Source organism: Corynebacterium sp. HMSC077G07, from assembly GCF_001809225.1.
GTDB lineage: Bacteria > Actinomycetota > Actinomycetes > Mycobacteriales > Mycobacteriaceae > Corynebacterium > Corynebacterium jeikeium_D.
Map to the genome: position 1 here is coordinate 1 of NZ_KV796532.1, position 55799 is coordinate 55799.

Genomic DNA, 55799 nt, shown 5'->3' on the forward strand with positions numbered 1-55799 from the left:
AACTCACACAGTTTCACATTTGCAGCCCGTAATTTCTGGGGTTAAAGGCCAAAAATGTGAGCCTTTCCGGCGGCGTGGTTATCTGACCCAGCCTTTTCGATGCCGCCTCCTCCCCCATAGTCACTACCGAGTAGCCACCAAGCCTGCATCCGCGGACTGCAGCTTGCCGTCAACCATCTCCACGATTCGGTCGGCACCGTGGAGCTGCCCCAGGTCGTGGGTGATGTACAGGGTGGCCACACCCATCTTCCGCGTCACATCCATAATCAGTCGCGTCACCGCCCCTGCACTCTTCTGATCCAAAGCCGCGGTCGGTTCGTCGACTAGCAGCACTTCCGGCTCATTCATCAGTGCGCGCGCAACATTGACGCGTGCCTGCTGACCACCGGAAAGCTGGCTCACGCGACGTTCTCCCAGCCCAGCCAGTCCGACTGCCTCGAGCAATTCATCTGCGCGCTTCTCCGCTTCACGACGGCCACCCGCGGGCCACCCGAAAACACGGCCCAATCGCCGCATTGCGATGAGCTGCTGCTTGACCGTCAGCGCTGGCAGAAGATTCGGCTGCTGGAAAACGATGCCGATGTGTTCGCGACGAATCTTGGCAGCATCCGCGCCGCGAGCGCTCAGATCAATGGCCTTCCTTTCCGCACTCTCGTCCGCGCCTGCACCGTTCGCGTCCTGCTTGTTGGAGTACAGCGTGACATGTCCGGTATCGGCACTCTTCAAACAACCTGCGATGGTCAACAGAGTCGACTTGCCGGAGCCCGATGGTCCGACCAGTCCCACTACCTCGCCTGCCCGGATCTTCAGCGAGATGTCATCCAAAATGGTGCGTTTGTTGTCGCCATCTTGGACGGTCAGCGAAATGTTCTTCAGAGCGAGTGCCACGGGAGCCTGGTTGTCGATGTAGGTAGTCATTTTGTCCTGAATTCCTCAATTCCTCAGTTGAAGGTTGTGCATGATTAACGCGATGTGAGTGTTCTGTGGGAAGCCGCCGTGCTAGGCCGTACTAACGAGCCACTACGCATTCGCCAATGCGGTGGTCGGATCGACGCGGAATACCGGCACCAGTGCCAGCAGCGCACCAACTACGCCGGTCACGGCCAGAATGAGCCCCGGCACGACGGTCGTGGAAGCATCGACCACAATTGGCATGACGTCGCCGCTCTGCAGAGCCCAGCCCGCCGCTGCAGTCACCGCAACACCGCCACCGACTCCGATTGCCAGCACGGCCAGGACCTGCGCCAGAGAGTCAGCCACCAGCACGGAGCGGGACGCACCGAGCGCCGAGGAAATGGCCACACCACGCAGTCGTTGAACGGTCCACACGGTGAAGAACGCGCCTACCACCAGCGCAGAAATCACATACAGCATCGAGGTCATCGCGTTCAGCGAGGTCTGCTCACCCTGGTAGGAAGCCGACAGGTTATTGCGTTCGCCGTCGCGCAGAATGGTTCCTTCCGAGACATTCGGCAGCTGCGCCGCGGACTCGTCGACAACCATCGCCGCTGGCACCATCTGCCCCGGCGTCAGGTCTTCCATCACGCCGCGCCCGGCATAAATGACCGCTTGGTGGTCCAACCACTTATCTCCCGCCACGCGCGCAACGGTGGCCTCGTGCTCGCCCATCGCGCCAGACAGGGTCAGCGAGTCACCTTCCGCAATGGCGGTTTCACTGACGCCGTCGGTGACGGCCACCTGGTCGTCGTTAAGCGAAAAGTCGGAGATGACGGTGACGGGCGTTTCATCGACGCGCGCACGACTGACGTAGACATCGCGGACATTTGCGCCGTTGTCGCTCGCCCATGTCTGGACGCTCTTTCGCGCCGTCTCGCCGATGCTTGACGACGACAACGACGTAGCCCCCTCGGAGACGACGACGGCGTCGTTTTTGTCGTAGACCTCGTCCAGTGCGGAGACGGACTGGGCGGACAGGCCGGCGGCCAAAGCCGAGAGGAACGTGACCATCACAGCAATCATCCCGACGGTGATGGTGATCAGTGCGGCACGGCCTGGAGCGGCTCGAAGTTCTTTCATTGACTGGTACATACTCATTATGGTCGTGGATTCAAAGGCGGATTTAATCGCCATGGAGGTTGAACTTCGTCTCCAACTTTCGGTTGATGTTGACAATTCCGGCTCGTCAGCGGTGTTTTGGCAGGCGGAACTGCCCTAAGCTCGAGAGCGTGGATACTCCTGAGACCCTGAACCGCAGCTGGCAATTACTGCGGTTTGCCCTGGATGTTTTGGTGCTGGTGCTGCTGGCGGTATGCGTGGTTCCGGATCCGCAGTGGCGAATCATCACCTATGCGGCGTGTTTTCTAGCGGTGTACATCGCAGGTTCGGTCGGGCCGATTGGTCGGGCTCGGCATGGCAACGTAGCCAACGAGGTCGCGCTGACTAAGCCGCGTGGCCTGCTGTTGGGCTGGCTTGTGATTCTGCTGCTGTGCTGGGCGGCAATGTCGTTTGCGACGCTGGATGCCTCTTTCCTGGTCTTCCCGCTGTTTTTCGTAATTCTGCAGGTCACCGGTGGCCTAATGGCCGTGGTTATGGTGGTGGCAACGACGGCGACGGCAATCGGTGCTATCGCCGTCCACACTCCGCTGACATTTGGTGGTGTCCTCGGCCCCATTCTGGGTGGGACGTTTGTACTCACGGTGGGGCTGGGGTTCCGGCTCCTGCAGAAGGAGACTATCGAAAAGACCAAGGCGCTGGAGGAGCTCTCAGCTGCCCGCGCCCACTCGGAAGCACTGTCCCGTCGTGCCGGTGAGCTGGACGAACGCGCACGCCTCGCAGCCGATATTCATGACACCGTGGCGCAGGGGCTTTCCTCCATCCAGCTGCTGCTGCATTCGGTGGAGTCCCGCATGAAAAGTGCTCCCACTCAGCATGACCAGACCTCGGTGGATTCGCTACAGCTCGCCCGCAAGGTTGCGGCCGACAATCTCGCCGAGACCCGGCGCATCATCGCAGCACTTCAGCCGGCTCCCCTCGAAGGCGCAGACCTATCCGGTGCGTTGGAGAAAGTCTGCTCCTCCACGGTGCTGGGCGATGCTGTCAGCTTCTGCGTCGACGGCACACCCACGCGGCTGCCGGCCACCGTCGAAGCAACCATCATCAGGGTGGCCCAGGCGAGCTTGGCGAACGTCGTCAAGCATGCACACGCCACACGTTGCCGTGTCACCCTGACCTACCAGCCCGACGAGATTCTGCTCGACTGCGTCGACAACGGCATCGGCTTCGACCCCACCGCACCAACTAACGACGACAGCGTGGGGATCGCCAACGCGCGCCGACGCGTGGAGAAGCTCGGCGGCACCTTCACCATCGAGTCGGAACCGGGGCGTGGCTGCGGTGTCAGCGTCAGCATCCCGCACGAGCTCGCCTCTTAAAGTCCCGCGCCTGGTATGCAGGTAGGAAACGACCATTCACATCACCCGAGGAGTTAGCCAGGTGACCATGCCCATCGGAGTCCTTATCGCCGACGATCACCCCATCGTCCGCGCTGGTCTTCGCGCAGTCGTTGAATCGGCGCCGGATATCGTCGTGGTTGGCGAGGCGGCCAGCGGTGACGAGGCGGTCGAGAAGGTGCGTGCATCGCTTGACGACGACTCTTGCGACCACATCGATCTGGTACTCATGGACCTTCGCTTTGGTGAGGCCCCTGGCACTGCTACCCGCGCAGGCGGAGTTGATGCCACCGCAGCCATCCGCGCACTGGCCGGGCGCGGCGCAAAGGCTCCAGAAGTGTTGGTGGTGACCAATTATTCTTCGGACTCGGATGTGCTCGGCGCTGTCACCGCAGGCGCAGTTGGTTATCTGCTGAAGGATGCCGCTCCGGAGGAGCTCATCGATGGTATCCGTCGTGCCGTTCGCGGCGAGACCGTGCTGAACACACAAGTGGCCGGGCGCTTGATGGGGCGGATGCGCAACCCCAATACAGCACTAACCCCGCGCGAACTCGAAGTGCTCGAGTTGGTCGCGCGGGGTATGTCGAATAGAAAAATTGCAGAACAGCTGGTGCTCACCGAAGCGACTGTGAAATCGCATCTGGTACATATTTTCACCAAGCTAGGCGTCAGCTCCCGCACCGCGGCTGTTGCTCGGGCGCAGGAGCTGGGAATGTTGGGTGATTAGGAAACGGACTAACCCGCGTGGCTTAAATGATGGCCTCACTTAGAGGACATGGACTACCAAGAGCTGGTCTCGTCGGCGTTGCCCTTCTTCCAGGTCTCCCACGGGATGTTCCAGTCACCTAGTCCATCAACACCGGAGAGCGTCTCACCAATCGTATTCTTCACAATCACGATGTCACCGCGCTTAGTGTTGTCCAGGAACCACTTAGCGTTGGCGTCAGTGACGTTGATGCAACCGTGAGACTGGTTGACGCTGCCCTGTGCCCACGTTGACCACGGTGCACCGTGGACGTAGATACCGGAGTAAGACATCTGCGTTGCATAGTTAACCGGCGTGACGTAGCCACCGTTTTCCAGAGACAGGCCGTAGGTACGGGAGTCCATCACCATGGTCTCGTTGCGATCACCGATGATGTACTGGCCATTCGGAGTCGGGTGAACATTCGACCCCATAGAGATAGGCATGGAGTTTACGACTTCACCGTTCTTCTTAATGACCATGGTCTTCGTCGCATCATCAGCGATAGCAATGACTTCATCACCGATAGTGAAGCTGGTTTCGGCGGACTCCGCACCGTACATATCGTCACCAAGATCCGTGCCGTAAATATCGGACTTCACAGTAACCTTGGTCCCCGGCTTCCAGTACTCCTTTGGACGCCAGCGCACCTCACTGTTATTCAGCCAGTAGAAAGCGCCTTCCACCTTAGGCTCGGTGGTCACCTTAATTGCTTCCTCAGCAGCCTTGCGGTCCGAAATACTCGCGCTGAACTTCACAGCAATAGTCTGACCGACACCCACGGTGGAACCATCCAGCGGGGACAGATAACCATTTACCTGAGAAGTCGGCTCGACGGTGGTGAAAGAAGTAGCCAGCTTTTCTGTGCCCGAGGTGGCGTTAATCTCATAGGTCTTTGAGTAGCCCAGGGGTTCTGCAGTGGTCCACTTGGTACCACTGGAGTCGAGCTTGCCCTTGACCTCTTTGCCCTCAGGGTTGGTCATAACAACCTTGTCCAGGCGATGTCCCTCTTCCACCTGAACCGAAATCGGGTCAACCACCGAAACATCGGTGGCGTCGTCCTTCACACTGGCGACAAGACCAACGTCTGGCTTCTCCGCCTCTTGCTGCTCGGCATTATCTCCGCCGACGGTACAAGCAGCTAGCGAGATGGTGGTCGCAAATGTCACCACCGCCATCGACAGGCGCTTAAAAGATTGCCGCATGATCGTGCTTCACTCCAACAGTGCAATTATTAAGTAGTAAGTCCCGGGGACACACTGCGACACACAGCGGAGTCCTGCTACAGCCCCTGGTGCGCCCTCGAAAAAGGTCAGACTACCCTGCAGCGGCACTAGCCACCGATAAAACGCTCGCCCTAACTGAAAAGCCTTATTGACTGCCCAATCGCAGTCATCAACCCCTCACAGGGCGCAGCACGCAAAGTAGCCCAACGGTTCCTACAGTTAACCCTCTGGAAAATTGCTGTGCAACCCCAAAAAACCGGGGCACTTCAACCGACCTGGGAAAACAGCGCCCCCTTGAAGCTGCGTTACCGAAAAGTAATCAGTTCGCTATTCAAAAGTGCCACCGGACGCTTCCGGACGTTACTGAACACTGTCGAACGTAACTCCGACATCTATGCACACTCCCAACGTTGATGGCATTGATACAGGCCCTACCCCACTTTGAGGATTTCCAAACTTTTTTTGAACTTTTTTCAAACGGTTGCGCAAAACCTTTCAAAAAACATGCAAAAACACCGACCAAAAAACAGGGCCTGACCAGCCGATTTTACAAACAATCAGAAACCTGGTTATATATCTTCTCGTTGCCGGCGAGGAGCTCACACAGAGAGCACCAAGCAGGAAACAGTAAGCGCCATTAGCTCAACTGGCAGAGCAGCTGACTCTTAATCAGCGGGTTCGGGGTTCGAGTCCCTGATGGCGCACAAAAGCCCAGGTCAGGCAGTATTTTTACTGTCTGGCCTTTGGCGTTTTTAGAGGTAACTCCCTGTTCAGGGCGTTTTCCACAGTAACACATCCCGGGGTACATTTAACCGCCCGTGTACCCGGGAAATGACCTCTAAGGGCACACATTGGGCACGAATTGGGCACAAAACTTCGGTAGTTTACGACTACTGAAAAGCGGACGATACCAAGCTCGGTACACCGCACCGGACGGCAAACGATACGGATCCACGTTTCCGGACAAACTAAGCGCGCTCGCATGGCTAGCCGAAAACAAGAAGGCGATCGACCTAGGCGCTTGGGAATCACCAAACACCGAAAAGGAAACTGCCCCTACGGTCGGTGAGCTGACACACCACTGGTTTCAACTAATCGCGCCGGGCGTACGAAACTCCACCCTCCGGGCTTACAAGGAAGTGGTAGGACTCCGAGTCTTGGGGCACGAACGGCTTGCCTCTACCCCGGTGGATAAACTAACCCCTCGCAAGGTTGCCGCGTGGTGGCAGGACACCGTAGAAGCTTTTCCCGATACCGCTTACCGCAATCACCGGGCTTATCAAAAGCTCCGAACAATCATGAATCTGGCTGTTGAATACAGCTATCTCACTTCAAACCCGGTTCACGTCCGAGTTGCTTCTCGCAGACCAAAGAGCAAGCGGAAGGACCTGCCAACCACTGAACAACTCAAGGCAATCTTGGAACACGTTCCACACCGCTACAGGCTCATTACGGTGTTGTGCCTCTTCCACGGCCTTAGGCTGGGCGAAGCCCTAGCCTTGCACGGCAAACACGTCTTTCCGGACAAGGTGATAATCGAAGGAACCCTAGCCAGAGTTCCTAACGGCAACGGCGGTGTGAAGATGGAACTCCACCCGCCCAAGACACAAGCGGGCTACAGAACCGTACCGATCATGCCAGAGTTTCAACACATCATTACTGAGCATCTAGCCACGTATCAGCCACGTCCGGAGGGCTACGCAACCGAGACCGACAACGGTGCGGCGGTGTTTGATACGTCGTACAGGTCAATCTTCTACCGAGCCAAGGATAAAGCCGGGATTGAAGACGATCTCACACCCCACTACGGGCGTGTGTACCTCATCACCCGGCTTGCTGAAGCCGGTGCAACACCTCGAGAAATTGGTGCCATACTCGGGCAAGAAGACGTGTCCACCATCGTCAATACCTACATGAGAGCTAGGCAATCGAGGCCGAAAACTCTCATGTCATCGTTGGACTTGTCAGACTAGTGACGCGACCTAGCCTAGGAGCGCTCGGGCTTCTTCTAGCCCGAGCTCTCGAGGCTGCTTGGTGCAGTCGTTGGCCTGCCAGCTAATCACTTGCCCAGGCACATCGGGGTTACCGAACCGATCTGTCCCGGCGAATCCGTCTACCGCACCGAAGTAGCAAGACACAGCCTGCAACTCTTCCGGAGCAGCTAGGACAGCGGTGACAGCCCGGCTATCCCGCTTCCACTGGTTAAACGCTGCACTGCTCGGAACGATGTTGCCAACCCGGTGCATTGATCGCGGCTGACACAACGGAACTACGTGCTCCAAGTTCCGATAGGTTAACTTGTCATTCCTGTCCTTGGCCTGAAGCTCCACTCCCGTGTAATAGCATCTTGCTGGATCGTGATTCCGCTTATTCTTGAGGTACTTCACCAACCGGGCTTCGGTGACTCGGTATCGCCTACGCCCCAGTTTCTCGGCTCGCTCGTAACCATTCTCTAAGGCGTATCCGAAGCCGTACCCGCTCTTAGCCCGTCGACGGGCTGCTGCGTTGGTACACCGTCGACAGCGGGACATAAAACCACCAATCCCCTTCTTGTCTGGAGTGAAGTTGGTAGCAGTGAGTTCCAAAACGTCTCCACAGGTGTTGCAAACCTTCTTTCCCTGGAGTGCGTAGAACTCCTGGAGGGCTTTCAGTTCTGGCTTGATTCTTGACATATTTTCCTTCCTTCTAATGATTACTCGATTCAACTAGCGGGGTTTGTTTGATAACAGGCCTACAGGCATACAAAAAGACGAGCTCTCGAATCTGGAGAGCCCGCCCTTAATCTGTTGCTTTAGTGACTTACTTCGTTTCTGAGCACAATGCTGACTCGACGCTGTTCAGGCGCCTAGGGAGTACGTCGAACTCGGTCTACATTTCGTTCGAAAAACTCAACATACTTCTACTCAATACATCACCTAAACTTAGGAACCCCGAGTTCAAAGTCCAACAGGCTTACTCAATTTTGACACCTTTTGCATCAGAGGAAGCCTTGTGCTCATTATTGGACTTAATGCAGAATCGTCGCCTAGAAATCTTTTACGACTCGCGCAGCTGCTCGTTGGCAATACGCGCCATATCGTTTAACTTATTCCTCGGATTATACGCGGCACTTCTGATCATTTCAGAAAGATTATCCACATTATCTTCCATCATCCCTTCAAGCTTTTTAGCAATATCTTCGTACCTATACTCCAATTCAGAAATTAACTCATCACTTATAGCAAGAATGCACTCATTCTCAACCTCAACCCTTAAAGCAAAATCAGCCTTAACAATTTCTTCAAGGTAGCGATGGAATCCACGCCTACAATAGATTGCTCGCTGGTTTTGTATCAGACGTTCTAATACATCATCGCCCGATTTCTGAAATGACTCCAGAATTAACCTATCGCTAACCTTGCTGTTATCTATATCAGATTGCCAGTCAAGAATATTTCGGTACTCTTTAATCACATCTTTCACAAACTGTTCTTTAAACGCTGGATTGTTTTCAACAAGTTCAGTTAAACTTGTTCGGTAATTTTCATACGATCCCCACACTAAATAAATGAAATCTTTTACAGATTTTCGTTGTTTACGCAGAAACTCAACTTGCCTATCTCTTTCACGACTCGCTTCAGTCCATTTCACCGTCAGGAAAACTCCCAACAATGTAATAACAGCCGCCGTAACCGAGCCCCAAAACGGCAACCCTTTCTCCGACATCAGAATAGAGAAAACCTCGGTTAGGTAATTCATGATTACATAATCGCTCAGTATCAATGTCACCACAACATCGGGGCTAATGATTGTTCAGCAGTCATTCGAGATTGGTTCTAGTCCACCGGGGCTAGACCAGCGAAGTTCTGGTAGCTAGCACCGCTCCAGCGGTGACTGTCTTCGGAGCTAGACAGCCCGGCTCACCGGGGTGTCGACGGGGCTATGAAGACCTCCGAGGCCTGAGTAGCCCCTCGCTTATCTCTTCAGGGGACTACGCCTTGTTGCTCCGTCCCTTCAGAACAAGTACAACCGGCTCCGGCGACTGACACCTACGCCGGAAACGAGCACCTCGGAGACTGATCGCCTCCTCCATGCTCTATCCCACCGGAGCTCTAAGCGGAGGTGCGTCCTACGCTTCTCGGCTTCGGACTCAACTGTTGAGAGCAGCCCCTCGAAGGGCTGCCACACACTCAACGGCAACCCCGGAGGTTGCCTCCTACACAACTTGGTAAGTACGCGGCCTCCAAAAGGCCGCTACTGATTAACGAGAGTGAGAGCCTCGGTGCAATAAGCAAGAGGGGCTCGAACCATCGTGAGCGGAGCTCTGTCGCTCCTTTCTCACGACCGGGCTGCAACAAGCAGCCCTTGGTTCTTACTACCCCGAAGAAAGGGAGGCCGTAAGCCTCCCGTTAAAAGTATATTTTGTAACGGGGATATATAAGGGGGTACAAGTACAAAGTACAAACCTCTGACCTGCGATTTTGCAGTGCTTTGTACTACTTTCAAGGTCAAAACTAGTACAAAACTACTTCGGCAAATATCGCCCCTCAGACCTGGTCCAGGTGATTGTCTCTACCTTATTGAGCCGAGTGCGGATCGTACCGGCCTCGAGATGGATCTCCTCGGATGCCAACGCACGACTAACTCGCTCACAAGCTGTCTCCTGGCTCAATCCGGCTGGCAGCCCTAGGGCAAGCTCAATCATTCGCTCTTGAACATCAAGCTTTTCTTTGCTTCGACTATGGCTCGAAACCGCTGCCTCACCATCGACGGTGAGAAAACCGTCCTCGTTTCGGAGGCATTCGATCGGCTCTACTCGGGCATTGTTCGACGTGAACTCTAGAACTCTCTTCTCCTCATTCACCGTGCCACCCGGTGAACTTAGAAAGACTCTTGCACGGGCAAACTGAGTCACCGCAGCGTTACCAGCGGGACGCTTAATTTGCTTGCCTTCGAACCTCGAATCAGTGGAATGCCCAACAAGCACCGAGGGAACTTCGAGATCATGGAGACGAAGGAACAGATACCTCCAGCCTTCTCGTTGATTCATATCCCCATCGACCAGAGCGGTGGCATGATCGACAACCACCAGACCGTAGCCTGAGAAGGCCACACCCCGAGCTAAACGATTCCAATCGTCAGTATCGAGCTCACCCGACACTGTCTTAATATCCACCCGATCCGTGTCAACTCCGAGAGTGTCCAACCGGAGCTTGTATTCAAGATCGCTTCCAGCATCGGTAACGACGATCAGCACCTTGGAAACGCTGTCAAAGCTGGTAAGCCCGAACAGATCATTACCAGAGAGTGCAGCATCAATAATCTGAGCGACCAAGAATGACTTGCCCATCTTCGATTGTCCGTAAACGAACGTCGTTCCTAAACGGGCTAGAATGCCTTCGATAATCCAGAAGTCTTTAGCTTCTACCGGCTTCATGGCAGACAGAGAGACGGCACCGGTTAAGTGCCGTCCGTACTCTTGTTCTCCGAGCTCTGTCAGATTGCCATCGGGGTCAATCAGATCCCCGCTAACGCGGTCGTGGCTAGTACTAGTCAAGCGTAATCACCTGCTCAATAGCGGTAGCAAGAGCTCGAAGCTCTTCAGTGTTCATAAAGATCTTCCGAGAATACCCGGGGATACGGATTGTGTGGCACTGCCCCTTCGAACTGGTTTTAGTCTCAATCCACGGGTGCTTTCGCTGATTGTCGGTCATGGTGTCCTTTCTGATGATTGTTTCTTTAGCCCGGTGCAGCTGTACTAATCCGGTATCGGAACCCCCACAGCGGTAGCCGAGCTGTTCGGGTGTGGCTTAGAGCGGCCGGTTACCGAATCGAACGATCCAATCGCGAAGCCCGGTGCCGAGGTGATCGGCTACCTCTAGCGCGTTGACGGCTCCGATGCGTGACACCAGAAAGTCCACGTGAGCCTGTAGCTCCGGAACATAAACTCTGGTGTATTCGCTGTAATTCGACGGCAAGCGGTGGAAGCCGGGATGAACGTAGCCAGCCACTATCTCGGGAGACGGAAGTAGTGCCGGTGATGCGTTGGTTCTGATCGTCACCGAATCACCTCGAGGTGTTGTGTCGAGCCCGTGCTGCGGTACGACCAGCAGCCGACAGCTTGGCCTTTTGCGCTAGCTGCTCTTCCGAGGTCTCAGGAAGATTGAGGGACTTGATCAACTTATCGAGCTGGTTGGTCTGAGCTCGTGCCTCAGCAATGAGCGGGTTAATGACCGCCTGCCCCATCGAGCCTTTTACAGTGAACTGCTGTCCCTCCATCGCTGTTTCGAGTTGCTCGATCGTGTCAGCGGTGCGACAAGCACGCTCGAGAATGGCGTACTTTCCTGGTTCCCCGGTGAAGTCGAAAACCGAGGTCATTTCTTGCCAGAGCTCCTTACCTCGGTTCTGGAGAACCTCAGGAGGAGCCGGTGGCTCATAGCTGTGCAGTTGTAGCGGAAATAGTTCCATTGATTAGTAATTCCTTTCCTGTAATGGCGATTCAGTCTCGGCAAGCTCCTAAAAATGGAGTTTGGGATTCGCATAAAGCCGGGCGGGCGCAGTCACAGGCGGTGCTAGGGGACGGGGCGAGGGTATGCCCCCTGGGTGCCCGAGGTGCCGACCTCTGAATCTCGATAGGCAAAACCAAAACCGAGACCGGTCTATTAGGCAGCAACGACGCTGACTGGAGGTACCAACAGACTCTTGCCTGAGGGGTGCCAAAGTCCGTAGGACAGCAGCCAGAACCTGCCTAGCCCGCGCGCCTGCCTAGTGCGACCTAGCGGGCGCATACCCGCCTAGCGCCCTAGCCTGCCTAGCGGCGTGCATAGCCCTCCCCGGCACGCCCCGGGCACCCTACCCCGGGGCGGGGCACTCCTACGCCTCGGCATACCTGGGACTACCTGCCCTAGCACCCCTGCACGTACAGCCCTAGCTCTCTTCCTAGCCGTAGGCACACGCCCCTACCCCGACCTAGGTAGCCGGGCATACTTCCTATCCGTAGGGGAATCCCCTACCTAAACACTCCACTGCCCAAGACGCTCGCACGTTGCCGCACTGTCACCAGCGAGCAACAGAAGACGAAGGGCTCTTAACAATGCAGCTTCGAGACATATCTACGGACGGGCTCTCCATACATCCCGGGGTCGGCTCGAACAAGCCCGTTTCCTGTTGGCCTACCTGCCCTGGTTGTTAGTCACCGATGGGCTACCAGTTGCGGACTGCTGCGAGCAGATCTCGGTGAGCCTGAGCAGACAACAGGTCACGCTGTTCTTCCCAGTGGGCTACTACTTCGAGCGCTTCTTCCGGAGTCTTTAGCTCTACCTTGGCTCCGTGCTCGAGTGCTTTTGCCAGCATCGGCAGCACTGCCTGCTGAGCCGAGCTGGAAGAATCGTCCACACCGGAGAGGTAGTAGTAAGTCTCGAGGTTGGTCGGTTCAACCAACAGGAACAGCGGCTCGGGTACGAGCAAGTTCTTCTGGCTAGGTACAACAGACCCCAGAGTCTGAACGAGGTTGATAACAGACTTAAGGTGTGCAGCGCTGGCCTTAGCAGTCTGGTAGGCAGCAAAGACCTCTGAACTGAAGTTCATTACGTCTTCAGCGGAGAACTCAGCGGGAAGCTCGAAGACCGCATCACTGTATGCTTCGGCGTTCTCGGCAAGGCCGTCGTTGAGCTGCTGAAGGTAGAAGTCGATCATGTCTTCTAGTTCGTCTTCAATAGCGTTGGAAATCTTATGGCGAGCAAGAGTCTTAGCCTCGGTGAGGTTATCGCCCTGAGAGCTCTTCCATTCTGCAAGACGTAGAACCTGCTGCGCTGCCTGCTTTGGATCGGTGACCTTGTCGAGTTCCGGCGCTTCAGTACCTGCTTCCTCAACTGCATCCAGTGCAGCCAGCAGTGATTCAATCTGTTTCGGGTTCTTCAGACCCCAGTGGCGCACGGTATCGACAGTGTGATTCGGGTTAAACATGAGTAAATCCTCCTTGGGGATTCGGTGATTTTGGGCAAAACAAAAGCCCCTAGCAAGCGCTAAGGGCAGTAGATTCGATGAACCTGGTCATGGTCTGTGAGGTAGTAGACCAGTTTCAGATTGTGCCGAGCAGTGAAGCATCCGATCAGCTGGCACAGCCTCGGCGGAATGTATTCCGAGCTCGCAACCACGGTGAGTGAATTGTCCCGGTGGTTGTATTCGACTCTGGCCGAAGGCGTATGAACGAGTACCTCGGTCAACTTATCGCCTCCGGTACAGCACACTCTGCAAACTCTCGAGCAACGGATCCCCGGTTCGATCGGGAATTGCACCGAAGGATCCCTGAGACGGGTCTACGGCTGATTGAACGGATTCGAGTGAATCGACGAAAGCTCCGGTGGTGGTTGTTGTCCGCTCCGGAGCTTCGGGCTCCGGTGCTGTATCAGTCAGTGCTTCTTGCAGGACTGAGGCAGCGGAGGGGGCTCGGTGATAGTTGGTTGCTCGAGAGCTGAGGGCGCGAGCAACTCTCTCGGTGACTTTCGCACCGTTTAACGGGATATAGTCCAAGGTTGTTTCCTTTGGTCGTGAATGAATAACTAGCGAGATTCCGTAGCCGCGTCGGGACGCTCTCTTGCTAGATGCCTGAGCAATTGAGAAACCAGATCAGGCTCTAAGCACAGCAGTTCCTCTCTTGTAATACCGAGCTTGTCGGCTACATCGTCGATCCAACGACGCATGATTCGCTGTCTGGCTCGATACCTGGAGTTAGCTAGATCCTGAGTGGCCTTGATTGTTCCGGAGGCATACCTGGTTGCGTGTCGATCCTGTATTACTGTCACCTCCTTGCGGTGGCTGAGCGGGTATAGCGTTATAAAACATGGCGAAAAGGAAAACGCCCTTGGTGCTCGTTAAACCAAGGGCGAAATCCTAGAATCACCAGAAGGTCAGACACCGGTGATGTCTGAATGGATTACTGAGTAACCCGGCATTGGGGACTAGCCATCTCCCCTAACGACACTCGATAGTCTCGAGCATCCTTAGCAGAGGTGTGTGCCTACGGGCTCTCTTAGCAGCCGAGGCCTTCTTGGCTTCGGTCTGCGTCTTCTTCTTGTGGCAAGCCGAACAGACGGCTTGCAGATTGTCCTCGGAGTGATTGTCTCCTCGGACGATGTGATCTACCTCGGTTGCCTCTTCAAGGCACCCGAAGGACTTAAGCTGGCACCGCCAGCGGTCTCTCCGGAGGACTCTTAATCTCCGGTGCCTCCAATCAGGAGGCAGTCTCTTTCTTCGGTCACTCGAATACCATTTAGTCACCGGAGACTTAAACCTCCTGGTCACGTAGTGAGCAAGCGAATGAGTGAGCTTGCGAACGTTGCCCGAGCCTTCGGGGCTCGGTCTACTTAGTAAGTAAGAGCGGCCCCCGAGGGCCGCGTTCTTGTTTAAGAAGATCGCCGGCCTTTGTTGGCCGGCTCTTACTGGTGAGTGAAAGAGAGGGGAGCTCTCAGCTCCCCGGTTCCGATAAGAACCGAGTGAAGAACGAGGTTCGTTCGGGGCTCGTTTCACTCGCCCCTCACTATATATATACGTGTGATTTGGATACTTTCCTCACACTCGGTTTTAGAGAATCCTCTAAATTACCCCCTACTGGGGGTGTCTTAGGGCCACGACCTTGACAGTTCAATGAATAACCATCAACTCGCAAACTCATAGATGAATGAGATTCCAAATCCCGAGTATTACCCCGCTAGGCCACACGATCTCAGCGGAACGAACCGACTCGCCTATTTATTGGCTATCTCAAAATCCATGCCTAATGCTGCACAACACGAAGGCAAATCACCTTCTACTCCACCTTGTAGACTTTCCCCTCAACGCGAACTTCCGTTACCCCCTTAGGAACGATAAAAGCGCCGTACCTACGGGATTTATCTCCCGCATCGGTTGGAGTCATCCAATCTTCGTAGCCTTCACCCGGCTGACAGTCAGTCGCGAAATCAGCCTCCTTTGCAAACTTATCAGCGTCAACAGCCTTGGGAACATTCAGGAAAACCATCCCTTGGCTCTGAGGGTTATCCAGCTTCTGAACATCAACCTCACCCAGGATCTGGAGATACTGCTGATCCTCACCCAAGTCATCCAAGGGAGATCCAGGAACATACATACCGAAGCGACACTCTTCGCCGAGCGTAATTTCCTTGATCGTCAAGAAAACGTCATTATCCGGCAGCTTAGAAATCTCAAAAGGCTTTTCTAGCTCAACTTTTCCACCCTCGTCTGCCTTCTCTTCAGTTTTTGACGAGGATTTAGGAGCTGCAATAGTGCCTTGACTGTTCTTATCTGCGTCTTCAGTTCCACAAGCAACAAGCCCAATACTGAGCATGGCAGCTAATGACAGAGCGGTGCGGCGCAAGATTCCTCCAAAAGTAGATGTAAACAATTAGCTGATAACTTTACCTTTAAAAAGGAATCTACAAACTTCGGGTACCCCCTCTGACGTGCCTATTCACGGTTGGTCAAAGCCTCTCGATCACTCATAGCCCGAGCGATACGCTCGTTTCTCGCTTCCCGCATGAGTCGAGGCGAAAGTGAGACGTTCGAGAGCCAATTAGTTTCAGCCTCTCGCTCGAGCCTTTCGATGCGAGACTTGGCGAACTCCATAGCCTTGAGCATGAGCTCTTCGCCGGTCATGTCTTCTTGGCCTTGGATGTACCCGCCGTCCTTGCGGATCGACGGTAGAACTTCGGAGGTGACCCAGCGTCGGAACCTCTTGGCTTGTGGCTTTCGGGAGTCGAGAATCACGTCGTAGAGTCCCGACTCGTTCACCGTTGTTACCCGTTGTGACCTGCCCAAACGGTCGGTGACTTTAGTTGTACTAAGGTCATCTTCATTAAGTCGATTGCTTACCCACGTGATGTTTCCGAGCCCTAATACTTCGCACACGTCCTTGAGGACGAACCAAGGCTCTCCGTCTTCTAGGACGACTCGGAAGTTACATCCTGTTATGCCCTTTGATCTGGTAAAACGGTCGATGGTGTCGGTAGTACCGGCACCATCTCTACCTCGTTCCCAGCGTAATCACGACAACCAGGCAATAACTTCTTTGCCCGAAGGATAATCAGGCGAATCAAGAACCGCCTCGAACTTCAGAGCTGCCCCGGTGTGTTGGACAACCTCTTGCCATACGGACATACCTACCGCCTTCGGACTTGCTTCAGCATCGAAGGACACGAACAGAACACCGTCATGAATGCGGGCGTAAACGGTGCTTGCAATCTCAATAATGAGACCGTCTTCCACGTCTGCCAGGGTGATGTTGTCATGCTTCATCATGTCCCGGATTGCGATCTTCATTGCCTCTACCTCTCTGTAATTGGGCACAAATTGGGCACACGGCTGTGTGCTACTGTTTTCCCTAGAACAGAGAACCCGCTAAAAACGCTTTTACCTGCGCTGATGCGCGTCTGATAGTGACTTAAAACCTCTCGGGGTTCGAGTCCCTGATGGCGCACAATACAGACCGGGAAGGTAGAAATACCCTCCCGGTCTTTTTGTTGCACAACAAGCGCAGGTGCCAACTTGCACCCCTCGCTCGCACCCCACGCCTGACTCAAACAAGGGTTAGATACGCAAAAGCGCACGGCCCCAGGTAACTACCCGAAGCGCGTGCGCTAACTACCGAAAAACTACTTAGCAGCAGTCTCAATCATCTCGCGAATGCGGTCGATTTCCTTGCTGCGGTTACGGTTGCGACGAATGCCCATTGCGATGCCGCCAACAACAAGTGCGGCAACGACACCCAGTGCTGCCTGCACCTTCGGCTCATTCAGAGCATCGAGAACGCGGGTCTTTGCGTCATCCGCAACGTTCTTCGGATTCGTTCGCACGGTTAGCTCATCCAGAGTACGGGCGAGCTGGTTACGGTTACGCTCAATATCGCGCTGGATATCTTCAATGCTGCGAGCCACGTAAACTCCCTAAAAAGTTGAATATCTAAAGTGATTGTTCGCCTAAAAGACTAACACTTCCACTACAGCAACGTGGGCGAGCACGGGGAAAAACTCAACGCATTGCTTCAGAGTCGACACGCACCGCTCCAGAGTCGATACGATGAAGCCATGACTACTTCTTCCTCCAGCGACAAAGAATACGGCCAGAACAACATCCGTCTGGAAGCTGGCGACCCTGCCCCAGCGTTTACTCTTCTCAACGACGCCGAAGAGCAGGTTTCTCTGTCGGACTACGCGGGCAAGCCCGTGCTGATTTACTTCTACCCGCGGGCCAACACCCCAGGTTGCACCACTGAGGCATGCGACTTCCGCGATGAATCCGCTGCCCTGAACGATGCCGGCATTCCTGTCGTAGGTATTTCTCCGGACAAGCCGGCGAAACTCGCAAAGTTCCGCGAGGACCACGGCTTAAACTTCACCCTTCTGTCCGATCCGGACAAGGAAACCATGACCGCATTCGGCGCTTTCGGCGAGAAGAAGAACTACGGCAAGATTGTCCAGGGCGTCATCCGCTCGACTTTCCTGGTTAATGCCGAAGGAGAAATTGAAAAGGCCTGGTACAACGTTCGCGCCAAGGGGCACGTCCAGCGCGTACTGCGTGACTTGGGCGTGGAATCACAGGCTTCCGAAAGCTAACTAGCCGCAAGGCCTACTTTGACCCTGGCCCCAAACTCTCCTCCCACATCATCCCGATTAGACGGTTTCGTAGTAGTGACTCAATCCCAGGACGCACCGAATATTCTTCGTCCCCGTCGCACTCCGGCTCAGCAACGCAGCCGAGAGCGGTACGCACGCATGCTCAGCTCGGCACGCACAGTGCTCATCGAGCACGGGTTTGAGTCTTTCACTTTCGACGAAGTCGCTCGCATCGCAGATATCCCCATTGGCACGCTCTACCAATTCTTCGCAAACAAGTATGTGATGATCTGCGAGCTCGACCGTCAGGACACCGAGGCCGTCATCGAGGAAGTCTCACGCTTCGGCGAAACAGTCCCCACCTTGAAATGGCCGGAGTTTCTCTCGGAGTTCATCGATCACCTGGCAAAACTCTGGCGCGAGGACGTTTCCAGAAGAGCCGTATGGCTGGCTGTTCAATCAACGCCCGCCACACGCGCAACCGCAGAAGATACGAAGTCACGCCTGGTCACCGAGATTTCAAAGGTGCTGCGCCCGCTGGTGCCGTCGTCAAGCGATGCGGAACTGAACTTCATCTCCGACCTCATGATTAACGCCACGTACGCCCTGCTGAATTATGCGGTGGACCATCCGGGAAGCGATGCTGAGCGGGAAGCTCATTACGAGCTGACGGTGCAGGAAATCAAACGCATGACAATCTCTTATCTCATGAGCGTCGCGGAGGCCGCAGACTAGAGAGCGCCCCTCGCCCACCTCGGCAGGGGCATTTATTGCCCTTATCAATACGCGGAGGGTAGGCTTGCCTTAGTTTACGCTTTACTCTGGTCAGCGCGGTGGGGTTCCCTGTTTTTCGCCGCGCCTGCGCCGGAACTCCCAAACAGAATCAGAGGTTCACATGTCCACGACGCAGGGCGCTTTCCGACGGAGCCTGCTTCCCCGCTCTATTGTTCTAGCTTCGGCAATCGTAGTGAGTACGGGATTTTTACCCGCAGTCCCCGCATCGGCACAGTCACTGCCATCGATTGGACAGCTCGGCGGTTCGCTCCCCGGCATCGGCGACCTTCTCGGCGGCAGCACCGATCAGTCTGAGCGCCAGCTCTCTGTGACCCCTGCCACCGATCTGTCCGACGGCGCCACCGTGACCATCAAGGGAGTCGGCTACCCCGCTAACGCAAATATTTACCTAGCCCAGACAATCGAGAAGCCAAAGTCGGGCTACCCTTCGACCTACGGCGAAGCGGCCAAGGTGACAGTCGGCGCTGACGGAAGTTTTACGCAGGAGATGAAGGTCGCGACCAGCTTTGGCGATGTCGACTGCACCTCCACCCAGTGCTACGTAGCCTCCTTTACTGCGTTCCCTAATCTTTCTGACCGCAGCAATGACCAGTGGGTCCCCATCACCTTCAAGGCGGGTGCTACTTCCCAGGCTGCTCAATCACAGGGTTCCACCAGCGCGGCACCGAGCGGTGGCCAGAGCACTGGTTCGGGCTCCCAGTCACAGTCGGGCTCGCAGTCACCGTCGCAGTCACGGGGTAACGCATCGGTGAGCCTGTCCAAGACCTCAGACTTGAACCCGAGCGGCGACACCATTCGAGTTGAAGGCAAGGGATTCAAGACCTCTGGACCGGGCATCTACGTCGGTATCGCGCAAAATGACCAGATGGATGTGACCAACGCCGATTCCTTCGGCCCGGATACCCAGTTTGTGTCTACCTCTCGCGGCAACTTGAAGTCCGACGGCAGCTTCAGCGTGGATCTTCCGGTCAGCGCGAAGTTCGGCACGGCAGACTGCATGCAGAACGCTTGCTCGGTCTACACCATTGCTGCTCACGGTTCTTCCGACCGCAGCCAGGACACGGCGACCGCGGTATCGTTTGCCGGCGGAGCTGCCAAGCAGGACGCTACCCTGCCCTCCGGCGGTGGCTCCTCACAGTCCGCAGGCAGCGCAAGCTCCGGCACCAGTGGCAGCACAGGGTCTAGTGGAACGAGTAGCACCAGCGCTTCCAGTGGCTCCAGCAGCTCCAACGGCAGCAGCTCCTCGACCGGCACCCCGTCGGTAAGCCTGTCCACCACGGAACTGAACCCATCGGGCAGCACCGCAATTACTGTCTCCGGCAGCGGATTCAAGACCAGCGGCAACGGCATCTACGTCGCAGTGGCTGAGAAGAACAAGTTCTCCACCACCAACGCTGATGCTTTCTCCGCCGCTGAGTTTGTGCGCACCTCCCAGATGTCCTCCGACGGCAGCTTCTCTACAACGCTCAATGTCGAGGCCGTCACCTCGGCCGCCAACTGCGTCGAAAATGACTGCGCGCTCTACACCTTTGCTGCTCACGGTTCCTCCGACCGCAGCCAGGACACGGCCACGGACCTCAGCGTCGGCGGCTCCGCCAAGGAACGCGAAGAAGCTGTGAAGACCGGTGCCTCCAAGACCGGAGAGTCCAAGGCCAGCGGCTCCTCCAAGGCATCTGGCAAGGTTTCCGCAAAGTCCAACGCTTCCGGCAATGGCCTCGACGAAGTTGATGTGCAGACTCAGCAGGCCGCGACCAACTCCCCGCTCCAAACCGCCGCAGTCGCCGGAACCGGCGCAATCCTGGGCGCGCTAATCTTCGGTGCCGGCATCCTGGTCGGTCGCCGTCAGAAGTCCGTCGATTAGCGCGGTGCCGGACTAGTCCAGGCGTACGACGGCGATTGCGTAGTCGCCGTCGTGCGAGATGCTTAACGACGGCCCCAGCTGCCACTCCTGATCGTGGAAATGGCGGCTCACAGCACCGTGGAGACTGATGCTCACGCGACCGTAGGCATCCGGCTGCACCTCTATTTCCCGCCAGTCCAGCTGATCGCGCGCAATCGGCGGTTGGCTGCCGAAGAGGGTCTGCGACCAGGCCTTGATGAAGGCTTCCTTCGCAGCCCAGCGGCCCGCTAAGTGACGCGCCAGCGCGCCGCCGACTGCTCCGCGGCGCCTAGCTACCAGTAGCTCCGCAGGTGTGAAAACAGCCTGCGCGAACTGACTTCCTGGCATATTCAGCTGCTCTTCGAAGCCCGGAATATAGACGAGGTCTACGCCAATCATGGCTGGAGGACACCATCGATCAGACGGGCGCCGTCGGAAAGCAGAACTGCCTTTTCCAATGCAGCGGGTGAACCGAACCGACCACCGTCCGCCAGGTTTCGCTCGCGTGGACGCTCGTAGAGGGCTTCTCCACCGTAAATAGCCTCATCAATGCGACGCAGACCAGCCGCTTCGCGGTTGTACGCCGCGGACCGCCAACGCTCCGCAGCCTCAGCGCCATCGTGCTGCACTATCGCTTGGTAGAAAGCTTCCGGATGCACGACTGCCACCAGTGCCGAGACATGTCCGAACCCGAGCGAGGTAACAAAGCCAGCCTTCAGCGGCAACGTATTGCCGAAATTGACTGCCTTCGTTGGCCATACCAGACGCGAATGCGCAGCCAATGCGGGATCGACGCAGTCCAGCGATCGATTACCTGGCACAATGCCGCTGCGCAACACCTGGGTCAGACCAATGATCTGGAACGCTGCAGCACCACCCTTAGCGTGTCCCGTCAGCGATTTCTGAGAGACCACCAACAGCGGGTTAGAGCGCTCGCGACCGAGTTCATCTGCAATGCGTTCATGCAGTTCGGACTCATTTGGGTCGTTGGCATTGGTCGAGGTGTCGTGCTTGGACAACACCGCGACCTGATCCGCAGTGACATCGAGTGCTGCAAGGGCGCGAGCCAACCGAGACTTCTCGCCGCCCTGAGCGGCCGCTAGCGCGCCCAAACCCGGCGCCGGAATGGATGTGTGCGCGCCGTCGGCGAAGGACTGGGCGTATGCGACGACACCGAGCACGGGGAGCCCCATGTCACGGGCGATGTCTCCGCGAGCCAACAGCACCGTGCCACCGCCTTGCGATTCCACAAAACCTCCGCGTCGACGATCGTTCGGCCTGGAGAAGTACTCATGCTCGATGCCTTTGTTTTCCATGGTGGCGGAGTCAGCTGTGGCGGCCATGTCGCCGAAACCTGTGATTCCCTCTGTGGATAGGTCATCAAAGCCACCCGCGACAACAAAATCTGCCTTACCCAGGGCAATCTTGTCGACGCCCTCCTCCACCGACACCGCTGCCGTCGCACAGGCTGCCACAGGGTGAATCATCTGCCCGTAGCCACCGACATACGACTGCATAACGTGGGCGGCAATAACATTTGGCAATGCCTCTTGCAGGACGTCATTGGCTCGCGGTTGCCCCAGCAGACCGTCGATGTAAAGACTGCGCAGCGACTCCATCGCACCAATACCTGTGCCCTGTGTCGACGACACTCGCGCCGGGTTGACCGCTTCCAGCAGCTGCGCTGGGCTGAAGCCCGATGACAAGAAGGCATCGACAGTACAGACAATGTTCCACAAGCTCACGCGGTCCAGATTGTCCATCATGTCTGCCGGAATACCGTAGCGTGCCGGGTCAAAGCCCTGCGGAATTTGACCGCCAACATAGCGGCTCATCGCCATTCGGCGTGGAACCTGAACTGGCGTGCCAGCGGCCCGTGTCACAAGCCACTGCCCTGTCTCGGCATCGAAGCTCGCAGTGGTGTTGTCCGGGTTGGAACTGACAAAAGCCTCCGCTGCCGCGCGGTCACGCACAGCAAAGCTCAACGCACGATCCAGGTAGACCGTGGTCAGCTCAGTCATCGTATTGTCAACCAAATCGCCATCATCGGCGTAACGACGCACACCAACTCGCGCCAGTACTTCATCGCGGTAGCGCGTAGCAATGTCGCTTTCTGCCAACGGTTGCCCGTCGGCATCGCGCCAGCCACCCTCATAGGAAATCAGCCCCATTGACCAGGCTAATTCCACAATTCCTGCTGCAGAAATATCATCGACTTCAGCCTCAAAGCGCGTCCGGGAAGAACCGTACGGCCCAAGCTCACCGGCGCCCACAATGACCACCATGTCCTCCGGAGCCGCTGCGATGTCACCAAAGGTCGGTGTTGTCTGCGCAATTGGTCGGCGTGGGCTTGGCAGACCGCTCAGAACACGGCTTGACGACGGCTCCTGCGAACGCGCCCCGCTAGCGACCTCGGAGCTTTGAGCTGTTGGGCCAGCCGCCTGCGCAGCCTCCTGCGCCAATTGCGCAATGTTGAGGTCGACGTCACCCAATCCGCCGGTGAGATCGGCCTGAATCGGGCGGGTTTGTGCCTTCTTCCGAGCCTCCGAGCTCGCGAGCTCAATGAGTTCAGCTGCCATTTCTTCGGTGGAGAAGGTGCGAACTCCCTTTGTTTCCACTGCAGCAACCAGCGGATCGTTTCCACCCATCAGGTTGGTGCCTCGAACCCAACCAATCTGTGCATGAGCCAGAGTGGCGCGGGTGCGCCAAGCGTCCTCCACATTCCAGCGCGCCACCACTGCATCGAGTGCGGCCTTGGCTTCACCATAGGCACCATCACCGCCGAAGCGACCACGGTTCGGTGAACCCGGCAGCACCACATGCAAACGATGGTCCAGATTATTGTCCCCGCCAAGTGCTGATATCCCTGCGATGAGTCGTTCCACCGACCACAGAAGCAGACGCATTTGGGTCTCGGACGCAGGACCGGCGTCGGCAAGCGAACCTGAGACCGTAGGCGCCGCGAACGGGAATAGCAGCGTCGGTGACAGCGCGGGCTTGGTCACAACCACTTCCGCACCAATCGTCGTAGTCTGCTCGGTTCCGATCCAGTCGATAAGGGAATCCAGGTCCTGGAAGCTGGACAGGTTCGCCGGTACCACCCACAGCTTCGCCTCGCCCTGCGCATGCATACGGTAGAGCTGCTTGTAGAAGCTCAGGCGCTCATGTCCCAGGCGTGAGGTAGTGACAACAACGGTTGCGCCCTGAGACAACAACTGTGCAGTTACGGCGGAGCCAATCGAATTTGGCGATGCACCGGTAACAACAGCGATGTCGGCATTCATCGGCAGTTCATCCACATTCGTGATGGCCTCATCCGACAGCTGTCGGTAGATACTCGCCAACTGTGCCCGCCCTGCCTCGTCTGCCTTGGCAGCCCACCACTGTGCCTGCTCGACTGCGGTTTCGTGGATACTGCCCGGCGCGGTGTCAGCCACGTCTTCATCAGTGGCTGCCCAGAGGCGTGCTAGGTCATCGCGGGAGGTGGCCCAGCGGTCGTCGAGAAGCACTGCCTTGGTGGGCGTAAACGTCGGGGTGACCAGCTTCGGCCAGTCCGCACCGAGTTCAGCAGTGACGAGATTTACCAGGTTGCTGTCGGCGTCTTCGGCATCGAAGTCAATGGCACCGGTAATTTCGTGGCCGAGTTGCTCCAGAATCGTGCGTGCAGCGGTGGCAAGAATTCCTCGTTGACCAGTCAGTTTATCTGCAAACTCAGTGAGTGCAGCCGAGTCGACCATCCCAGCACTACTGTCGCTTGCCGACGGCTTAGCGACAGATACACCTCGTTGCGAGGCGACCGCGAGGATTGCTTCATCGATCAGCTGGTTGAGTTCAGCAGTACTGGTTGGGGCGGCCGGCGCCAGATGCGCAAGATCACCACCGCGCAGGGATGCGCCCTCGCGAGTACCGAGCATGATCTCGGCGCTAACTGCGGTTGCCCACCCCTTGCCGAGCTGCCATTCATCGGCCACATAGTCATCGATGTAATTCGCGCCTGCACCGGCAGGACCGGTAATCCGGCGAATACCGTCGGCAATGGCTTCGGAGAGAATCGGGCCGAATGCGGAATATCCACTGGCCAAGCTATCAATCTTGTCCTTTAGATCAGCCAGTTCCGCATCTGCGGCCCCTTCGATTGAACCGAGGTCGAATTCGACTCCGAGATCGAGCAGCAGTTGATTGCGTCGAGATGAGACTCCATCGACCAGAGTCTCAATGGAGTCGGCGGCACCGAGCTGGTCGGGACGTACCTTCGTCCATTGGCAAATAAGAACTTCCAACGCTTCTGCCGGGCTGACTGCGATATCAGCAACTTCGGCAGCCGGAGTGGCAGCACTCGTGATCGTGGTTGCCTGTTCGGTCGCCGCGAGTTGGTCGACAGATACTGCCGGCTCCGCTGCTCCTGCTGCTCCTGTTTCTCCCGCTGCTCCAGATAGAGCCTGCGCCGTGTCCTGCTCCGGTGTCACCTCCGACTCGAGCTCAGTCTTTTCCGGCTGAATTTGGTCGCGCATAAACACTGCATCAGCATCACGTTCGAGATTGAGTACTCGAATGTCACGGCTTCGGTGACGGGGCAACTGGCAGGTGCGGGCAGCCAGGTTTGCCAGTGTGGGCGCTGTACCTACACCAACTTCAATAATGCGGCTGACGCCGAGATCCTCAAGCAGCAGATCCTGCGTTTCGATCCACCTCACCGGTGAGCAGAATTGCCAGGCCAGTAACTCGACCAGCAACATGCGGGCCAGGCGCGCCGGGTTTTCAGCGGCAGTATCAAAGTCGGCAAGGATTTGTTCCAAAATGTCTGAGTCGACGACTGCAGCCATCTGGCGGACGAACTTCTCAGTCAGCTCAAAAGAGGTCGCGGTGAGATTCGGGATATAGCGTCCCACCAGGCGCTCTGGAGTGATTTCCGCTGGCAGCAGCCGCTCCAAGTGTTTACGGAAGGAATCCACACCGTCGCGTAGGACACTGGAGTGGAATGGCACATCAATACCTGGGATACGCACGTATCCCTTGCCGTCCGAGCTGCGGCGCTCGCACTGTTCAGCCAGTGCCGCAAGACCCGCGACGGTGCCGGCGACGGCGTACTGCTTGCCTGCCAGGTTGAGATTTACGACTTCGAGGAACTCACCGGTTTCCTGCGACAACCGATTAACAAACTCAGTGACCTCGTCCTCGCGTACGCCGATCTTGTCCGGACGCAGGGCGCACAAACCATAGTTGGACCTCCCCTGCTCATCACGTTCGACCAGTTCATGCATGGTCAAACCGCGGCGGTAGACAACCTCCAACGCGGCATCTGCGTCAAGCGCACCAGCGAAAGCCGCCAGCGCGTTGTACTCACCGACAGAGTGTCCCGCAAAGTGAGCTGTTTCATCCAGCAGCCCTGCTTCACGGAGCTCCGCAACCTGCGCCAGCCCCAACGTCGCCATCGCAACCTGGGTGAACTGAGTCAGATTCAGGACACCTTCTGGGTGGAAATAGCGCACACCACCCACAACCACCTCTACCGGGTTGTCCCGAACAATAGCCAGTACGGAAAAGCCAAGCTTCTCTCGGGTCATCGCATCCGCCTGGTCCCACACGCGGCGGGCCGCTACGCTGCGAGTCCGGGCAGACAGCCCCATCCCCTGTGATTGAATTCCCTGGCCAGGGAAGACATATGCAGTCGTCGGTGCGGCAATTACAGCAGTGGCAGTCAGTACCAGCTCGCCCTCTACTGTGGCCGTGACTTCACGGACTTCACCGGCGCCTGGACGGTCATCAAAACCACGGCGTTCGACAGAGAATTTCACTTCCTGACCAGGTAGAACCGGACTCAGCATAGTAGCCGTGAACTCAATCACCCGATTGCCAATGCCGGCATCCGACGTGGCAACAGCCGCATGCTCGGCCATTGCAGACAGCCACATTCCATGGACAATAACCCCTGGTAGACCAGCTAGCGCTGCCGCGCGGGAATCGACGTGGATAGGATTGCGATCGCCTGTGACACAGCTAAATGGCTCCATCGCCTTAGGCGCTTCCACGGTCAACGCACCGCGGAAACTCCGTGGCGTGTCCGTGACCGTTGGAAATGGCACAGTATTGGTCCGTGCTGTCTCGCCGCCGTTTCGGCCACGAATGGCAAACCGTTCGCTCAAGGTGGCGAGCAGCGTATCGCCATCACGAACCTCCGCGCGCACCACAACTAGTCGCCCTAAGTCCGTATCAACGACCTCATCGACACGCGCGCTAATCCGCAACGTTGTGGTTTCCTGCGGCAGAGCCCCAATCATACGAATGTGATGCTCAAGGTGAACAAGCGCGAGCATGCCCTCAACAACATCAATGCCGGTCTCAGTACGCGCCTGCGCGACTGCCGCAAAAATCGCTGGCCAAGCATGCCCGACCAACGCGTCCGGCACCGTCGCCTGCGACTCATCGCCGGCAGCTGCAATAGTGACCGCATCGTAGTCAGCCATCGCCATCGGATCCCACTCGGATTCCCACTCCGCGACCCCATCGACGATGTTTGCAAGCTCACCGCCAGCCGCGATTCGCGTCAGCTCCCGCATCGCGGCTGCCGCATCCTCATGCTTGACGACGGGCACTGCGCCCACCGCTGCACTCTGGCACAGGCGAATTCGCAGTTGCGTATTCTCCCCCGCAGCATCGGGCAGCGGAACGGTCAGCTGTGCCCAGACGAGCTCCTCCCCGCCCTCATCATTGCTGCCATCAACTCCAATGGTCTCCAAAATGGCACCAGTACCTGGGTGCTCCAGGCGTTGTGAACGAGAGACATCACTTGCGTCAGATACACATACCCACTCATGTTCCGCGCCAAGTGCCAGCGCCGGATTCGGCTGCTGTCGACCAGCCCACCAAATCACAGGTGCTGCGAGCATCCGGCTGAGGGCGTCAACAGGTGCCTCCGGCAGGTAGCCGATATCCATCAATGCCTGTGCAGTAGCTTTTTCAAACCGCCCCAGAATCTCCGCTACTGGCTCATTCGCGCGGGTAATGCCCGAAACAGCCTGCGGCCCTGGGATGATGCAGACTTGATCCGCATCGTAGCGAGAGTCATGCGCCTGCCATAGGGAGTCCGATCGCCACCAGCGACGAACCTCATCATCGATAACCGGAACGAATGGCACAGGTTTGCCAGGTGTGCGGCAGAGCTCAGAGATAAAGAAGGTGACATCTGCTGGGTGGAGCTGGGTATCCAGATCCAGCAGGCCGGATAGTCGCGAGATTTCATTCTGCGGCTGAGTGCGCAAGCTGTCGCCGTCGGCAAGCGCGTCAAACGTGCCCGCGTCGACTGCATTCAATCGTGCCTCTACGCGATCGACGAGTGCGACAAAGCGCGTCGACCACGTTGGATCGAGGAACGTCCCTTCGGGCGCACACAATTCGAGATAGCGATTCAGCACCTCGGCATACGTCATGGTGACGACATCCCCGAAGTACGGCTTCGCGGTGGCGTTAATTGCCTCGATGATCTCTGCGCGTCGTTCGGTGACCTTAGTGAGGTCACCTGCGACTTCGTCAAGCAATCTGCCTGCGCGTGCTGCGGCGTTATCAATTTCGTGGATATCAGCGCCCAACTGGCTGCGTCCCGACGCCATGCCATCCATGGCGCTACCAGCGGGGATCCAGTTGTCAGTGCCGACGGTGTCGACCAGCATCTGTTTCACGGACTCAGAGGCGGTCGACTCCTTGGCTGCCATCGCAGCTGTGCCGATGATGACAGCATCGACCGGCATCGGCGCCAATCCGTACTGTGTCGACCACGTGCCCATCAGATAATCACGGGCCTGTTCTGGCTTGCCGATACCGCCGCCAACAGCAAGCACCACATCTCGCTTGCGGATCTTTGCGTAGGTGTTAATTAGCAGGTCATCGAGGTCTTCCCAGGAATGGTGGCCGCCGGCACGCCCACCTTCAACCTGCATGATGATTGGATACGGTGTGCCCTGCTGCGCCAAGGTGTCTGCAATTTCGAGCACCGACTCGATTTGTGCGATTGTGCCCGGTTTGAAGGAGATATGCGGAATCCCGCCCTCACGCAGCTGCTTTACTAGCTCAACTGCCTCGTCCACCTCGGGGATTCCCGCGGAGATGGTGACTCCATCAATCGGTCGCCCCGCTGCCACTGCGCGCGGGAGCAAACGGCGGCTTCCAATGTGCAAACCCCACAGGTACGGATCCAAAAACATGGTGTTGAACTGTGCACTGCGCCCCTCCTCGAGCAGATCGGAGAGTCGCGCCACATTAGCCTCGAAGATTTCCGGCGTGACTTGGCCGCCACCGGCCAGCTCCGCCCAGAACCCCGCATTCGCAGCAGCCGCCACGATCTCAGGGTCAACGGTTGTCGGGGTCATACCGCCGAGCAGAATTGGCGAGCGCCCGGTCAACTTGGTGAACTTCGTCTCGACACGGGGCTTGTCTCCAGTGACCAGACGCGGCGCAAACTCCAGCCACGATGTCGGATGCTCAATGTCGCTCTCAGACAGGACGCCCCTACCCGCAGCTGTCGCCGCAGGAATCACCGCCACGCCATAGCCTTCAGCGTTACGTTCTGTCAGCTTGACGACGCCTGTGTTCGGCCCCAAATCCAAAATGGTGGTTGCTCCTTGGTCGATGAGCCCCCGTACCTCGGCGCTCCAGTCACTGGGGTCAACCAAGATTGCACGCGCAAGCCGGTCCGCCGTTTCCGCATCTAGCCCAATGCGCTCAGCTCGCTCCACTACCCATGCCACAGCAGGTACCAGCGCTGGGTGATGGAATGCGCCACTAACTGGCAGAACTGTACATTCGACTTTCCGACCCTTCGGCTGCTGCGTTGTGAGCTGCTCTGCCAGCTGGTCTAGTTCATCCTGCTTGCCGATAACTACGCTGGTAGTCTGCGTATTCTTCAGACCGATGACACAGCCCTGGGGGAGGAAAGGCTCCAACTCCTCGACCGTCAGGCCAGAGATACTCATCATCGGCGCGCGCCCAAATCCGGCTACTCGGCTTCCGCGCGCACACGCCACACCGATGAGGCGAGCTAGCGCCAGAAGCTCTGCTGCCTTCTCTGGGCGAGCGACAATCTCAGCGGCAAGAACACCTTGCGAATGACCGGTTACCGCTACCGCTTCGGTGATATTAATTCCCTGCTTTTCCAGCAACTCGACAATGCCCAACTGTGCCAAGACGATGCCCGGGACGCTGACCGCAGGGTTGGTTGTATCTCCGGTAAATGGCTCGTCTGTAACGAGTGAGATTGCCCAGCCGAAGGGGTCGAAACCTGCGGGAAGCTGGCCGATGAGATCGTCGTCAAGCGGTGCGAGCAGTTCCTCAGCGCGAGTGAAAACTTCCCGTAGTTTCTTTGAGTTGCCACTGGCCATGACGCTGGAGAGAGTGTCCAGCCATGGTTGCGATTGACCGGCGAAAGTGACTGCAAAAGTACCCAGGTCTGGAGCAGTTACGACATTGGTCTGCAAAGTGGCGAGTTTTTCGTATTTCACGTGGCTGAGGTCCTTGTCTTGTGGAGTACGAAATGAAAACATCTTTTGTTTCCAAATCCTTGCCAGGACACTATGCCATAAATCATGAGGAATCCATCATGTTTTTCTCGCGCAGTTTCGCGGCGCCATCAACGCGAAGATAATTTGCAACCCCAAAACGAGAGGCCGAACACGGCTGCGAAATCAGCGAGTACAACGCTTCGAAAGCGCAAGAACTTCGCAGGTAGGAAACAGTGTTCCCCTGTCGAAAAGTTGCTTGCGCTTCACCACCCTGGCAGCGCCGGCGGTGGAAAATAAAACGCGGAAGACCGAGCCAATTTATGCCCAATCGGTGATGAACATCACACCCGGAATGCGTGTCAATGGGCGCCGAGAACGCTCAATCTTTCCTCGATTAATCGCCTAGCATATCCAGAATTGTGGACTCCGCTTCTTCTAAGCGCCGCTCTGACTCTTCAAGATCCTGCTGCGACTTACCATCGCGCTCGACCTTGCCGTCGAAGATTGCGCAGGGATCATCGTTGACCACAGTGTCGTCGGGAACTATGCCACGACGCGCCATGTACTCATCCAGATGCATCGAGATGCTCATGTTGCCTCCCTGCTTCCACCTTACGATTCAAGATACGATTCGATCAGCGTCATTGTATCGACAGATTCGATTGCCCTACGCAGTGGAATGAGCGAACAAAGGTTTCCCAGAATGGCACTCACGCGCGCTGTGCGACTGCCCCGTCTTGCGTTCCCGCTAAAAGAGGCAGGACTGTCGCAGGTCTACAACTGGTCTGGCGGCCAGGGTTTTCCATCGGGGAAATACCGGTCAAATTTCCAGCCCAGACGGAAGGGGAGCACGAACTTTGGCGGGCAGTTGTTGGCCTCCCACATTGTCTTGGGTTTTGCCGCGTGTTCAGCCACCTTGCGGTCGGTGTACACCCCGTGACAGATGGGGTCCCAGAAATTGCTATCGGTGATTTCAAGAGTGGGGGTACCACTAAACACTCCGTAGAGGAGCTGGTCGCGGCTTTCAACCTCGACTTCGAAGTCTTCCCAGGTGCCAATCATGTCGCCGGGTTGTGCGCGCCACCAGTTGTCAATCGCGAGGGCGGTTTCTTCAGACTCGACGAACCCGCCGAGAGGTTCAGTGTTATCTGGGTAGCGGGGATAAACGACGCAGACAACAATTTTCATAGTCATGGTTCTACACCGTGCACGGGAGATTAGCGACCTTGGAATAGCTTCGGGCGGGAAATGGGCCAGATTTTGGGCACGCGGCCTAATGAGGGCGGAAAATCTGACGGGGTGGAGAACGAAGATACCCCGTGACCTGCATAGTCACGGGGTATTTATGTGTGCGCCTGGGGAGACTTGAACTCCCACGCCCTAAGGCACTGGAACCTAAATCCAGCGCGTCTGCCAATTCCGCCACAGGCGCCCGTCGCGAATCCGTGACAGTTACGTACAGTCCCCGTAAGCATGGACTACTGATAAGCCACCTACAGGCGCAACGAACTTTCACAGCTCATTTGGACTGTACACACTTTAACGGGTTTGCCGCAGATTTCCTAATGTCCTAGCTGAATTCCTAATGTCCCATCCCCTGCCTTATCCAGCGAGCGCGCTAGCTTGGCAGGTCACGGACTAGCTATGGTGGTTATGTGTCCACTTCACAGCATCCCAATACCACTGACAAGCCAGCGAAGATTCCCACTCGTACCCGCGTGGTGCAACTAATCTTCTTGGCTCTTGCAGTCGGCGCCACTCTTGTACTCGCCTACTGGCAGCTCAGCAGGTGGAACACAACCAGCTCATTCCAAAACCTGGGCTACGCACTGCAGTGGCCAGCTTTCGGCCTGTTCTTTATTTGGGCCTACCGCAAGTACATGGAGTACGAACGCGAACGCCTGAGCGGCAATAGCGAGGCCGCATTTGAGGCTAAAGACGATGTCATGACGGAAATTCCAGACGAATTCCTGCCGACCAACCCGGATGGCTCGCGAAAGGTGCAGCGTGTGGATGAGACACAATCGACGGATTCTGGCACCAACGCCTAGGCGATAACTGCTTATTCGAGAAAAGGACTTTTAGTGACCAACATCAATCCAGATCGTCAAGAGCGCGTAAGGAAGGCACTGACGTACTTCTCCGTCACCGCCTATTTCACGGGTGTGATGCTGCTCTTGCTGTGTGCCGAGATGATTTACAAGTACCTCATCCTCGACAACTCCGCCGACGCGCCGCGGTGGTTCTTCTACACCGCCCAGATTCACGGCTTCGGCTACATGGCATTCCTCATTGCCACCGTAAACCTGGGCACCAAAGCCCGCTGGGAACCAGCAAAGTGGATCATCACCGCGCTCGGTGGCGTGGTCCCGTTCCTCTCCTTCTTTGTCGAGAAGAAGCGCCGTGAGGAAGTCGAGACCGCTTTCCAGCTGAAGTAGCGGGCTCTCGGCAGCCCGAGGGCTCGCCCCAGGGCTACCCCTTAGCCTCAACCTCAGCCAGAATTTTCAGCGCCGGAGTCAAGGCACGCAGTGCACGCCCCCTGTGGCTAAAAGCGTCCTTGTCTTCGGCGCTCATTTGTGCCGCAGACAAGGCCCCCTCAGCTTCGTTGCCCTCCCCAACTGCGGGCGCGAACACCGGATCGTAGCCGAACCCATTGTCCCCAACAGGCTCGCGCAGAATGGCGCCAGGCCAGCGGCCCTCTACAACCAGCAGCAGATTACCGGCTTCATCGAGGACCGCTGGGAAACCGCCGTCGGCAAGCGCGGACGGCACCTCCTTGGCACCGGGGACGACCAACGCGCAGGCGGTACGGAAGGACGCCGTACGACGCTCATCTGGGCAGTCCCCCATCTGGGCGAGCAGCAGCTCGTAGTTAGCGACATCGTCGCCGTGAGTGCCCGACCAGCGCGCCGAGAGCACACCCGGCATGCCGTTTAGCTCATCGACGCTGAGCCCCGAATCGTCTGCCAAACACGCGTAGCCGGTGTGTTTCGCACCATCGAAAGCCTTGATGTAGGCGTTGTCCGCAAAAGTGCGACCGGTTTCGGGGCGCTCTGGGTACTCCGGGACGTCGCTAAGCGAAAGAAGTTCCACCGAATCAATACCCGCCGCACGCAGGATGCGGTCGAGCTCGACTAGTTTTTTAGAATTTCGGGTAGCGACGAGGAGCTTCACGGCAGCTCACCCGGGTACGGCGCACGCAGAACTTCCTGCTGCAGGGCAACGAGCTCACGCAGGCCCTTTTCCGCCGAGTCGAGCATGTCATTCAGCTGATCGCGGTCGAAGGTGCCTTCCTCGCCAGTGCCCTGGATTTCGACGAACTTGCCCTCTGCGGTCATCACCACGTTGAGGTCGACCTCAGCGCGGGAGTCCTCCTCGTAAGGCAGATCTAGACAGACACGGCCGTCAATAATGCCAACCGAAACAGCTGCGACTGGTGCCTTCAGCGGGGTGCCCGGAACAGCGCCCACTGCATGCAGGTAGGTCAGGGCATCAGCCAGCGCGACGTACGCACCGGTGATGGAAGCGGTTCGAGTACCACCATCCGCCTGCAGAACATCACAGTCGATGTTGATGGTGTTCTCACCGAGTTCCTTCAAGTCGATAGCAGCTCGCAAGGAGCGACCGATCAGACGGGAAATCTCGTGAGTGCGACCCTTGACCTTGCCGCGCATTGACTCGCGGGGCATGCGCTCGTGGGTAGAGGCCGGCAGCATGGAGTACTCAGCGGTCAACCAGCCCTCGCCGGAGTCACGCTTGAATCGTGGCACCGACTGTTCGACGGAAGCGGTGCACATTACACGCGTATTACCGAAAGTAACCAGCACAGAACCGGCCGGATTGTCGGTGAAGCCACGAGTGATGGTCACCTTGCGCATTTCATCAACCGCGCGTCCATCGGCACGGCGAAAATCGGAATTAGCTGTAGTCATGCCAACTACCCTACCGCCCGGCGCGAAAGCGGTGCGACAGCTGTACGGAAACCCGATAGTCGCTGAGACTAGCCGCCTAGCTCCATGCCCAGGTAGGCCAATTCAACGTCACCGGCAAAGGTACTCTTCGCAGCACGTAGTGCTTCTTCACCGTCGGCGTATGGCGGAATGTGAGTCAGCACCAACTTCTTAACCCCCGCCAGCGTCGCTGCCTTTCCGGCCTCGTAGCCCGTCAGGTGCATATCCGGTGGGGTGCCCTCTTCGTTGCTGCACCATGTGGCTTCACAAATGAAGATATCCGCATCCCGCGCCAGCTCCACCAGTTCATCGGTCCACGCAGTATCTCCGGTGTACGCAATGGTCAGACCATCTGCTTCAATGCGATATCCAACAGCTGGCACCGGGTGGACCATGTTATACGGCGTGACGACGGCGCCTCCGTCCGCTTCGCCCCCACCGACTAACAGTGGCTCACCTGGGTTACTCACAACCTGGTCAAAAGTGTCTTCCAGGTTGGCATCTTCTTCACTTCCCAGTGCTTTGCACATGGTGCCTATCCGGTCGTGAATGTCTCCGGGGCCAACCAGGAGATTCCGGGAACTCGCCGGGGCTGTCGGGTGGAAGCGACGCCAGACGAGCAGCCCTGGAATGTCTGCAGTGTGGTCTGGGTGCACATGAGTTAGTAACAAATCACAAGCTGCAGGATCAGAGATCTTCTGCAATTCAGCGAGGACACCGGGACCCAAATCAATGACAAAGGTTCGACCGTTATCCAGCTCAATGAGGTAGCCAGATGCTGGCGCCGATGGGCCACCCATGCTGCCTGTACATCCCAGAACCTTCAATCGCATACTTCAAGCTTGCCATGTAATTGATCAAAAACGAGCAAAAAACCAATGGAGTGTCTGGATTTAATAAGAAAGGTCACATTTGGGAATGCATAGTGACCTGGCTAATACCCGGCCCAAGGAAGCGCTTTGCCAGGGATGCAAAAACTTGCGGATCTCCAGTGGATTCGAATGTGCGCACAGGGTTCGGATTACTCTCCGGGTCAGCGAGCATGTCGGTCTTTGTGAGGATGCGCAGAACATCCTTCGACGTCTCCTCCGCCGACGACACTAGGGCGACGTCCTCCCCCATAGCCAGCTGAATCACACCAGACAGCAGCGGATAATGGGTGCAGCCCAGAACGAGGGTGTCTACACCATCGGCCTGCAATGGCGCGAGGTAGCCCTCCGCAAGTCCCAGAATCTGGCGACCAGAGGTGATTCCTCGCTCGACAAAGTCCACGAATCGCGGGCAGTCGACCGCAGAGACATCCACGCCAGGCACTGCATCAAAGAGATCTTGGTAGGCACGGGAGCGAATCGTGGCGGCGGTACCGATTACGCCGACTTTTCCATTCCTGGTAGTCGAGACCGCACGGCGCACAGCGGGCAGAATGACCTCGACTACTGGGACTGGGTAGCGCTCGCGGGCATCACGCAAAAATGCGGCCGAAGCCGTGTTGCAGGCAATGACAATCATCTTGCAGCCGCGTGCAACCAGTTCATCGGCAATCGCTTCCGCGTGCTGACGAACCTCGGCGATGCGCAACGGGCCGTAAGGGCCGTTGGCAGTATCGCCGATGTACATAATCGACTCGTGCGGCAGCTGATCCATGATGGCACGTGCCACTGTCAGCCCACCGACGCCGGAGTCAAAGATGCCAATCGGCGCTGTTCGGTCGGGGAAGCCGCTATCCTGCGCTCTCAGCTGATTGACTGCCTGAGTTTCTGCTCCTGCTCCCACCGCTATCTGGACTCCTCATATCGTTGGTCAAACACCGAAGCTCCTATTCTAGGCCGATTTCGTCAGGAGCTGATGCCACGTACCTCGGGCTCTTAGCGACGTGCACTCTTAGCCACGTGCACGACCGCGCTTAAACATCACCGCAGCCCAGATGCCCGCAAGCCCACCGAAGAGGTGCATCTGCCAACTAACAGCCATCTGTGTTGGCAGCACTCCCCAGATAAGACCCGAATACATCGATGCCAGAATCACGCCCAAAATAATCTGCATCACCCGACGATTCACGAAACCGCGTACGACCAAAAACGCCAGCCAGCCGTAAATCAGGCCGGACGCACCGATGTGGACGGTATTTACACCGCCGACCAGCCAGGTCAGACCGCCACCAACGACCGTAATCAAGAGTGTGACCTGCCAAAATAGCCGCTTCGACGACATTGCAATCAAACCGGCGAACAACGCCCCGGGCAGAGAGTTCGCCACAATGTGCCCGTAATCTGCGTGCAGCAGCGGTGCGGTCAAAATTCCCCACAGCGTCGAGGTTTCGCGTGGGCGCACACCGAAGTTGTTCAGCGCCCCACCAAAGATGAATTCGTTGACAAGAAAGACCGTCCAGATAAGTGCCAGGTACCCAATAGCCGTACTGATGGCCGCCCCGAGCCCGCCGTCGCGATCCTGTGGAACAATCTGATTATTCCGCCGCGTCTGCACGGGACCGCCCATCGGGTACTGCGCATAGTTCTGGTAATTCTGCTGTTGTCCCGAGCTCCATTGCGGATTCATTGGCGAACTTCCTTCACTACTTGTCCAGCATCTCTGACAGCGCGGCTACTTCCGCGCGTCCCGTTGCACTCATCACGGCATCGACAATAGCCATCTGCACCGCATCGGCCGCCATCGCAGCCAACAGGGCCACCACATCCGAGCCCACGGGTTCAGCGTTTCCGCTATCCGCCGCCTCGGCCGAGCTGAGGGCAAACAGCGTGTCACCGTCCATCGGCGCATGAGCCGGCCGAATCGCTCGCGCCAACCCGTCATGACCGCACATCGCCAACCGCTTCAACTGCGCAGTTGTCACCGGCGCATTGGTTATCAACGTGCCAATCGTTGTGTTTCGCGTGTTTGCCGACGACTCCCCGTCGCCAGCCGCATCGGCGAGAATTTTGGTTCTACCGACGAAAACCTGGTCCAGCCGGGCCAATGCCTCCTTGCTGGCACCGGCAGCCGCGGGCATTCCGTAAAGGTGTCCCTCCGGGTCAATGACCGCACCAAAGGAGTTCACCACCATTGCGGCAGCCACAAAGTACTTACCATCGGCGGAGGTCACACGGGCTTGTCCAAAACCACCCTTGATTGCCCCGGCCATAGCACCGACACCGGCACCTACTGTCCCGGAGGGAGTGTCCTCCGGGACGTCGTCAAGCGCGTGCGACAACGCCTCGCGCCCTAGTTCAGCGGTGGGCAGCGTCGGCTCCCCCAACAGCAAGTCGAAGATGACAGCACCGGGAACGATGGGCACGAGGATATCCGGACGAGTTGGGGTGACCTCAAAGCCAATGCCGCGGTCGCGCAGTTCGCGCATAACTCCGTCGGCAGCTGCGAGGCCGTACGCGGAGCCGCCAGCCAAAACGACAGCGTGGGCGCGTTCGACGGTATTCTCCGGTGCGAGCAGGTCGGTCTCGCGGGTGCCCGGACCGCCGCCGCGGACATCGACAGCGCCGACAGCACCGCCTGGAGCGGCGATGACGGTGACTCCGGTATCCCCCTCAGAAGCATGGCCGATAGAGATGCCGTCGATGGAGTCGAGACAGCCTGCGCCGATGTCGATGCTCGCGCCCAGCGCAGCACTGCTGGCTTGGTGTCGAATGTCGGTGGGGCTGATTGCGAAGATCTCAGAATTCATTGTCGACCACGGCACCTTTCACCACAGTTCATGGCAGCTAACCTCAGTTGATTACTGCATCTTTTCGGGGTTTTGCTCGGATTCGCTACTCACCCATGAGCTGGTCCAACAGTGACTCTTGGTTGTAGGACAGCCACTGGTACATCGCGTCGGTCTGCTCAATCTGTTCGATGGAGCCATTGAGGTTCTCCATGGAAACATGCAGGTAAATACGTAGGTCATTGATACCCGCCACCCAGGCATGGGCATCACTTTCGGAAATGGATACCTGCCCCGACTCGGCGGGCTCCAGGGCGTCGATAATCGCACGCAGGGAATGGAGCTTGCTCTCTACAATCTCCGATTCATGCAGCTGGCGCATGAGGGCGTTTTCCCCCTCCACGCTCTCCTCACCCGGCTTGGTGAAGTCCGGCAACAGGCGCGCAAGCTTCGGATCGGATGGGGCCTCGGAGTGTCCGACAGGCATTCCCGTCATTTCCGCGAGCTCATTCTTCGGTGCCGACCGGGCTCGCTCCATCAGCGAGTCCGCCACAGTAGCAGCCAGATTCAGCAGCAAATCCCGCTCCGTGCCTTCAAAAGCCGTGACGTACTTGACGCCACCGCCGAGAAGGGATCGCTTGCGCTTCCAAGGACGCATGTAAATTCTCTCCCGCTGTCGAATATCGGCTTAGTCAGCCTGCTCCATTGTTGCCCACAAGCCTGCCTTGTGGAGCTTCTTCACATCGGCCTCCACCTTGTCACGCTCACCGGAAGACACGATTGCCTTGCCCTCCGTGTGAACCGTCATCATCAGCGCGTGCGCCTTCTTTCGGTCCATGCCGAAGAGCATCTGAAACACGTAGGTGACATAACTCATCGAATTAACCTGGTCATCCCACACAATGCACTGCCAGGGTCGGTTCGATTCCGTCACGACATCGGCATCCATAGTGGGCATCGGTGTTGCTGCTGGCATGCTCATAGGCACCAGGATAGTACGGAGTGGCGCGCGCTCGCCGGAACCGACTGCCCCGGCCCGCTTCAGCCGACTAGACTGTTGACCGTGATTGATAAGCATTCCTCCACCGCCCTTCTCACCGATAAGTACGAGCTGACGATGCTGCAGGCATCGCTTGCCGACGGATCCGGCGAGCGCCAGGTCGCCTTCGAGGTGTTTGGCCGTCGCCTGCCGAATGAGCGTCGCTATGGCGTTGTCGCTGGTACAGCGCGTGTGTTGGATGCTATCCGCAACTTCCGCTTCACCGAGGAACAGCTGGCTTCGCTGGACTTCCTCGATGACAGGACGCTGGATTACCTGCGTAACTATTCCTTCAGTGGCCAAGTCGACGGCTACCGCGAGGGAGAGCTCTACTTCCCCGCCTCGCCCATTTTGACGGTGCGAGGCACTTTCGCCGAGTGCGTCATTTTGGAGACTGTTATTCTCTCCATTCTCAATGCGGACTCCGCCATCGCCTCGGCAGCAACCCGAATGGTCACGGCTGCCGGTGGGCGCCCGATTATTGAAATGGGTTCGCGTCGCACTCATGAAGAAGCAGCTGTGACTGCTGCCCGCGCCGCTTACCTGGCAGGTTTTAGCGCCACCTCCAACTTGGAGGCAGCGGCACGGTACAACATCCCAGCCTCCGGTACCGCTGCGCACGCGTGGACTCTGTTGCACACCAACCCAGATGGCACGACGAACGAGGCTGCGGCCTTCAAGGCTCAGATTGACACACTGGGAACCGACACCACTTTGTTGGTGGATACCTACGACATCACCGAGGGCGTCAATACGGCTATTGAGGTCGCGGGTCCGGAACTCGGCGGTGTACGTATTGACTCCGGCGACCTCGGAGTTCTCGCTCGCCAGGTGCGTCAGCAGCTGGACTCGCTGGGTGCACACAACACCAACATCGTAGTGTCCTCTGACCTCGACGAGTTCGCCATTGCGGCGCTGAGGGCAGAGCCGGTCGATGTCTACGGCGTGGGCACCTCTGTAGTCACTGGCTCCGGCGCACCGACTGCGGGCCTGGTCTACAAGATGGTCGAAGTTGATGGGGTGCCCGTCGCCAAGCGTTCTCTGGATAAGCGGAGCCATGGTGGCGTGAAGGCGGCGATTCGTACCTGTCGCCGTTCCGGTACCGCCGTGGAGGAAATCGCTTTCCCGCTCGGCTCGGAAATCCCGGATGTGGGCAACCTGCACTACCGCGATCTGACCATTCCGATGATGCGCGATGGCGAGGTCGTCGATGGTCTACCGACCTTGGAGGAGTCCCGCGATCACTTGGTTAAGGCGCTGGTCAGCCTCCCGTGGGAGGGGCTCGCACTTTCCCGTGACGAGCCGGTACTGTCCGTCCGTTTTCACGGCGTTTAGGCGGCGGGGGAACTGTGTCGGACACTCCCGAGCACGCAGATTTTGCTGAGCTATCGGACGACTTTGAGGACTTTGACGATGTTGACGAGCTAGCTTCACCGAGAGCCAGCGTCCATAACGCGGATAGCATCGAAGCTCTTCTCGATGCGGCAGTGAAGGGACTCGGCGGAACGACTCGACCGAATCAGGTCAAAATGTCCCGGTCGGTGGCCTCCGCCTTTGCGCGCGAGCGGCACCTAGCGGTACAGGCAGGCACCGGTACGGGTAAGTCGCTGGCCTACCTGGTGCCTGCCATTGTGCAAGCAATGGAGTCCGACGAGTCTGTAATCGTTTCCACGGCGACCATTGCGCTGCAACGCCAGCTGGTCGAACGCGACTTGCCGCGGCTAGTCAGTTCGCTAGAGCCACACTTGTCCCGCACGCCAACCTTCGCAATCCTCAAGGGCCGCTCGAACTACCTGTGCAAGTCCAAGGTCGGAAATGTCATCAAAGATCCCGTCATGGACGGTGATGAATCCGAGCAGGCCAGCTCAGGTGACGCCGTTGGCCCCACTGCCCTCCTCAGCGAAGCGCAGCTCAGCCGAACCGCTGCCGAGGTCATGCGGCTACGCGAGTGGGCCAATGACACCGACACCGGCGACCGCGACAGCCTGGACAAGGGCGTTTCCAACGAAGCCTGGCGGCAGGTCTCCGTCACGGCTCGCGAATGCGTCGGTGCCATTTCCTGCCCTTTCGGCGAGGAGTGTTTCGCCGAACAAGCCCGCCGCGAGGCCTCCAACGTTGACATCGTTGTCACCAATCACGCACTGTTGGCCATCGATGCGCTCTCCGACGCCATGATTTTGCCGCAGCACGACTGCGTTGTCATTGACGAGGCTCACGAGCTCGACGGTCGAATCACCTCTGTTGCCACCGACGAGCTCTCCCCTGCCGGTATCACCATGATGGCCCGGCGCGCCCGCAAATTCGGAGCCGCAGAGCAGGTGGATGATGTCACCGATGCCACGGATCTACTCGGCGAGACCGTCGCATTGCTTGCCGACGCCTACAGCGGCGCACTCGAAGAAATTCCCGGTGAGCTTGGAGCGGCGCTAGCTTCGCTCCGCGATAGCCTGTGGCAACTACAGACCACGCTAGGCACCTCTAGTTCAGGCAGCTCTGGCGGGTCGGGCTCCGGTGGTTCGAGTTCTGACTCTGACAACACTGAGCGCCAGACCGTCCGCGCTGCCGTGGAGAATATGCACGACACAGTCGTGCGAATTCTAGAGTTCAGTAGCGACGATGTCGTATGGCTTGGCGAGAACAAGACAGTTTATGTCGCTCCCCTGTCCATCGCAGCACTGCTTCGCGAACGCCTCTTCGGCGAATCCACCGTCGTTTTGACCTCAGCAACACTTGCTCTTGGCGGCAAGTTCGATGCCATGGCCGCCGCTTGGGGGCTTCCCTCCGGTGGGTGGGATGGCTTGGACGTCGGCACGCCCTTTGACCCGCAGAAATCTGGCATCCTCTACGTCGCACGCGACCTGCCACGACCTGGACGCGACGGCGCCACACCGGAGCAGTTCGCGATCATGGAGCGCCTCATCCGCGCCGCTGGTGGGCGAACGCTCGGGCTGTTTTCTTCTCGCCGAGGCGCCGAGGCAGCGGCGGAGGAAATGCGCAAGCGCCTGCCTTACGACGTGCTGTGCCAAGGCGATGACTCTATCGGTGCTCTGGTTGATCGCTTCGCAGCTAATCCGCAGACATGCTTGTTTGGCACGCTGACGCTGTGGCAAGGCGTCGATGTTCCTGGCCCATCGCTATCGTGTGTCATCATCGATCGCATCCCGTTCCCCCGCCCCGACGACCCGCTTTTGTCCGCGCGCTCCGATGCGGCTAATGCCGCTGGCCGAAACGGTTTTATGGAGGTCTCAGCGACACATGCAGCGCTGCTGATGGCGCAGGGTTCTGGTCGTCTGCTACGCCAAGTCGATGACCGCGGGGTTGTTGCGGTACTGGATTCACGGTTGGCTACTGCACGCTATGGTTCCTGGATTGCCGCGTCGATGCCTGACTTCTGGCGGACGACCAACCTGGATATTGCGGCTGGAGCGTTGCAGCGGCTGACCCAAAGCTGATTCAGAGGGGGCTGTCTGGGCTCACGAGGTGACGCTGGATTAGGCATAGTTTCTGGAAAAAATCCCACGCTTTTCTATCCAATACATTATTGTGATGTGAAACACAGCACTGCTACAGTGCCCGAGCTAATGAAGCAGGACACTTGGCAGCCGTGCACGAGATTAGAAAGGCGATTTCCTGCATGCCCCTTTCCAGCAACCTCCCCGACATCGACATCCCGGAGACCTCACTCTTTGAGTTCCTCTTCGGAGAAATTGAGCCACGTCACCAGGACAAGCTTGCAATCGTTGACTCAGGCTCCGAGGTCACCTTCGGTGATCTGAAGGCCAGCATTGAGAAGTTTGCGGGTGCGCTGGCAGCACGTGGGATTAAGAAGGGCGACGTTGTGGCTCTCCACTGCCCCAACTCGACAACCTTCGCGGTCGCTCTTCACGGTGTCCTACGCGCGGGGGCTGTCTGCACGACGGTCGCATCGCTGGCAACTGCGGAGGACATTGAAAACCAACTCCGGATGTCTGACGCGAAGATGATGCTGACGACCTCCTCAATCGGTTGGGCTGGCGCCCACGGCGCTGAGGCTGCTGGTCTGCCGGAAGAGATGATTATCGGCCTGACGGGTCTCCACGGCATGGGCGAGCTGCTTGCCGAGGGGCACGCAGCCCCGGACGTCGACGTATCACCCGATGACGTTGCCGTGATTCCGTTTTCCTCGGGAACCACCGGTGTACCGAAGGGCGTCCAGCTCACTCACCGCAACTTGGTGGCCAACGTCGCTCAGGCGGGTGGAGCTACAGTCAACGCGCTGACCGAGGACACCCCGGCTGTCACTATCCTGCCGTTTTTCCACATCTACGGCCTGACTGCGCTGCTGAATCTGTGCCTGTGGCGCCGCACGACGCAGTACACCATGGGCAAGTTCGACCTCGTCGATTTCCTGTCCATCATCGCCGAGCACAAGGTGAAGTTCGCGTTCATCGCACCGCCTGTAGCTGTGGGCCTGGCCAAGCACCCAGCTGTCGATTCCTTTGACCTGTCCAGCCTGGAGACAATCTTCTCGGGTGCCGCTTCTCTCCAACTTGACCTCGCGGAACAGGTGGAAAAGCGCCTTGACTGCGTGGTCGCACAGGGCTTCGGCATGACCGAGTCCTCGCCAGCAGCCCACATCCGCATCGGCCACGATAGTCCGCTGGACTCGATCGGTCGCGCAGTCCCCAACACTCAGTACAAGATTGTCAACCTCGACTCCGACAGCTTTGAGGAAATCCCGGTTCCCGCCGAGGGGCGCTCGGAGGCAGGTGAGCTATGGATTCATGGTCCACAGGTGATGAAGGGCTACCTCAACAACCCGAAGGCGACGGCAGAGACGCTTGTCGACGGTTGGCTGCGTACCGGCGACGTTGCGGAACTCGACGAACACGGGAATGTGTACATCGTCGACCGCTTCAAGGAACTGATTAAGTACAAGGGCTACCAGGTTCCGCCGGCCGAGCTCGAGTCCGTGCTGCTCAGCCACCCGGATACTGCCGATGCCGCCTGCAGTGGTGTCGTTCGCTCCGACGGCGAGGAGATTCCTAAGGCCTACGTTGTCCTCAAGGCGGGCAAGCAGGTGACTGAAGACGAGATTATGGACTACGTCGCCGACCGCGTCGCACCGTACAAGAAGGTGCGAGCAGTCGAGTTCATGGATGAAATCCCGAAGTCGGCGACGGGCAAGATTCTGCGCAAGGATCTCAAGGCCATGGAGGCAGCACGCGCTCAGTCGTGAGTTACTGCCCCAGGGGTCACCGCCACGGTGACTGAACCGGGTGCAATCTCGGTAAACCCGGCATCCTGAACCTCAACCGCGCGGGGCTCTGGCGCTGGCCACTGCTCCCGCGGTACTTCTTTCACATCTAACGCATAACCACTTTGCGCCCACGCCCAAGCGTCCTCGACCGACAGGCTGGCCGCATAGAGCATCGAGCCGTGTCCAACTTGCGCGGCCACCTTTCCTACGGACATATTCAGGTTTTTGTCCACCCAAATCACTGGCGGAGCAAAGGTGTCAGCGCTCTCATGGTCGCCCGGGGCGCCGGGAGATGTGTTCTCCGGGTCGTCGTAAGGCAAATCGGTGCCGGAAATTTGTAGTTTGGCAATCTCCGGGTAGGTTTCGTCGACAGGAGTTGGCACTAGTGCGCGAGCTTGCGCGCCGTCGACGTCCACGGTGACACCCGGTGCAAGCTGAGCGCGTTGCCAGCCGATATTGCGAGCGCGACGTGTGAGCTTGCGGATGCGCGCACCGTACCAAGACGCCAGACCTTGTTGATAGGCAGAAGTGTCATCGCCTGCGCGTTCGTCCAGGCAACAAGCAACAACAGCCATCGCGGCAGCGCGGAGCAGCGCAGTGCGCGAGGGGCGTTCCTTCTTCGGAACCTCAAGCACAATAGCCATTGCCCACGGCACATCCTCGCCGTGGTCTTCCCTATCAGGTTGCGGCAGGAGATTATGGGCGATACGGAACCACTCCGGTACCGATGATGCGTCCGTGACAGCTGGATCCTTGTGATCCTCGCGTTGCACTACTGCTCCAACGGCACGCGGCGGAAGGTGCCATCTTCGCGGTCGGCATCGTCGATTTCATCGCGGGAAATGCCCAGCATGAACAGAATCGAGTCCATGAATGGAACGTTGACGGACGTGTCAGCGATTTCCTTCAGCGCCGGCTTGGCATTGAAAGCAATACCAAGGCCTGCGACCGACAACATATCGATGTCATTGGCCCCATCGCCGACCGCAACGGTCTGATGCATCTGAAGCCCCGACTCTGCGGCGAACGTCTTGAGGCTGCGGGCCTTCTCCTGCCTATCGACGACATCGCCGACCACGCGTCCAGTCAGCTTTCCGTCCTCGACCTCGAGGGTATTCGCCTTGTAAAAGTCCAGACCGAGATCCTTTGCCAGCGGCTCCAAGATCTGGATAAAGCCACCGGAGACAGCACCACACTTGTAACCGAGGCGCTTCAGCGTGCGGATCGTGGTGCGGGCGCCTGGAGTCAGCTCGATGGAGTTAGTGACTTCCTCTAGGACACTGACCGGCAGGCCAGCCAGAGCCTTAACTCGCTCATGCAGTGACTCGGCGAAGTCCAGCTCACCGCGCATAGCGCGCTCTGTAACCGCTGCAACCTCCGCCTCGCGACCAGCATGGGCGGCCAGCATCTCAATGACCTCACCGGTAATCAAGGTCGAGTCCACATCGAAACAAATCAAGCGCTTGGAGCGGCGTTGCAAACCAGCGCGTTCAATTGCGATGTCAATGTCCTGGTCCTGTGCAAGCTCGGCCAGTGCCTTACGCAGCGGAATGCCCGCACCCGGCTTCGGGTCCGGAATAGAGACCAGCAATTCCAGGCCAGTGACTGGGTAGTCAGCAATACCGCGAATGGAATCGATGTTTGCACCGTAATCAGCAAGAGTGCGGCCGATACGGGAAATATCCTCAGCGTTGACCGGATTGCCCAACACGACAAGTGCGTGGGTGGAGCCATCGCTGCGCTCAATCGGGGCATCCAGCTGGAAACTGACAGTCATGCCGTGAGGCTTCAGTGTTTCAATGAGTCCCTCACGGAGAACACCGACCTTTTCTTCTGTGACACCAACAAGCGCACCGAGGCTCAGATTAGAGCGGAACACCGACTGTTCCACATCCAAAATTTGAACTCCGTGGGCCGCGAGCACGCGGAAGAAAGCTGCGGAGACACCCGGGCGGTCTCGGCCAACAGCGGTAATAAGCACCGGAGCTAGTCCCGGTGCCAACGAAACCGATAGAGCATCGGTATCTACAGACTGACTGGGAGAGATAATTACCTGTTCATTCACCAATCCAGTATCGCATGAAGCCCCGGCAGAGTGCTCATCGCATAGTGGGATTCCGCACTTCAGTGGGTGGCCAGCGACAGGCGCTAGCCATCGCCCTGCTCTCTTGCCCTTCTGGCGCTCCCTGCCCCCCCTGCTCTCCCTGCGCTCTCTTACTGCCTCTTCCCTAGGAAAGACTCTCAAAGACAAGACTAAGGCCCCATCACGGAGAACCGTGATGGGGCCTTAGCTTCGCGTAGTTATTAACTCAGAGTTGCATCAGCCATGTAGCCACTAGCTCTTAGAGCTGACGACCAACGTGGGCCTCTGCGCGCTGACGCTCAACCATGTGCGGGTAGTGCAGCTCGAACGCCGGGCGCTCCGAGCGGATGCGCGGCATCGAGGTGAAGTTGTGGCGCGGCGGCGGGCAAGAAGTAGCCCACTCGAGGGAGTTACCGTAACCCCACGGGTCATCAACAGTGACGACCTCACCGTAGCGCCAGGACTTGAAGACGTTCCAGACAAACGGGATAACAGACAGACCCAGGATGAACGCACCAACGGTGGAGATCATGTTCAGGGTGGTGAAACCGTCAGTCTCGAGGTAGTCGGCGTAACGACGCGGCATACCCTCGTTACCCAGCCAGTGCTGGACCAGGAAGGTCAGGTTGAAGCCGATGAAGGTCAGCCAGAAGTGAACCTTTGCCAGCTTCTCGTCGAGCATACGACCAGTCATCTTCGGGAACCAGAAGTAAACGCCCGAGTAGGAAGCGAAGACCAGGGTACCGAACAGGGTGTAGTGGAAGTGCGCCACGACGAAGTAAGTATCAGAGACGTGGAAGTCCAGCGGTGGGGAAGCCAGCATAATACCGGTCAAACCACCGAACAGGAAGGTCACGATGAAGCCGAGAGCGAAAGTCATCGGAGCCTCGAAGGTCATGTGGCCACGCCACATGGTGCCCATCCAGTTGATGAACTTAACACCGGTCGGGACCGAAATCAGGAAGGTCATGAACGAGAAGAACGGAAGCAGAACGCCACCGGTCACGAACATGTGGTGTGCCCACACAGCCATGGACAGACCTGCAATAGACAGGGTTGCGAAGACCATACCTGCGTAGCCGAACAGCGGCTTACGGGAAAAGACCGGAACGACCTCGGTGATGATGCCCACGAACGGCAACAGCAGGACGTAGACCTCTGGGTGACCGAAGAACCAGAACAGGTGCTGCCACAGCATTGCGCCACCGTTTGCCGGGTCGTAAATGTGACCGCCCAGCTTACGGTCGTACAAAACACCAAGAGCAGCTGCAGTCAGAATCGGGAAGATCAGCAGAGCCAGGATCGAGGTAACCAGGATGTTCCAGGTGAAGATTGGCATACGGAACATGGTCATGCCTGGTGCACGGAGGCACAGGACAGTGGTGGTCATGTTAATGGCGGAAGCGATGGTACCGACACCACCAACACCGACACCGACAATCCACAGGTCAGAACCGACACCCGGAGAGTGAATCGGGTCAGACAGCGGGGAGTACATGGTCCAACCGAAGTCAGCAGCACCACCCGGGGTCAGGAAGCCCGACAGCATCAGAATGCCACCAATGGTGGTCAGCCAGAAGCCGAAAGCGTTCAGACGCGGGAAAGCCACGTCCGGAGCACCAATCTGAAGTGGCAGAATGTAGTTAGCAAAACCCCAAACAATCGGGGTACCGAACAGAAGCAGCATCACCGTGCCGTGCATGGTGAACATCTGGTTGAACTGCTCGTTAGAAAGGAACTGAAGTCCTGGGGCGAAGAGCTCAGCACGGATAAGCAGAGCCATCAGACCGCCGACAAAGAAGAACGAGAAGGACATAATGATGTACATGATGCCCAGCTTCTTGTGGTCGGTCGTGGTCAGCATTTCCCACGCCCAGCTGCCCTTACGCTCATGTCCGAACGGCTGCGGCCGTTCCGGCGCTACAACGCCATGATCTGGACGAGGCGCTACTGCAGTCATTCTTCCTCCTTACTACGCGAAGATTTCCTGTAACTCACTACAGGGATTTTAAGTTTTGTCCTTGTGAGAATAGTGCAGGCGAGTACGCGACGGCGAACCCACCTACCGCTATGTGCCAGATTCTAGTCTGAACCTTGGAAAAAGTTAAGGCTAAGGGATTTTCCGGCTCACTTCCCCACTCAGCTAAGCACACTATTAGTTTCCTGAGAATTGTCTTAACCTGGGCTAACGCCTATTTAGCAGGAACCGTCGAGGCTAGGACTACTACCCCCGTGTGTGTGCTGTCACCAGAGTGAGGCTCGATGCGGAATGTTCCCTACACCTGTGCTTTTAGAAGTCCCAGTCCTCATCCTCGGTTACTTCAGCCTTACCCATGACGTAGGAAGAGCCGGAACCCGAGAAGAAGTCGTGGTTTTCGTCAGCATTCGGCGACAGGGCCGACAGGATCGACGGCGAAACGCGAGTCTCGTCGGCCGGGAACATACCCTCGTAGCCCAAGTTGTTTAGAGCCTTGTTGCCGTTGTAACGCAGGAAACGCTTGACATCCTCGGTCCAACCGAGTTCGTCGTACATCTCTTCGGTGTACTGAATCTCGTTGTCGTAGAGATCAAACATGAGGTCGAAGGTGTAATCCTTCAGCTCGTCACGTTCGGCCTGGGTCAGACGCTCCAGGTTGCGCTGGTACTTGTAACCGATGTAGTAACCGTGAACTGCCTCATCACGAATGATTAGGCGAATAATGTCCGCGGTGTTAGTCAGCTTGGCGTGGCTGGACCAGTACATCGGCAGGTAGAAGCCCGAGTAGAACAGGAAGGACTCCAGCAAAGTGGAAGCGACCTTCTTCTTCTGCGGATTATCGCCCTCGTAGTAGTCGAGGATAATCTTGGCCTTCTTCTGCAGGTACTCGTTCTCCTCGCCCCAACGGAACGCATCCTGAATTTCAGGAGTCGACGCCAGCGTCTGGAAAATCGACGAGTAGCTCTTTGCGTGCACCGATTCCATGAAGGCGATATTGGTGTACACAGCTTCCTCGTGCGGAGTCAGCGCATCCGGGATGAGCGATACTGCACCAACCGTGCCCTGGATGGTGTCCAGCATGGTCAGACCAGTGAACACGCGCATCGTGGTGCGCTGCTCCAGTGCGTTGAGCGTATTCCAGCTCTTGATGTCATTCGACAGCGGCACCTTTTCCGGCAACCAGAAGTTACCGGTCAGACGATCCCAAACCTCGAGATCCTTGTCATCAGGAATCGTGTTCCAGTCAATAGCCGCAACTGGGCATGCACGCGACTCTGGATTCTTCTCACGGTGGGCCGGAGTCGAGGGTGGGCAATCATCGAAACTCACGTGGAAACCTCTCCCTTTTTCATTGATATTGCCGTTTTCCGAACACACCTTATATATAAGGAACGTCCTTCACTCTTTACGAGTTCAAACAGCGGCTGCAGCGGTGGCTATTCCAGCCTTGTCCCACTACAAAACGTCAGGCTCCCGATGAAAGGAGCCACTACCCTTAGCAGCTTACCCACACCCGCATTATTAAGCACGCGGCCTAGAAGAAATCGCCCCACTTGCCGAGTCTTGTTCCCGGTGCCCCTCCCCTAACCCCACGTCACACAAAGAAAAAGGTGCTTGACGACGCAATGTCCGTCGTCAAGCACCAAGCGCAAGATGTTGCGCGAACCTAGGCGTGAACCTTCTCTCGGTTTTCCGCCGTGTCGTTGATGATGCGGTCGGAGATGACGTACACCAGCAAACCTACGACAGCCATGAGCGCGAGCAACCAAGCGATGGTAGCGGAGACCCCTTCTGCTTCAGACTGCGCGATGGAGAGGGTGCTGAAGAAGGCCGGTCGAGAATCAACAAGCATGGCCGTTAACGCGATGCCAACCGGTACGGCAATGTTGATCGTCAGATTGTAGAAACCGATTGCAACACCGGACTTGGCGGCAGGAATGTTCTGCAGTGCGGTCGCGACCAACGGCGCATACATGAGCGCGAACCCTGATGGGAACAGAATCATGGAGACGATAACCGTGGCAACACCGGCCCCCGGCAGCACTGCGGGGATGAGCAACGCCACGATGATGATGCTGATAGCCGCGACAATGGCCTGCTTCGAGGGCAGGAACTTGGCAACCTTGCCAGACATTACACCGACGATGACAGCGCAGAGGTAGCCCGGCGCGAGGATATAGGCAGCACCGTCGAGGTTGATGCCATAGAGCTCGTCGACCATATACGGCAACAGAATGGCCGAATACCCCAACTGGACCATGTAAACCACGAGCACAACAATCAGCGCGCAAACGTAGCGAGCATTGGTAAAGAACGACGGGCTGACCACGGCGTTGTCATGTGTCCGGATGTGCCAGACAAAGAGCGCGACGCCCAGCGCAGCGGCAACCAGCCACCACCATTGGAACTGCTGCATGAACAGCATCACCGCAGTGGCGATGACCGCGATGAGGAACAGGCCAAAGATATCCAGGTGACTCTTCTGCTGCTGCTCCTCCGGAACTGTCTTGATCAGGAACGGAATGGCAACTATCAGAATGAGCGAAATCAGGAACATAGCCGGCCAGGAAATGTAGGTAGCCACGATTCCCGAGGTCAACGTTCCAATCAGCAGCGCGGCTTGGAAGGCCGCGGTGGAAAAGCCGAGGTAGGTTTTCTGATCTTCTGGGCTTAGGTACTTGGTGACATAGATGACGTAGAGTGTCTCAGCCGCCGCCAGGCCGGCAGTTTGAATAATGCGGGCAGTAAGCACGATTGGCCATACTCCCTGGAAGAAATAACCCAGTAGAGAGCCCACGGCGACGAAGCCGATACCGACAATCATCAATTTGCGGATACTGATGCTGTCCGCCAATGCGGCGTACACCACCGCTCCAATGCCAATCAAGATACCGGCGAGTGTCGCCTGCAGACTGGCCGTGGAGACACTGAGGTCCAGAGATTCCGCAATCGGCTTGGTCATGAACTTAAAGCCATTGTCCAAGACCAAACAGAATACAAAGGAAAACAGCAAGACCGGGACTGCGGCCTTAGGGTTTGGCGCGGCAGCCTTGGACGCTGCGCTTTCACGGGGATTCACGTTCAAGCTGGTATTGCTGGCGGGATTGCTCATCGCACTGTACCTATTTCACACTTCAAGCCAATTGATTGCGGACCAGGACACTAGAGTCGAGCCAGCGGCAATGCCAGCTCCATCATCGTCGTGAAGGCCTTCTCACGTTCTTCCGGAGTGGTCTTTCCACCGGTGACGATGTTGTCCGACACAGTGAAGATTCCCATGGCCTCCACACCGGCCTCGGCGGCGGTGGCATAAAGGCCAGCAGATTCCATCTCCACCGCCAGCACACCCATGCGTGCCCAACGGTCGTTCACATCATCCTGGAAGTTGTAGAAAATATCGCTGGACAAGATGTTGCCGACGTGTGTAGTGATGCCCTGCTCGCGGGCACGATCGCGAACATCTTCAATCAGGCGGAAAGACGCGGACGGGGCGAATGTTCCCGGCAAGTTGTACTGCGAAAGAAAATTGGAGTCAGTCGACGCCGTCTGACCGATAACCACGTCATACAGGTCCAGCTCCGGCTGCAACGCGCCGCACGAACCGACGCGAATCAGCTTCTTGCAGCCGAAAACATGGATAAGTTCCCAGGAGTACAGCGAGATAGACGGAATACCCATACCGGACCCCATGACAGACACTTCCTGCCCCTGGTAGGTGCCGGTAAAGCCCAGCATGTTGCGAACTTCGTTGAACTGAACGACATCGTCCAAATAGGTCTCCGCAATGAACTTCGCACGCAGCGGGTCACCTGGCAACAAAATAGTTTCTGCAATCGGCGCACCCTTTGGGTTGATGTGTGGAGTGCTCTTACCAGTGGTATCGGACATGGCTTCCAGCCCCTTCTCCCACTAGCCGTGGGTGAAAATTATGCGAACATTGGTGTACCACTGCCCAGGTTAATTACCTGCATTACAACCGTCAATAGTAATATTTACATTTGTTCCCAATTGGGTGGAGTGACGAAAAAGGCGCGAGAACCTCCCGACAAAACTCGGGGAAATTCTCGCGCCTTCAATGTGCTACAGCTAAAGCATTAGATGCCTAGCCTTCAAACACGCTTGCTTAAAGCATGCAGGATACGCAGCCCTCGACCTCAGTACCCTCCAGCGCAACCTGACGCAGGCGGATGTAATACAGAGTCTTAATACCCTTGCGCCATGCGTAAATCTGCGCACGGTTGAGATCACGAGTGCTCACCGAGTCCTTGAAGAACAAGGTCAGCGACAGTCCCTGGTCAACATACTTGGTAGCGACCGCGTAAGTGTCAATAATCTTCTCGTAGCCGATCTCGTAGGCATCCTGGAAATATTCGCGGTTGTCATTGTCCAAGTGCGGAGCCGGGTAGTAAACGCGGCCAATCTTGCCCTCCTTGCGGATCTCAATCTGAGACGCAATCGGGTGAATCGACGAAGTCGAGTTGTTGATGTAGGAAATCGAACCGGTCGGCGGCACTGCCTGCAGGTTGCGGTTGAACAGGCCGTACTCCATGACGTCGGCCTTCAGCTGCGCCCAGTCCTCAGCGTCCGGAATGTGCGCGGTGGAGTTCGCGAAGATCTCCTTGACGTGCTGAGTCTTCGGCTGGAATTCTGCCGGATCGAAGTTGTCGAAGTACTTGCCGCTGGCGTAGTCGGAGTTCTCAAAGTTGACGAACTTCTGACCGCGCTCGCGAGCAATCTTGTTGGATGCGCGCAGGACAGCGTAGAGCACTGCTGCGAAGTAGGCGTTGGTGAAGTCCAGGCCCTCTTCCGAGCCGTACATAATCTTCTCGCGGCCAAGGTAGCCGTGCAGGTTCATCTGCCCCAGGCCGATCGCGTGAGATCCGTCGTTGCCCTTGCGAATCGATGGCACCGAGTCAATAGAAGTCTGCTCACTGACCGCAGTCAGGCCACGGATGGCTGTCTCGACAGTGCGACCGAAGTCCGGCGAGTCCATGGTCATCGCAATGTTCAGCGAGCCAAGGTTACAGGAAATGTCCTCACCCACGTGCTCGTAGGACAGGTCCGCATTGTAGGTCGACGGGGTGTTGACCTGCAGAATCTCCGAGCAGAGGTTCGACATGTTAATGCGGCCCTCAATCGGGTTCGCGCGGTTAACCGTGTCCTCGAACATGATGTACGGGTAGCCGGACTCAAACTGAATCTCAGCGATGGTCTGGAAGAACTGACGCGCGTTGATCTTCTGCTTACGAATACGCGGGTCCTCGACCATATCCGCGTAGTTCTCAGTGATATTAATGTCCGCGAACGGCTTACCGTAGACACGCTCGACATCGTACGGGCTGAAGAGGTACATGTCGTCGTTACGCTTGGCCAGCTCAAACGTGATGTCCGGAATGACAACGCCAAGCGACAGCGACTTGATGCGAATCTTCTCGTCCGCGTTCTCACGCTTGGTATCCAAGAAGCGCATGATGTCCGGGTGGTGCGCGTGCAGGTAGACAGCGCCAGCACCCTGACGAGCACCCAGCTGGTTAGCGTAGGAGAAGGAGTCCTCCAGCAGCTTCATAACCGGGATGACACCGGAAGACTGATTCTCGATGTGCTTAATCGGAGCACCCTGTTCACGCAGGTTGCTCAGCAGCAGCGCCACACCACCGCCGCGCTTGGACAGCTGCAGCGAGGAGTTAATGGCGCGACCAATGGACTCCATGTTGTCCTCGATACGCAGCAGGAAGCAGCTCACCGGCTCGCCGCGCTGGGCCTTACCGGAGTTGAGGAATGTAGGAGTAGCAGGCTGGAAACGTCCGGTGATGATCTCATCAACCAGGTGCTGCGCGAGCCCCAAGTCGCCGTCGGCAAGCGTGAGAGCAACCATGCAGACACGGTCTTCGTAGCGCTCCAAGTAACGCTTGCCGTCGAAGGTCTTCAGTGTGTACGAGGTGTAGTACTTGTAAGCACCCAGGAAAGTCTGAAAACGGAACTTGTGGGCGTAGGCCTGCTTAAACAGTGCCTTGACGTCCTCAAATTCGTACTTCTCCAGAACCTCGGCCTCGTAGTAATGGTTCTCTACCAGATAATCGAGCTTCTCCCGCAAGTTGTGGAAGAACACAGTGTTCTGATTGACATGCTGCAAGAAGAACTGCCGCGCAGCCATGCGGTCTTTATCGAACTGAATCTTGCCGTCTTCACCGTACAGATTCAGCAGCGCATTGAGCGCGTGGTAATCCAGCTTGTCCTCACCCACCGGCTCCGCGACCTGCTTGCCCATTTCCGACACGTTGACTCCTTTAATATTCATTTGCCTGCACAGGGTCTGTTCCAACACTGCCCAGAGCAATCCAATCTAGCTATTTTCCTCGCACACCGCTTTACGACGGCTTCCGCGAGCGTATCCATTCGGTTGTCCTCAGTGCCCCTTCCCTCGACACTGAGGCTTGCCAACTTAGGCGCTGGCTCTACCGTGGAAGAATTCCTCTAGCCCTTCTCGGACTCGCCGCACATCGTGGTCGGTTCCCATCAGCTCGAAGCGATATAGATATGGAACCTTGCACTTGTAGGAGATGACATCCCCTGCTTTACAGAAGTCCTCACCGAAGTTGAGATTGCCGGCAGCAATCACACCTCGGATGAAAGAGCGGTTGTGCTCATTATTAAGAAATTTGATGACCTGCGGAGGAACTGGCCTTGAGTTACCACCGCTGATGGAAACGCCACCACCATAAGTCGGACAAATGAGGACATAGGGCTCATCGACGATAAGCTCCGGCTCATTACGACGGATGGGAATGCGGGCATTTTTGATACCTAGCTTTTCAACAAACTTGTGTGTATTCCCCGTCGCCGAGGAGAAATACACCACCAGCATGAGAGCTTCACCCTTTACATCGCAAAACCCCCGCAATCTTCGCTTCCCGGGTGGTCAACGAAATCTGCGGAGAGGTGTGTGATTCTTACGCTGCCTGGAGAGCCTTGATGCGATCCGGACGGAAACCCGACCAGGTCTCAGTGCCAGTGTCAACGACCGGCGCCTGGAGGTGACCGAGAGCCATGACGTAGTCCCGAGCCTCATCGTCCATGGTGATGTCGACGATATCGTAGGCAATTCCAGCCTTATCGAGGGCACGAGTGGTAGCGCGGCACTGGACACATGCAGGCTTGCTGTAAACGGTAACCATGACTCTCACAAACTTTCTGGCTTTGGGTAAGACCAATGAATCGGATCGACTTCGTACAAACAACGGAAGCGGCCGAGGAATCAGCGGATTGGTTGAATGACCGAAAGCTCCCAGGGTTCATGAGAAACCGAGTACGGGTGGCAGACAGGTCCTTTTAGCTCTCCTTGGCTCGACATCGAAAACACTACACTTGGTGCCTAGAAAACTCTAGTCATACTAGATGTAGTACTCACAACCATGGTATTCCCTGTTCGGAGATCTCTGGCGCACAAGATGTTGTACACAGACGCACCACAACCTTGTAATTTCACGCTAAAAATTCTAGAAAATCGTAGAAAAACAACTATCGGTGGATTTTGGTTAAACCAATTACTGCATGACGCCCCGCAGCCGACCGCACCGATTCCAGGCGCCGCAGTGTCCCCGCCCTGCCTTTGTCCCTCCCCTACCCAACTTCGGATTCCGCAGCGATCTCAAAAATCGCGGGCTGCACATATGAACACGGGCTGCACATATGAAACTGTGCGAGTTTATGACACTTTCAAGC

General features: G+C 57.2%; 48 protein-coding genes and 2 tRNA genes. 13 read left to right on the forward strand and 37 right to left on the reverse strand.

The window, feature by feature from the left end:
- Nucleotides 1-123: 123 nt before the first annotated feature.
- Entirely contained in the window at nucleotides 124-918 is a 795-nt protein-coding gene (locus HMPREF2562_RS04480; protein WP_049172923.1) for an ABC transporter ATP-binding protein, read from the reverse strand.
- A gap of 102 nt (nucleotides 919-1020) precedes the next feature.
- A complete protein-coding gene (locus tag HMPREF2562_RS04485) occupies nucleotides 1021-2037 on the reverse strand; it encodes an FtsX-like permease family protein (RefSeq protein ID WP_246819325.1) in 1017 nt (338 codons plus the stop codon).
- 149 nt (nucleotides 2038-2186) lie between these two features.
- Between HMPREF2562_RS04485 and HMPREF2562_RS04490 the strand changes: the two genes are divergently transcribed.
- Nucleotides 2187-3392: a sensor histidine kinase gene (locus HMPREF2562_RS04490; protein WP_065421673.1), complete on the forward strand. Its 1206-nt coding sequence runs from the start codon at nucleotides 2187-2189 to the stop codon at nucleotides 3390-3392.
- Between the two features lie 67 nt (nucleotides 3393-3459).
- Nucleotides 3460-4137, forward strand: coding sequence for a LuxR C-terminal-related transcriptional regulator (locus HMPREF2562_RS04495; RefSeq protein WP_070549694.1), 678 nt, complete (start codon nucleotides 3460-3462; stop codon nucleotides 4135-4137).
- A gap of 53 nt (nucleotides 4138-4190) precedes the next feature.
- On the opposite strand, the gene HMPREF2562_RS04500 is transcribed toward HMPREF2562_RS04495, so the two are convergent.
- Entirely contained in the window at nucleotides 4191-5360 is a 1170-nt protein-coding gene (locus HMPREF2562_RS04500; protein WP_016422276.1) for a L,D-transpeptidase, read from the reverse strand.
- 652 nt (nucleotides 5361-6012) lie between these two features.
- On the opposite strand from HMPREF2562_RS04500, the gene HMPREF2562_RS04505 reads away from it, so the two are divergent.
- A tRNA-Lys gene (locus HMPREF2562_RS04505) sits at nucleotides 6013-6085 on the forward strand.
- A 453-nt stretch (nucleotides 6086-6538) separates the two neighbouring features.
- The gene (locus tag HMPREF2562_RS04510) at nucleotides 6539-7354 is read left to right on the forward strand and encodes a tyrosine-type recombinase/integrase (protein ID WP_141744769.1); all 816 of its coding nucleotides are present in this window, start codon (nucleotides 6539-6541) and stop codon (nucleotides 7352-7354) included.
- Nucleotides 7355-7363: 9 nt separating this feature from the next.
- Here HMPREF2562_RS04510 and HMPREF2562_RS04515 read toward each other — a convergent pair whose 3' ends face one another.
- From HMPREF2562_RS04515 to HMPREF2562_RS11040, 8 genes are all read right to left on the reverse strand, one after another.
- Entirely contained in the window at nucleotides 7364-8053 is a 690-nt protein-coding gene (locus HMPREF2562_RS04515) for a hypothetical protein (RefSeq protein WP_070549682.1), read from the reverse strand.
- Between the two features lie 364 nt (nucleotides 8054-8417).
- Nucleotides 8418-9119: a hypothetical protein gene (locus tag HMPREF2562_RS04520; RefSeq protein ID WP_141744770.1), complete on the reverse strand. Its 702-nt coding sequence runs from the start codon at nucleotides 9117-9119 to the stop codon at nucleotides 8418-8420.
- Between the two features lie 766 nt (nucleotides 9120-9885).
- Nucleotides 9886-10917, reverse strand: coding sequence for an AAA family ATPase (locus tag HMPREF2562_RS04525; RefSeq protein WP_070549684.1), 1032 nt, complete (start codon nucleotides 10915-10917; stop codon nucleotides 9886-9888).
- Nucleotides 10910-11074 (reverse strand): hypothetical protein, encoded by a 165-nt coding sequence (locus tag HMPREF2562_RS10940; RefSeq protein WP_168162074.1) that lies wholly within the window; start codon nucleotides 11072-11074, stop codon nucleotides 10910-10912. Before HMPREF2562_RS10940 ends, HMPREF2562_RS04525 begins: the two co-directional genes overlap by 8 nt.
- A gap of 96 nt (nucleotides 11075-11170) precedes the next feature.
- Complete coding sequence (locus HMPREF2562_RS10880; RefSeq protein ID WP_141744771.1) at nucleotides 11171-11422, reverse strand: hypothetical protein; 252 nt, start codon at nucleotides 11420-11422, stop codon at nucleotides 11171-11173.
- 4 nt (nucleotides 11423-11426) lie between these two features.
- Nucleotides 11427-11828, reverse strand: a complete 402-nt coding sequence (locus HMPREF2562_RS04530) for a P27 family phage terminase small subunit (protein ID WP_070549685.1) — start codon at nucleotides 11826-11828, stop codon at nucleotides 11427-11429.
- 735 nt (nucleotides 11829-12563) lie between these two features.
- Nucleotides 12564-13325, reverse strand: coding sequence for a hypothetical protein (locus HMPREF2562_RS04535; protein ID WP_070549686.1), 762 nt, complete (start codon nucleotides 13323-13325; stop codon nucleotides 12564-12566).
- A 1008-nt stretch (nucleotides 13326-14333) separates the two neighbouring features.
- Nucleotides 14334-14495 carry an HNH endonuclease gene (locus tag HMPREF2562_RS11040; RefSeq protein ID WP_246819328.1) on the reverse strand — a complete coding sequence of 54 codons (162 nt, stop codon included), beginning with the start codon at nucleotides 14493-14495 and terminating at the stop codon, nucleotides 14334-14336.
- Between HMPREF2562_RS11040 and HMPREF2562_RS11045 the strand changes: the two genes are divergently transcribed.
- A complete protein-coding gene (locus tag HMPREF2562_RS11045; protein ID WP_246819329.1) occupies nucleotides 14436-14576 on the forward strand; it encodes a hypothetical protein in 141 nt (46 codons plus the stop codon). The two genes, HMPREF2562_RS11040 and HMPREF2562_RS11045, sit on opposite strands and share 60 nt — an antisense overlap.
- A 592-nt stretch (nucleotides 14577-15168) precedes the next feature.
- Here HMPREF2562_RS11045 and HMPREF2562_RS04540 read toward each other — a convergent pair.
- The 4 genes from HMPREF2562_RS04540 to HMPREF2562_RS04555 all read right to left on the reverse strand — a co-directional run bounded on the left by HMPREF2562_RS04540 (nucleotide 15169) and on the right by HMPREF2562_RS04555 (nucleotide 17290).
- Nucleotides 15169-15762, reverse strand: a complete 594-nt coding sequence (locus HMPREF2562_RS04540; protein WP_141744772.1) for a hypothetical protein — start codon at nucleotides 15760-15762, stop codon at nucleotides 15169-15171.
- A 62-nt stretch (nucleotides 15763-15824) separates the two neighbouring features.
- The gene (locus tag HMPREF2562_RS10715; RefSeq protein WP_246819326.1) at nucleotides 15825-16265 is read right to left on the reverse strand and encodes a BRO-N domain-containing protein; all 441 of its coding nucleotides are present in this window, start codon (nucleotides 16263-16265) and stop codon (nucleotides 15825-15827) included.
- A gap of 135 nt (nucleotides 16266-16400) precedes the next feature.
- On the reverse strand, nucleotides 16401-16676 hold the full coding sequence (locus tag HMPREF2562_RS04550; protein WP_070549689.1) for a hypothetical protein: 276 nt from the start codon (nucleotides 16674-16676) through the stop codon (nucleotides 16401-16403).
- A gap of 332 nt (nucleotides 16677-17008) precedes the next feature.
- The gene (locus tag HMPREF2562_RS04555; RefSeq protein WP_005511166.1) at nucleotides 17009-17290 is read right to left on the reverse strand and encodes a DUF3618 domain-containing protein; all 282 of its coding nucleotides are present in this window, start codon (nucleotides 17288-17290) and stop codon (nucleotides 17009-17011) included.
- A gap of 150 nt (nucleotides 17291-17440) precedes the next feature.
- Between HMPREF2562_RS04555 and bcp the strand changes: the two genes are divergently transcribed.
- The 3 genes from bcp (at nucleotide 17441) to HMPREF2562_RS04570 (ending at nucleotide 20624) form a co-directional block, all read left to right on the forward strand.
- The gene (gene bcp / locus HMPREF2562_RS04560; protein ID WP_049172881.1) at nucleotides 17441-17968 is read left to right on the forward strand and encodes a thioredoxin-dependent thiol peroxidase; all 528 of its coding nucleotides are present in this window, start codon (nucleotides 17441-17443) and stop codon (nucleotides 17966-17968) included.
- A 75-nt stretch (nucleotides 17969-18043) separates the two neighbouring features.
- Complete coding sequence (locus HMPREF2562_RS04565; protein WP_049172878.1) at nucleotides 18044-18703, forward strand: TetR/AcrR family transcriptional regulator; 660 nt, start codon at nucleotides 18044-18046, stop codon at nucleotides 18701-18703.
- Between the two features lie 160 nt (nucleotides 18704-18863).
- The gene (locus tag HMPREF2562_RS04570; RefSeq protein WP_070549690.1) at nucleotides 18864-20624 is read left to right on the forward strand and encodes a neocarzinostatin apoprotein domain-containing protein; all 1761 of its coding nucleotides are present in this window, start codon (nucleotides 18864-18866) and stop codon (nucleotides 20622-20624) included.
- Nucleotides 20625-20636: 12 nt separating this feature from the next.
- Here the strand turns inward: HMPREF2562_RS04570 and HMPREF2562_RS04575 are convergent, their stop codons facing one another.
- The 5 genes from HMPREF2562_RS04575 to HMPREF2562_RS04595 all read right to left on the reverse strand — a co-directional run bounded on the left by HMPREF2562_RS04575 (nucleotide 20637) and on the right by HMPREF2562_RS04595 (nucleotide 31565).
- Nucleotides 20637-21041 (reverse strand): holo-ACP synthase AcpS, encoded by a 405-nt coding sequence (locus HMPREF2562_RS04575; RefSeq protein WP_016422272.1) that lies wholly within the window; start codon nucleotides 21039-21041, stop codon nucleotides 20637-20639.
- Nucleotides 21038-30175 (reverse strand): type I polyketide synthase, encoded by a 9138-nt coding sequence (locus HMPREF2562_RS04580; protein WP_246819327.1) that lies wholly within the window; start codon nucleotides 30173-30175, stop codon nucleotides 21038-21040. The genes HMPREF2562_RS04575 and HMPREF2562_RS04580 overlap by 4 nt, the downstream gene beginning before the upstream one ends.
- A gap of 352 nt (nucleotides 30176-30527) precedes the next feature.
- Entirely contained in the window at nucleotides 30528-30725 is a 198-nt protein-coding gene (locus HMPREF2562_RS04585; RefSeq protein WP_016422270.1) for a hypothetical protein, read from the reverse strand.
- Between the two features lie 182 nt (nucleotides 30726-30907).
- The gene (locus HMPREF2562_RS04590; protein WP_224783804.1) at nucleotides 30908-31321 is read right to left on the reverse strand and encodes a hypothetical protein; all 414 of its coding nucleotides are present in this window, start codon (nucleotides 31319-31321) and stop codon (nucleotides 30908-30910) included.
- 162 nt (nucleotides 31322-31483) lie between these two features.
- Nucleotides 31484-31565, reverse strand: a tRNA-Leu gene (locus tag HMPREF2562_RS04595).
- Nucleotides 31566-31788: 223 nt separating this feature from the next.
- On the opposite strand from HMPREF2562_RS04595, the gene HMPREF2562_RS04600 reads away from it, so the two are divergent.
- Together HMPREF2562_RS04600 and HMPREF2562_RS04605 are read left to right on the forward strand one after the other, a co-directional pair.
- Nucleotides 31789-32184, forward strand: coding sequence for a hypothetical protein (locus tag HMPREF2562_RS04600; protein WP_049172873.1), 396 nt, complete (start codon nucleotides 31789-31791; stop codon nucleotides 32182-32184).
- A 33-nt stretch (nucleotides 32185-32217) separates the two neighbouring features.
- Nucleotides 32218-32571 carry a DUF3817 domain-containing protein gene (locus HMPREF2562_RS04605; RefSeq protein WP_005511118.1) on the forward strand — a complete coding sequence of 118 codons (354 nt, stop codon included), beginning with the start codon at nucleotides 32218-32220 and terminating at the stop codon, nucleotides 32569-32571.
- A 34-nt stretch (nucleotides 32572-32605) separates the two neighbouring features.
- Here HMPREF2562_RS04605 and HMPREF2562_RS04610 read toward each other — a convergent pair whose 3' ends face one another.
- The 8 genes from HMPREF2562_RS04610 to clpS form a co-directional block, all read right to left on the reverse strand.
- Nucleotides 32606-33307: a non-canonical purine NTP pyrophosphatase gene (locus tag HMPREF2562_RS04610; RefSeq protein ID WP_049172870.1), complete on the reverse strand. Its 702-nt coding sequence runs from the start codon at nucleotides 33305-33307 to the stop codon at nucleotides 32606-32608.
- Nucleotides 33304-34065 (reverse strand): ribonuclease PH, encoded by a 762-nt coding sequence (gene rph, locus HMPREF2562_RS04615; RefSeq protein WP_016422266.1) that lies wholly within the window; start codon nucleotides 34063-34065, stop codon nucleotides 33304-33306. Before rph ends, HMPREF2562_RS04610 begins: the two co-directional genes overlap by 4 nt.
- A 68-nt stretch (nucleotides 34066-34133) precedes the next feature.
- The gene (locus tag HMPREF2562_RS04620; protein WP_070549691.1) at nucleotides 34134-34916 is read right to left on the reverse strand and encodes an MBL fold metallo-hydrolase; all 783 of its coding nucleotides are present in this window, start codon (nucleotides 34914-34916) and stop codon (nucleotides 34134-34136) included.
- Nucleotides 34917-34989: 73 nt separating this feature from the next.
- On the reverse strand, nucleotides 34990-35856 hold the full coding sequence (murI, locus tag HMPREF2562_RS04625) for a glutamate racemase (protein ID WP_370545756.1): 867 nt from the start codon (nucleotides 35854-35856) through the stop codon (nucleotides 34990-34992).
- Between the two features lie 108 nt (nucleotides 35857-35964).
- Nucleotides 35965-36639, reverse strand: a complete 675-nt coding sequence (locus tag HMPREF2562_RS04630; RefSeq protein ID WP_016422263.1) for a rhomboid family intramembrane serine protease — start codon at nucleotides 36637-36639, stop codon at nucleotides 35965-35967.
- A 16-nt stretch (nucleotides 36640-36655) separates the two neighbouring features.
- Nucleotides 36656-37759: a P1 family peptidase gene (locus tag HMPREF2562_RS04635; RefSeq protein ID WP_049172868.1), complete on the reverse strand. Its 1104-nt coding sequence runs from the start codon at nucleotides 37757-37759 to the stop codon at nucleotides 36656-36658.
- An 85-nt stretch (nucleotides 37760-37844) separates the two neighbouring features.
- Entirely contained in the window at nucleotides 37845-38396 is a 552-nt protein-coding gene (locus tag HMPREF2562_RS04640) for a DUF2017 domain-containing protein (protein ID WP_049189745.1), read from the reverse strand.
- 30 nt (nucleotides 38397-38426) lie between these two features.
- Nucleotides 38427-38720, reverse strand: a complete 294-nt coding sequence (clpS, locus tag HMPREF2562_RS04645) for an ATP-dependent Clp protease adapter ClpS (protein WP_005511165.1) — start codon at nucleotides 38718-38720, stop codon at nucleotides 38427-38429.
- Nucleotides 38721-38801: 81 nt separating this feature from the next.
- On the opposite strand from clpS, the gene HMPREF2562_RS04650 reads away from it, so the two are divergent.
- The 3 genes from HMPREF2562_RS04650 (at nucleotide 38802) to HMPREF2562_RS04660 (ending at nucleotide 43995) form a co-directional block, all read left to right on the forward strand.
- Nucleotides 38802-40112, forward strand: a complete 1311-nt coding sequence (locus HMPREF2562_RS04650) for a nicotinate phosphoribosyltransferase (RefSeq protein ID WP_016422259.1) — start codon at nucleotides 38802-38804, stop codon at nucleotides 40110-40112.
- Between the two features lie 128 nt (nucleotides 40113-40240).
- On the forward strand, nucleotides 40241-42229 hold the full coding sequence (locus tag HMPREF2562_RS04655; protein WP_172954634.1) for an ATP-dependent DNA helicase: 1989 nt from the start codon (nucleotides 40241-40243) through the stop codon (nucleotides 42227-42229).
- A 182-nt stretch (nucleotides 42230-42411) separates the two neighbouring features.
- On the forward strand, nucleotides 42412-43995 hold the full coding sequence (locus HMPREF2562_RS04660) for an AMP-binding protein (protein WP_070549692.1): 1584 nt from the start codon (nucleotides 42412-42414) through the stop codon (nucleotides 43993-43995).
- Here HMPREF2562_RS04660 and HMPREF2562_RS04665 read toward each other — a convergent pair.
- The 9 genes from HMPREF2562_RS04665 to nrdH all read right to left on the reverse strand — a co-directional run bounded on the left by HMPREF2562_RS04665 (nucleotide 43986) and on the right by nrdH (nucleotide 55252).
- Nucleotides 43986-44789 carry a peptidyl-tRNA hydrolase gene (locus tag HMPREF2562_RS04665; RefSeq protein WP_049193344.1) on the reverse strand — a complete coding sequence of 268 codons (804 nt, stop codon included), beginning with the start codon at nucleotides 44787-44789 and terminating at the stop codon, nucleotides 43986-43988. The genes HMPREF2562_RS04660 and HMPREF2562_RS04665 overlap by 10 nt on opposite strands.
- Complete coding sequence (gene serB, locus HMPREF2562_RS04670) at nucleotides 44789-46081, reverse strand: phosphoserine phosphatase SerB (protein ID WP_049193346.1); 1293 nt, start codon at nucleotides 46079-46081, stop codon at nucleotides 44789-44791. The genes HMPREF2562_RS04665 and serB overlap by 1 nt, the downstream gene beginning before the upstream one ends.
- Nucleotides 46082-46358: 277 nt before the next feature.
- Nucleotides 46359-48059 carry an aa3-type cytochrome oxidase subunit I gene (gene ctaD, locus HMPREF2562_RS04675; protein ID WP_005511131.1) on the reverse strand — a complete coding sequence of 567 codons (1701 nt, stop codon included), beginning with the start codon at nucleotides 48057-48059 and terminating at the stop codon, nucleotides 46359-46361.
- 330 nt (nucleotides 48060-48389) lie between these two features.
- Nucleotides 48390-49406, reverse strand: coding sequence for a class 1b ribonucleoside-diphosphate reductase subunit beta (nrdF, locus tag HMPREF2562_RS04680; protein ID WP_016422253.1), 1017 nt, complete (start codon nucleotides 49404-49406; stop codon nucleotides 48390-48392).
- A gap of 337 nt (nucleotides 49407-49743) precedes the next feature.
- A complete protein-coding gene (locus HMPREF2562_RS04685; RefSeq protein ID WP_016422252.1) occupies nucleotides 49744-51189 on the reverse strand; it encodes an MFS transporter in 1446 nt (481 codons plus the stop codon).
- A gap of 50 nt (nucleotides 51190-51239) precedes the next feature.
- The gene (deoD, locus tag HMPREF2562_RS04690) at nucleotides 51240-51965 is read right to left on the reverse strand and encodes a purine-nucleoside phosphorylase (RefSeq protein ID WP_038627983.1); all 726 of its coding nucleotides are present in this window, start codon (nucleotides 51963-51965) and stop codon (nucleotides 51240-51242) included.
- A 235-nt stretch (nucleotides 51966-52200) separates the two neighbouring features.
- On the reverse strand, nucleotides 52201-54345 hold the full coding sequence (gene nrdE / locus HMPREF2562_RS04695; protein ID WP_187405495.1) for a class 1b ribonucleoside-diphosphate reductase subunit alpha: 2145 nt from the start codon (nucleotides 54343-54345) through the stop codon (nucleotides 52201-52203).
- Nucleotides 54346-54519: 174 nt separating this feature from the next.
- Nucleotides 54520-54942 (reverse strand): class Ib ribonucleoside-diphosphate reductase assembly flavoprotein NrdI, encoded by a 423-nt coding sequence (nrdI, locus tag HMPREF2562_RS04700; protein WP_049181994.1) that lies wholly within the window; start codon nucleotides 54940-54942, stop codon nucleotides 54520-54522.
- A gap of 85 nt (nucleotides 54943-55027) precedes the next feature.
- The gene (nrdH, locus tag HMPREF2562_RS04705) at nucleotides 55028-55252 is read right to left on the reverse strand and encodes a glutaredoxin-like protein NrdH (RefSeq protein WP_005511161.1); all 225 of its coding nucleotides are present in this window, start codon (nucleotides 55250-55252) and stop codon (nucleotides 55028-55030) included.
- Nucleotides 55253-55799 lie beyond the last annotated feature (547 nt).

Coding starts and splice junctions, on each gene's coding strand:
- deoD (WP_038627983.1), bottom strand. CDS start 51,965: ATGTCCGATACCACTGGTAAGAGCACTCCACACATCAACCCAAAGGGT.
- ctaD (WP_005511131.1), bottom strand. CDS start 48,059: ATGACTGCAGTAGCGCCTCGTCCAGATCATGGCGTTGTAGCGCCGGAA.
- rph (WP_016422266.1), bottom strand. CDS start 34,065: ATGACTACAGCTAATTCCGATTTTCGCCGTGCCGATGGACGCGCGGTT.
- HMPREF2562_RS04630 (WP_016422263.1), bottom strand. CDS start 36,639: ATGAATCCGCAATGGAGCTCGGGACAACAGCAGAATTACCAGAACTAT.
- HMPREF2562_RS04590 (WP_224783804.1), bottom strand. CDS start 31,321: ATGAAAATTGTTGTCTGCGTCGTTTATCCCCGCTACCCAGATAACACT.
- HMPREF2562_RS04480 (WP_049172923.1), bottom strand. CDS start 918: ATGACTACCTACATCGACAACCAGGCTCCCGTGGCACTCGCTCTGAAG.
- HMPREF2562_RS04575 (WP_016422272.1), bottom strand. CDS start 21,041: ATGATTGGCGTAGACCTCGTCTATATTCCGGGCTTCGAAGAGCAGCTG.
- HMPREF2562_RS04495 (WP_070549694.1), top strand. CDS start 3,460: ATGCCCATCGGAGTCCTTATCGCCGACGATCACCCCATCGTCCGCGCT.
- HMPREF2562_RS04550 (WP_070549689.1), bottom strand. CDS start 16,676: ATGAAGATCGCAATCCGGGACATGATGAAGCATGACAACATCACCCTG.
- nrdH (WP_005511161.1), bottom strand. CDS start 55,252: ATGGTTACCGTTTACAGCAAGCCTGCATGTGTCCAGTGCCGCGCTACC.
- HMPREF2562_RS04660 (WP_070549692.1), top strand. CDS start 42,412: ATGCCCCTTTCCAGCAACCTCCCCGACATCGACATCCCGGAGACCTCA.
- bcp (WP_049172881.1), top strand. CDS start 17,441: ATGACTACTTCTTCCTCCAGCGACAAAGAATACGGCCAGAACAACATC.
- clpS (WP_005511165.1), bottom strand. CDS start 38,720: ATGAGCATGCCAGCAGCAACACCGATGCCCACTATGGATGCCGATGTC.
- HMPREF2562_RS04535 (WP_070549686.1), bottom strand. CDS start 13,325: ATGTTTAACCCGAATCACACTGTCGATACCGTGCGCCACTGGGGTCTG.
- nrdE (WP_187405495.1), bottom strand. CDS start 54,345: ATGGGCAAGCAGGTCGCGGAGCCGGTGGGTGAGGACAAGCTGGATTAC.
- HMPREF2562_RS04515 (WP_070549682.1), bottom strand. CDS start 8,053: ATGTCAAGAATCAAGCCAGAACTGAAAGCCCTCCAGGAGTTCTACGCA.
- HMPREF2562_RS04570 (WP_070549690.1), top strand. CDS start 18,864: ATGTCCACGACGCAGGGCGCTTTCCGACGGAGCCTGCTTCCCCGCTCT.
- nrdI (WP_049181994.1), bottom strand. CDS start 54,942: ATGCTGGTGGTGTATTTCTCCTCGGCGACGGGGAATACACACAAGTTT.
- HMPREF2562_RS04580 (WP_246819327.1), bottom strand. CDS start 30,175: ATGTTTTCATTTCGTACTCCACAAGACAAGGACCTCAGCCACGTGAAA.
- HMPREF2562_RS04585 (WP_016422270.1), bottom strand. CDS start 30,725: ATGAGCATCTCGATGCATCTGGATGAGTACATGGCGCGTCGTGGCATA.
- HMPREF2562_RS04685 (WP_016422252.1), bottom strand. CDS start 51,189: ATGAGCAATCCCGCCAGCAATACCAGCTTGAACGTGAATCCCCGTGAA.
- HMPREF2562_RS04530 (WP_070549685.1), bottom strand. CDS start 11,828: ATGGAACTATTTCCGCTACAACTGCACAGCTATGAGCCACCGGCTCCT.
- HMPREF2562_RS04500 (WP_016422276.1), bottom strand. CDS start 5,360: ATGCGGCAATCTTTTAAGCGCCTGTCGATGGCGGTGGTGACATTTGCG.
- HMPREF2562_RS04485 (WP_246819325.1), bottom strand. CDS start 2,037: ATGAAAGAACTTCGAGCCGCTCCAGGCCGTGCCGCACTGATCACCATC.
- HMPREF2562_RS04635 (WP_049172868.1), bottom strand. CDS start 37,759: ATGAATTCTGAGATCTTCGCAATCAGCCCCACCGACATTCGACACCAA.
- HMPREF2562_RS10940 (WP_168162074.1), bottom strand. CDS start 11,074: ATGACCGACAATCAGCGAAAGCACCCGTGGATTGAGACTAAAACCAGT.
- HMPREF2562_RS04620 (WP_070549691.1), bottom strand. CDS start 34,916: ATGCGATTGAAGGTTCTGGGATGTACAGGCAGCATGGGTGGCCCATCG.
- HMPREF2562_RS04520 (WP_141744770.1), bottom strand. CDS start 9,119: ATGAATTACCTAACCGAGGTTTTCTCTATTCTGATGTCGGAGAAAGGG.
- HMPREF2562_RS04640 (WP_049189745.1), bottom strand. CDS start 38,396: ATGCGTCCTTGGAAGCGCAAGCGATCCCTTCTCGGCGGTGGCGTCAAG.